Below are 47,416 nucleotides of genomic sequence, written 5' to 3'. Positions count from 1 at the left end.
ACTTCAACCTCCTTTGGATCGCGGGCAGGTCAATTGCCCATAGATATTTATAGAATAGCATATTTTGCACAAAAAAAGAAGAGGGGGATGGGATTTTGCGGGGAAATGGTTATGAGGCGAACGCACTGGTGGGCGGTTAGGGGAAGCTTTGAGATCCGACGCTTACGTAGGCTTTCGCGAGGGTCAGCTGACCCTCGTGAATAATAGCCGGAGTTAGCGGCTAGCTCAAAGTTCCCCTAACCGCCCGTCCCCTTCTCCGGCGTCCGCCTCATAACCATTTCCCCGCAAAATCCCATCCCCCTCTTCTTTTTTTGTGCAAAATATGCTATTCTATAAATATCTATGGGCAATTGACCTGCCCGCGATCCAAAGGAGGTTGAAGTTGATGAAATTATCAAAGATTCTAGAACGTTTGGAATATACATGTCTGCAGGGCACTCTCGATCAGGAAATAGAGGAAGTCGTTGCGGATTCCAGAAAAGCAAAGGAAGGTTCTCTTTTTATCTGTATCCGTGGTGCTGTTGTGGATGGTCATACATTTGCAAAAAGTGTAGCCGGACAGGGAACGAAGGCAATTATCGTGGAAGAACCGGTAGAAGTGCCGGAGGATGTGACAGTGATCCAGGTAAAGGACAGCCGGTATGCGATGGCACTTGTGGCAGCAGCCTACTATGATTATCCGGGAGATAAGCTACGTGTGATCGGAATCACCGGAACAAAAGGAAAAACCACAACGACCTACATGGTAAAATCCATTCTGGAAAATGCCGGTTACAAAGTGGGTCTGATCGGAACCATCGAAACAATCATCGGAGATACCGTGATCCCGTCTGCAAATACCACACCGGAATCTCTTCTGGTGCAGAAATATCTGCGACAGATGTTGGATGAAGGCTGTGACTGTGCAGTGATGGAAGTATCCTCCCAGGGACTGATGCTTCATCGAACCGCAGGATTCACCTTTGATATCGGTATCTTTACCAATATCGAACCAGATCACATTGGACCGAACGAACATACCAGCTTTGAACATTACCTGTCCTGTAAAAAGATGTTACTTCGTCAGTGCCGGATCGGTATTGTCAACAGAGATGACGAACATTATGAGAAGATCATTGACGGACATACCTGCAGTCTGGAGACTTACGGATTTTCACCGGAGGCAGACCTTCGCGCGGTCAATCCTGAACTGCTTACAAAAAAAGGAGTGCTGGGAATCTCCTATGATCTGCAGGGACTGTTGAATTTTCCGGTGGAGATCGATCTTCCTGGAAAATTCAGTATTTACAATTCGCTGACGGCTATTGCAATCTGCAGACATTTTAACGTATCTGAAGAAAACATATGCAAAGCCCTGAAATGTGCAAAAGTAAAGGGCAGAATCGAGATGGAAAAGGTATCTGATGATTTCACTCTGATGATCGATTATGCACACAATGCGATGAGCCTGGAATCCCTTCTTACCACACTGAGAGAATATAAACCGAACCGTCTGGTATGTCTGTTTGGCTGTGGTGGTAACCGTTCCCGTGACCGCCGGTTTGAGATGGGAGAAGTGTCCGGTAAACTGGCAGATCTGACGATCATCACATCCGATAACCCGAGAAATGAAGAGCCTCAGGCGATTATTGATGATATCAAAACAGGTATCAGCAAGACAGAAGGAAAATATGTTGAGATCATCGATCGGAAAGAAGCTATTGCTTACGCCATTCATCATGGACAACCGGGAGACATCATTGTACTTGCAGGAAAAGGTCACGAAGACTATCAGGAGATCAAAGGAAAGAAATATCCGATGGATGAACGTGTACTGATCCGTGAGATTCTGGAAGAAGATGCCAAGAAAAAAGCATGATAAAGACATATGCGGATATTATTGTAGATATTACCAGTGAAAAACTGGATAGATCCTTTCAGTATCTGGTTCCACAGCATCTTGAGGGGAGGTTACAGCCGGGGATGCAGGTGCAGGTTCCTTTCGGAAATGGAGGAAGGATGATCAAAGGATACGTGATCCGGGTGACGGATCAGCCTTCTTTTGATGTCAGCCGCATGAAAGAGATCCGGGGAGTGGAGACAGGAAGCAATTCCATTGAATCCCGCCTGATAGCACTTGCTGCCTGGATGAGGGAGCAGTATGGCGCCACGATGATTCAGGCGTTAAAGACGGTACTTCCGGTAAAACAGAAGATGAAACAGAAAGAAAAACGCTGGATCCGTCTGTTGCTCGAAAAAGACGAAGCAGAAAATCAGCTGGAACTGTGCCGTAAAAAACATTATGTGGCCAGGCAGAGACTTCTCGAGGCACTGCTTGAGAATGATACGATCTCTTATACATTGGCAATGGATAAACTGCATCTGACAGCCAGTGTGATAAAGGCCATGGAGAATACAGGGATGATCCGGGTACAGGCTACGGAAGTGTATCGTAATCCCATCCAGACTACGGAATGTGAGCAGACAAAAGCACTACTGTCACCGGCACAGAGAGAAGTGGCGGATGGGATTCTGAACGGCTGGAGAGAAAACGATTTTCGCCCGGTGGTGATTCACGGGGTAACCGGGAGCGGAAAAACCCAGGTATATATGGAACTGATGGAAGAAGTGCTCAACCAGGGAAAGCAGGTGATCCTGTTGATCCCGGAGATTGCGCTGACTTATCAAACAGTGCAGCGTTTCTATCGGCGGTTCGGAGACAGAATCTCTGTTTTACATTCCCGGCTTTCTCCCGGTGAGCGTTCCGATCAGTTTGAACGGGCAAAAAAAGGGGAACTGCAGGTGATGATCGGACCGCGATCTGCACTGTTTACCCCGTTTCCGAATCTCGGGCTGATCGTGATCGATGAGGAACACGAAACTTCGTACCAGAGTGAGACGGTGCCCTGTTATCATGCCAGAGAGACAGCGATTGAGAGAGGCAATCTGGAACACTGTCCGGTGGTACTTGGAAGTGCCACACCATCGGTAGATGCGTATTATCAGGCACAGAATGGAACGTATCGGCTGTTTGAACTGAACAGCCGATATGAAAACAGGCAGATGCCGAAGGTTTATTCTGTAGATCTGAGGAAAGAATTAAAACAGGGGAACCGGTCGATCTTGAGCAGTATTTTACAGGAAAAAATTGAAGAACGGTTAAAAAAGAAAGAGCAGATCATGTTGTTTTTGAATCGTCGCGGATATGCGGGATTTTTCTCCTGCCGTTCCTGTGGGACAGTGATGAAATGTCCCCACTGTGATGTTTCTCTGTCACAGCACCGGAACGGAAAAATGGTGTGCCACTATTGCGGGTATGAGACGAGACAACCACAGCAGTGTCCGGTGTGCGGATCACCCTATATTGGAGGATTTCGTGCGGGAACGCAGCAGATAGAAGAAATCGTAAAAAAGCGGTTTCCACAGGCAAAGGTTTTGCGGATGGATCTGGATACAACCAGAAAAAAAGAAGGACATGCGAATATTCTGGCTGCATTTGCAAACCAGGAGGCAGATATCCTGATCGGTACGCAGATGATCGTCAAGGGACATGATTTTCCGAAAGTGACGCTGGTCGGAGTGCTGGCGGCGGATCTTTCACTGAATATCAGTGATTACCGGGCAAGTGAGCGGACTTTTCAGTTACTGACGCAGGCAGCGGGAAGAGCAGGAAGAGGAGAAAAGCCCGGAGAAGCGATTATCCAGACATATCAACCGGAACATTACAGTATTCAGGCGGCGATGCATCAGGATTACCGGGCATTTTATGAAGAGGAGATCGGTTATCGGAAACTTCTGGGTTATCCACCGGTATCCAATCTACTGGCGATCCATGGAAGCTGTGGTAATGAGGAACTACTGGAGACAGGAATGCAATATATAAAAAAATTCCTGAACCGGGTGGACAGTCACGGACAGCTGCAGATCATCGGACCTGCAGATGAAACCGTATCGAAGATCGCCGATATGTATCGAAAAGTAATTTATATAAAGCAGGAGGATCACCAGCTGCTGCTGCGGGCAAAGAGCAGACTGGAACAATATATAGAAGTAAACAGCGGATTCAGGGAAATTCGGATTCAGCTGGATTTTAATCACTGACAGGAGGAAAAAGAATGGCAATCAGAAAAATCAGAACTATGGGAGACAGAATCCTGAACAAAGTCTGCAGACCGGTGGAAGAGATGACACCAAAGATTCAGGAACTGATAGAAGATATGCTGGAGACCATGTATGATGCTTATGGTGTGGGACTGGCGGCACCACAGGTGGGAATGTTAAAACGAATTGTTGTGATTGATATCGGAGATGAGAATGGTCCGTATGTATTGATCAATCCGGTGATCAAAGAGACTTCCGGGGAACAGACAGGGGAAGAAGGATGTCTTTCGGTACCAGGCAAATCCGGTGTGGTGACAAGACCGAATGTAGTAACCGTAGAAGCACTGGATATTAATATGGAACCGTTTATTCTGACAGGAGAAGGACTTCTGGCACGTGCAATCTGTCATGAATGTGAACATCTGGACGGTATCTTGTACGTGGAACACGTGGAAGGTGAGCTGCACGATGTGAATTACGAAGAAGAGGATGGAGAATAGATGAGAGTAGTATTTATGGGAACCCCGGATTTTTCTGTGGGGACATTAAGAGAGCTGGCGAAGGCCGGTCATGAGATTGCCGGTGTGGTCAGCCAGCCGGATAAACCAAAGGGCAGGGGAAAGAACCTGCAGCCCACACCGGTCAAAGAGGCGGCGATGGAACTGGGACTTCCGGTATATCAGCCCCAAAAAGTAAGAGATCCGGAATTTATTCAGGTGATGAAAGAACTGAATCCGGATGTGATCGTTGTGGTGGCGTTCGGACAGATTATTCCGAAAGAGATTCTGCATATGCCAAAATATGGATGTATTAACGTACACGCATCCCTGCTCCCGGCCTACCGTGGTGCGGCTCCGATTCAGTGGGCTGTGATTAACGGTGATAAAGAATCCGGTGTTACTATTATGCGGATGGATGAAGGTGTGGATACCGGAGATATGATCAATAAAGTGATTGTTCCGCTGAATGAAAAAGAGACTGGCGGCAGTCTGTTTGACCGTCTGAGTGAGTCAGGGGCCAAACTTCTGGTTGAGACACTTCCGATGCTGGAAGACGGCAGTGCCGTTTTTGAAAAACAGCCGGAAGAGAGTACAACGCCGTATGCAGCCATGATCAGTAAAAAAATGGGTGAGTTGGACTGGGCAAAATCAGCAACAGAACTGGAACGCCTGATTCGCGGACTGAATCCGTGGCCAAGTGCATTTTCCCATCTGAACGGAAAAACTTTGAAAATATGGGAAGCATCTGTGGAAGAAGAAAACGGTGAGAAAAAAGCACCGGGAACTGTACTGCAGGCAGATGCAAAAGGATTCCGGATTCAGACCGGAGAGGGAATTCTGAAGATTGATACCCTGCAGATGGAGGGAAAAAAACGAATGGATGCGCAGGCATTTTTGCGTGGCTATACGGTGGAAGAAGGGATGATACTTCCCTGTTAGTATATCGTTTTCGAAATAAATGCGCCATAGACTTGGCGGCGGATCCGATTGCACAGCTCTCGAAGATTCAGCGTAGCCACTGCTGCGTCTGTGTTTTCAGAACTGTATACCGGTATCAATGATATACCGGTGAATCAGTGGAAATCGATGCCAACAGAAACAACCGGAGGAAAAAAACGTGGCAAATGGAACAGAACTTCGGGGAATCGCCCTGGAGATATTATTGGAAATTACACAGGAAAAAGAATACAGCCATCTGGCAATCCGAAATGCTCTGAATAAAGTTCAGTATCTTCCGAAACAGGACCGTGCATTTATCAACCGGCTTGTGGAGGGAACTCTGGAATATATGCTCCGGATCGATTATGTTCTGAATCAGTTTTCCAGTGTCAGAGTAAATAAGATGAAACCGGTGATCCGTAACATTCTTCGAAGCGGTGTTTATCAGCTTATGTTTATGGACAGCGTGCCGGATCCTGCAGCCTGCAACGAAGCGGTAAAACTGGCACAGAAAAAAGGATTTTACAGCCTGAAGGGATTTGTCAACGGCGTAATGCGTAATGTGGCAAGAAAAAAAGAAGAGATTATTTATCCGGATAAGAACAGGGATCCGGAGGAATATCTGTCGGTTTATTATTCGGTACCACAGTGGTTGGTAAAACGATGGGTACAGACTTACGGAACAGAAACAACGGAATGCATGTTAAAAGATTTTCTGACGGATCATCCGTTGACGATCCGATGCCAGCTGTATCGGGTGGAGCAGGAATTGACGGTCAACAGTCTGAAAGGCCAGGGAGCAACGGTTGAACAGGCACCATATCTTCCGTATGCATTCTATCTGTCAGATTACAGCCATCTGGAAGGGCTTAAATCTTTTGTGATGGGACGGTTTGTAGTGCAGGATGTAAGTTCAATGCTGGTAACGGAAGCAGCAGATCCGAAACCGGGAGATTATGTGATCGATCTTTGCGCAGCACCGGGAGGAAAGAGTCTTCATATGGCAGATAAGATGCAGGGACAGGGTATGGTAGATGCAAGAGACCTTACAGATTATAAAGTGGGTCTCATTGAGGAAAATATTGAAAGAACACAGACACTGAATATTCGTGCGCATCGGAAAGATGCCACACTTTTAGATAAACAATCCGTAGAAAAAGCAGATATTGTACTGGCAGACGTACCATGTTCCGGTCTTGGAGTTATTGGAAAGAAAACAGATATCAAGTATCGTACGGATGAAGATAAGATTCAGGAGCTGGCAGTGCTTCAGAAACAGATCCTTCACAATGCAGCTTCTTATGTAAAACCCGGCGGCATTCTGATTTACAGCACATGTACGATCACATCGGAGGAAAATCAGAGCAATGTGGCATGGTTTACGGAGAATTATCCATTTGTACTGGAAAGTCTGGATCCGTATCTGTGCGAAGAACTGCACAGTGAAACCACCGCCCAGGGCTGGCTGCAACTGCTTCCCGGAGTGCATAAGACAGATGGTTTCTTTCTGGCAAGGATGCGGAAAAAGTAAGAGAAGCGCCGGATGGACAGTTCTGTAAGAAACAGATGCGGAAAATGCTGTGAATACATCAGTGATAAAAAGAGGAAAAATAATGGAACAATTAGATATCAAATCGCTGTATGAAGAAGAACTGAAAGAAAAGATGATTTCTCTTGGAGAAAAACCGTTCAAAGGGAAACAGCTGTATCAGTGGCTTCATCAGAAAGCGGTGGGAAGCTATGAGAAAATGACAAATCTGTCAGAAGGTTTGCGAAAAAAGCTGACAGAACAGGAGCCACTGACACATCTGGAAGTTGTAGAAGTTCAGACTTCAAAGATTGACGGCACACAGAAGTATCTGTTTCAGCTGGCAGACGGTAACGTGATCGAGAGTGTATGGATGCAATACAAGCATGGCAATTCCGTATGCATTTCTTCCCAGGTTGGCTGTCGGATGGGATGCCGTTTCTGTGCATCCACGATCGGTGGACTGACCAGAAACCTTCTGCCGTCCGAGATGCTGGATCAGGTCTACCGGATCCAGGAACTGACCGGGGAGCGTGTGTCGAATGTGGTTGTGATGGGAACAGGAGAGCCATTGGATAACTATGATAATCTGATTCGATTTATCAGAATTCTGAGCGATGAAAAAGGACAGAATATCAGCCAGAGGAATCTTACGGTGTCAACCTGCGGCCTGGTACCGCGGATCCGACAACTGGCAGAGGAAGATCTGACAATTACACTGGCATTATCTCTTCATGCACCAAATGATGAAAAGAGAAAAGAACTGATGCCGATCGCCTATAAATATTCTTTGTCTGAGGTTCTTCCGGCATGCAAATACTATTTTGAAAAAACAGGAAGAAGACTGACTTTTGAATATAGCCTGGTGGGCGGAAAGAACGACAGTCAGGAAGATGCCAGACAGCTGGCCGGACTTGTACACGGATTAAATTGTCATATTAATCTGATTCCGGTTAATCCGATAAAGGAACGGAATTTTGTACAGTCTGACAAAAAAGTAATAGAGAATTTCAAAAATAAACTTGAAAAATATCGAATTAATGTTACTATTAGAAGAGAAATGGGCAGGGATATCGATGGGGCCTGTGGTCAGCTGAGAAAAAAATACAGTGACCGGCAGGAAAATACAACAAAAGACTCCGCCGAAGAAAAATAAAAGTGACTGTGAAGGTACTGAACAGTTACAAATAAAAAGACAAGGGAGAAGCTGGCATGAAGTCATTTTCTTTGACAGATGTAGGACAGGTCAGAAGTCAGAATCAGGATTATGTATATGCGTCCGAGCAGCCGATAGGAAATCTTCCAAATCTGTTTGTGCTTGCCGATGGAATGGGCGGGCATAATGCCGGAGATTTTGCCTCACGCTGTGCCGTTTCTGTAATCGAGGCATCAGTAAAAAAAGATATGAGTTTTAATCCTATAAAGATCATGCGTCATGCAATTGAGGAAGCGAATGAAAAGATTCATGAGCTGGCGAAAGCAGATGCAGGAAAAGCCGGCATGGGGACAACCCTCGTGGCGGTGACCATTGTGGGATATTATGCGTATGTGGCCAATGTGGGAGACAGTCGTCTGTATATTTCCGGTGAACAGGGCCTGGTGCAGATCACCAGAGACCATTCCTGGATCGCCGAGATGGTGATGCGGGGAGAACTCAGTAAAGAGGAAGCCCGGAATCATCCGGATAAAAACATTATCACTAGAGCATTAGGAGCGTCCGAAGCGGTGGATATCGATTTCTTCGATGTGCAGCTGGAGGAAAAGAATCGGATTTTGCTGTGTTCAGACGGACTGAGTAATATGGTGGCGGATGAGGAGATCCAGAAAATTCTGGGGGATTCACCGGATATCGAACAGTCCGGCAGACAACTGGTGGCAAATGCCAATACAAACGGGGGCAGAGATAATATATCAGTAATTCTAATCGAACCATTTACAAACGAGGTGAAAGAATGTTAAAAGAGGGAATGATTGTAGGAGAAAGATACGAGATCATCAGCAGAATCGGCAGCGGCGGTATGGCGGATGTTTACAAAGCAAAAGATCATAAGTTGAACCGTCTCGTAGCAGTGAAGGTAATGAAAGCGGAATTCAGCCAGGATAAAGGCTTTATTTCCAAATTCCGCAAGGAAGCACAGGCTGCAGCAGGTCTTGCGCATCCGAATGTGGTAAATGTCTATGATGTTGGGGAGGATAACGGCATTTACTATATTGTCATGGAACTGGTACAGGGGATTACCCTGAAAGACTATATTACAAGAAAAGGAAAACTTTCCGTAAGAGAGGCAACGAGTATTGCGATTCAGGTTTCTCTAGGACTGGAGGCGGCACATAAGAGCAATATTGTGCACAGAGATGTAAAACCGCAGAATATTATCATATCTGTAGATGGTAAAGTAAAGCTGTCTGACTTTGGTATTGCGCGAGCAGCTTCTTCCAATACCATCAGTTCCAATGTGATGGGATCGGTACATTACAGTTCACCGGAACAGGTACGTGGTGGTTACAGTGATGCCAAGAGTGATATTTATTCGCTTGGTATTACCATGTATGAGATGGTAACGGGACATGTTCCGTTTGACGGGGATACTACTGTTGCAATTGCAATTAAGCATCTGCAGGAAGAAATTGTATCACCCAGAAAATATGTACCGGATCTTCCATACAGTCTGGAACAGATCATTCTGAAATGTACACAGAAAAGCGTTGACCGCAGATATGAAAATATGTCAGAAGTGATTGAAGATCTGAAACATTCGCTGCTGGATCCGAATGGAAATTTTGTTGTAGTGACACCGCTGGCACAGCATGCACAGACGGTGATGCTTTCCGATGATGAACTGGAAGCCATCAGGGAAGGACGTTCAGGATATGCCACTCCTCAGAAAGATACGTATGAGGAGGAAGAAGAAGATGATGATGATGAATATGATGACGAGTATGATGACGATGAGGAAGACGATGAGGAAGGCGAAGTAAGTTCCAAACTGGAAAAAGCTATGACTATCGGCGGATTTATTATCGGTGCGATCATTATCTGTATTCTGATTTTCTTTATTGCACGGGCAGCAGGTCTGGTAAATATCGGTGGAACTGCAAAAAAAGATGACACTCAGCAGACAGAACAGGAAGAAATTGATGATACAGTAGATGAAAACGGACAGGTATCTGTACCGAAGCTGACCAGCATGACAGAAGAAAATGCGTTGAGTGTTCTGGAACAGCTTGGCTTAAAGGGAAACAAGACCGGAGAAAGTCAGTCTTCCGAATATAAAGCAGGAACCATCATGTCTCAGGAAACAGAGGCAGGAACAAAAGTAGATCAGGGAACGGTAATTAACTATGTTGTAAGTTCGGGAACAGATGCACCGAGTGTGCCGAGTGTAACCGGTAAATCACAGAGTGAGGCAGAAGCTCTGATCAAAGCACTGGGTCTGAATACTGAGATTCAGCAGGATTACAGTGATACGGTAGCCATCGGAAAAGTTATCAGTGTAAATCCTTCCGAAGGAACAAAGGTAGATGCAGGATCCACCATTACATTGGTTGTCAGTCTGGGAGAAGAGAACAAACAGGTAGAAGTACCGAATGTCATCGGACAGGATGAAGCAACAGCGAAGAAATCACTGAATGATCAGGGATTACAGGTAAATGTAGAGACAACTACAGATGCGTCCGGTAATGTGGCGGAAGGCTGTGTGGCAAATCAGAGTGTAGCAGCGGGAACTTCTGTAGATCCGGGATCTACTATTACGCTTCAGGTTTATCATGCGCCTGAGACAACAACTCTTCCGAATGAGGCACCTGCAGAGGGGGATGCTTCCGACAGCGATACCGGAAGCTGGACTTGTAATGTAAAACTGGATCAGCCATCTACGTATACCGGAGGACCGGTTCAGCTGACTCTGGTGCAGAATGTCAATGGACAGAACGTGGAGACTGTGATTTTGGACGGACAGACGATTACATTCCCTTATACACTGGCAATTGCCGGTGCAGATGGGGTGGATACCGGAACCGTATATCTGAGGGAAATGGTAGACGGAGATTATGTAGAACGTGGACATTATTCTAATGTGCCGTTTAAACAGTCTTAAGAGGTATCTATGCAGGGAAAAATTATAAAAGGAATTGCCGGATTCTACTACGTGGACGTAGCAGAGTCCGGAGTTTATGAATGTAAAGCAAAGGGAATCTTCAGAAAAGAGAAGAAAAAACCTCTGGTAGGAGATAATGTGGAGATTGAAGTTCTGGACGAAAAAGAAAAGACCGGCAATCTGATACAGATTCTTCCAAGAAAAAATGAACTGATCCGGCCGGCAGCGGCAAATGTGGATCAGGCACTTGTGATTTTTGCAGTCCGTCAGCCGGATCCGAATTACCAGCTGTTGGACCGCTTTTTGATTACAATGGAACAGCAGGAGATTCCAAGTATTATCTGTTTCAATAAAAAAGATCTGGCAGAGCAGGAAGAACTGGATCAGATGTATCAGATCTACATTTCCTGTGGCTACCAGGTGCTTCTTACCAGTGCCGAACAGGAGGAAGGAATCAGCCAGATCCGTAAGATTCTGGAAGGAAAAACAACAGTGGTTGCAGGACCATCCGGTGTGGGAAAATCATCGTTGACAAATCTCTTACAGGAAGAAGTCAGCATGGAGACAGGCGAGATCAGTAAAAAACTGAAACGTGGGCGTCATACGACCCGCCATGCACAGCTTCTGACAGTGGGAGAACACACCTATCTGATGGATACACCGGGATTCAGTTCTCTGTTTGTGGAGAGAATGGAAAAAGAGGAACTGCGGTTCCACTATCCGGAGTTTGCGGAATATGAAGGAAAATGTAGGTTTCAGGGGTGTGTGCATGTTCATGAGCCGGAATGTGCGGTTAAACAGGCAGTGGAAGAAGGAAAAATTCACAGACAGCGTTATGAAAATTATGTCAGCTTTTATGAAGAGCTGAAAGAACAGGAAAAAAGGAGATATTAAGCGATGTATCAGTTATCACCATCTATATTGGCAGCAGATTTTAATTGTCTTGGAGAACAGATCCGACAGGTGGAAGAAGCAGGAGTGGAATGGCTTCATATAGATGTGATGGATGGAGCATTTGTTCCGAGTATTTCCTTTGGGATGCCGGTGATCGCATCCATTCGTAAAAACAGTTCTCTGTTTTTTGATGTCCATCTGATGATCGAGGAGCCGGGAAGATATATTGAAGAATTCAAAAAAAGCGGAGCGGATATGCTGACCGTACACGCGGAAGCATGTAAGCATCTGGACAGCACATTACGGGAGATCCGTAAAGCCGGAATGAAGGTCGGTGTGGCGATCAATCCGGGTACACCGGTCAGTCAGCTGGAATGTGTGCTGGATCTGGTAGATATGGTACTGATCATGACAGTCAATCCTGGATTTGGTGGGCAGAGTTATATTGAAAGCTGTACCGGAAAAGTACAGAAACTACGAAAAATGATCACGGAGGCAGGACTGAACGTGGATATTCAGGTAGATGGCGGAATTAACGAAAAGACCATCGATAAAGTACTGGATGCAGGTGCCAATATTCTGGTTGCCGGATCTGCTGTCTTTGGCGGAAATATTGGAGAAAACGTCCGTTGCCTGAAAGAGAAAATGGAGAGCAGATAAAAATGAAAACGCTGATTATCACAGGGGGCATGATCGAAGCAGATTTTGCTCTCTCCTTTATACAGGAGTTGAAACCAGATTACATTCTCGGAGTAGACAAAGGGTTACAGTTTTGTTATGAATATGACATCCGTCCGGATTATATCGTGGGAGATTTTGACAGTCTTCCGGGAGAGATTCTGGAACGTTACCGGCAGGAGGGAGAGATCCCGATCCGTACCTACAATCCGGTAAAGGATGCGACAGATACAAAGATCGCACTGGATAAAGCCCTGGAAGAGGGCAGTACAGAGATCTGGATTCTGGGGGCAACGGGGACCAGGATCGATCACGTGGTCTGCAATCTGCAGATATTAAAGGAAGCATGGGAGAAAAAAGTACCGGTATGGATCGTGGACAGCAGAAATAAGATCGGTCTTCCGGTAGAAAAAACATTTTCTCTCAAAAAAGAAGAACAGTATGGTACTTATGTGTCTCTGTTCCCCATGGGTGAAACCGTGGAAGGACTGACACTTAAGGGCTTTAAATACCCGCTGGATCACTATCAGTTAAAAGACCGGGAAGGTTTGGGGGTGAGCAATGAGATCACAGCGGATGTGGCAGATGTCAGCTGGGAACAGGGTGTACTGTTGATGATACAAAGCAAAGACTGAAGTGACAAGGAGGATTTTTACATGAACACACAGGAAAAGAAAGAAGCACTGGTTCAGGCGGTAGAAGAAATCGCCGGAAAAGAAGCAGCATACTGGGAAGGGAATCCGAAGATGCAGGAAACATTCCAGAACTGTTATGTAAGTACTGCAAAAACCACGACAAAATTTCTTGAGAGCGGAGAAGCGTATGTATTTACCGGAGATATCGCAGCAATGTGGCTGAGAGATTCTTCTGCACAGGTCGTTCATTATCTGCCATATCTGAAAGAATATCCAATCTTAAAAGAGATGGTAAAAGGGCTGATCGCCCGTCAGGCAAAGTATGTACATATTGATCCGTATGCCAATGCATTTAACGAAGAAGACAACGGAAACTGCTGGGAGAAAGACCTGACAAAATACAATCCGTGGAACTGGGAGAGAAAGTATGAGATTGATTCCCTGTGCTACCCGATCTGGCTGATCAAACAGTACGTGGAGAATTCCGGAGCAAGGGATGTCTTTACACCGGAAGTAAAACAGGCATTTCGCGACATTCTGGATGTATGGCAGACAGAGCAGTACCATGAGAACTCCGAGTATTCTTTCGTACGTCTCAACTGTCCGCCGTCTGATACCTTAAGTAACGATGGAAAGGGTGCACCGGTAGGTTACACCGGTATGACCTGGTCCGGATTCCGCCCGAGTGATGATGCGTGCAAGTATGGTTATCTGATTCCGTCCAACATGTTTGCAAGCGTAGTTCTGGATTATATGGCAGAATTCCTGGAGAAAGATTTCCAGGATCCACAGATGGCAAAAGAAGCAAAAGAGTTACAGGCAGAGATCCAGGAAGGTATCCGGAAATATGGTATCGTGGAAGATGAAACCTTCGGAAAGATCTATGCATACGAGACAGATGGTCTTGGCAACTACAATCTGATGGATGATGCCAATGTACCGAGTCTGTTGTCCCTGCCATGGCTGTCATATTGCGGAAAAGACGATCCGATTTATAAAAATACAAGAGCCTTTGTATTAAGCAAAAAGAATCCATATTATTTTGAAGGCGCCAGCGCAAAAGGAATCGGAAGTCCGCACACACCGGATCAGTATATCTGGCACATCGCACTGACGATGCAGGGACTGACTTCTGATGACGAAGAAGAGAGAAAAGAACTGCTGGAAACCCTTCTGGCTACCGATGCAGACTGTAAAGTGATGCACGAGGGATTTGACTGTCAGGATCCGAAGAAATTCACCAGAGAATGGTTCGCATGGGCAAACTCATTGTTTGCATTATTTGCGCTTTCTATGAAAAAGTAAAGTTGACGAAAAAAAACCTGACAAAATGAATAAATATAGGAAAAAGATAACATCAGAACTTTAAAAAGGAGAGAGTGTATGGTATAATATTACCAGCAGTGCTTTCCGTGATGGGAAAGTTCTCGACGAAAAGCTGTCAGTTCTGCTGTATGTTCTGTTTCCTAAGAGAACCGCTATAAAAAAACATCGCCGGATGCAGAAAAGTACACAGATTTATTTTAATGTTTGCTGTGTGCACAGGCATTGGTGATGTTTTTTTGTGCAACCGCAGGGGGTAAAGAGAGAAAACGGTTGCCAATAAGTTATTATTTATCAGGAGGTAGCAAAAATGATATTGCTAAAAGAAAGAATCGGTAAAATGCTGGAATATCTGCAGGAACAGGTATATCCGAAGCAGGTTGCGATTCCGAGTTACAAGATGATCCGCACCGATGAGAGATGTCTGGATGTAAACAATCTGGATACCTCATCCTGGACAGAGATTACGAACCAGGAACTGTGGGGCGGACACAGAGAATATTACTGGTTTGAGACCGTAGTGACGATTCCGGAAGAATTTGACGGAGAGTGTGTAGTGTATGAACTGAAAACCGGAAAAGAAGGAGAGTGGGATGCAACGAATCCACAGTTTTCCATCTTTGTAAACGGTGTGAGAGTACAGGGGCTTGATGTCAACCACAGAGAAATCATTCTGGCAGAGCCTGCCAAAGCAGGAGACACCTATCGCATTGTTCTTTCCGCATTTACCGGAGACCAGAACTTCAGTCTGAAGATGAACTCCAGCCTGAAAGTACTGGATCGTAAGACTGAGAAATATTACTATGACCTGGAAGTTCCGTACCAGAGTGCCAGACTGCTGAACACGGAAGATCAGGCATATATTACGATTATTCAGGCACTGAACGAATCTCTGAATCTGCTGGATATGAGAAAAGAAGGTTCCAAAGAGTATTATCAAAGCCTGGAAAAAGCACAGGAGTACATCACAAAAGAATTTTATGAGAAATATTGTGACGGTGAGAAAAGCCCGATCATCTACTGTGTAGGACATACACACATTGACTGTGCATGGCTGTGGACGCTGCGCGTGACAGAAGACAAGGCAGTTCGAAGCTTTTCTACCGTACTGGAACTGATGAAAGAATATCCGGAATATGTATTTATGTCCAGCCAGCCACAGCTGTACAAATATGTGAAGAAAAATGCTCCGGATGTGTATGAACAGATCAAAGAAAGAGTCAAAGAAGGACGCTGGGAGCCGGACGGTGGTATGTTCGTAGAGGCAGACTGTAATATCGCTTCCGGTGAAGCACTGGTTCGCCAGTTTGTATACGGACAGAGATTCTTCAAAGAAGAGTTCGGCGTGGACAATGAGATCCTGTGGCTTCCTGACGTATTCGGTTATTCCGCAGCACTTCCGCAGATTCTGCAGAAATGTGGAATTCCGTATTTCATGACAACAAAGATCAGCTGGAACGAGTTTAACAAGATGCCGTATGATACATTCGAATGGGAAGGTATCGACGGAAGCCGTGTACTGACACATTTTGTTCCGACCCGTGACTATAATAAGGCAGCAGTAGAGGGTGGTACAGAGACAGAACACTTTACCACTTATAACGGATATATCAATCCGAGCCAGATGAAGGGTGCATGGGCACGATACAGCCAGAAATATCTGAACGAAGAAGTACTTTGCAGCTTCGGTTTCGGAGATGGTGGCGGCGGTCCAACCAAAGATATGCTGGAGAACCAGAGACGTCTGGCAAAAGGTCTCCCGGGTATGCCGAGAACCAAGATGTCTACTGCAAAAGAATTCTTCCATGTTCTGGATAAACATGTAACCGATAAAAAATATCTGCCGACATGGGTAGGCGAACTGTATCTGGAATACCACAGAGGTACTTATACTTCTATGGCAAGAAACAAAAAGTTCAACCGGAAAGCAGAATTTGCATATCAGAACGAAGAAATGTACGCAATGCTGGATGCACAGACCGCAGGCGGTGCATATCCGGAAAAAGAGCTGCATGAGGGCTGGGAGGTCATCCTGCGTAACCAGTTCCACGATATTCTGCCGGGATCTTCGATCAAAGAAGTGTATGATGATTCCAAAGCAGAGTACGAAGGCATCTTTGCAGAAAATAAAGCGCTGACTGATGCAACGCTGGCTCATATCGCTGCCGGTGTAAAAGCACCGAAGCATTCGCTGGTTGTATATAACCCGAACAGTGCAGCAGCGTATGATCTGGTAACCTTTACTGTTCCAGAAGGAATGGAAGAACCTGCAGTTTACGATGGCGAGACCAAACTGGCTGTTCAGAAAACCGCAGACGGAGCATATGTATTCTTTGCAGCAGGTGTCCCAGGAAAAGGATATAAGACTTATATCGTGAAAGAAGAAGCGGCAGATGCAACACCGTCCATGGAAGTTTCCACAGAAGTGATGGAAAATGAATACTTCAAGGTGGAATATAATGAAAAAGGTCAGTTTGCGAAGATCTATGATAAGAAAGCAAACCGTGATATACTGAAACCTGGCAAAGCAGGTAACGTGATCGTAAGTTACGAAGACCGCCCGCATAACTATGATGCATGGGATGTAAACAATTATTATACAGAAAAATCCTGGGATATCGATCAGGTATCTGCGATGGAAGTAGTGGAAAATGGTCCGGTAAGAGCCTGCGTAAAAGTAGAGCGTAAATATCTGGATTCCACGATCACACAGTTTATTTATCTGTATCATGACATTCCGAGAATCGATATCAAGAATGTAATTGACTGGAAAGAGCATCAGATCTTTGTAAAAGACTACTTCCCGATCGATGTACATACCAACGAAGCTACATTTGATATCCAGTATGGTAACGTAAAACGTGATACCCATGACAATACTTCCTGGGATTTTGCAAAATTTGAAGTTTGCCACCATAAATGGATGGATGTGTCCGAGGATGGCTACGGTGTCAGTATGTTAAATGACTGCAAGTATGGTGTTGGTGTCCGTAATGGTGTGATCGGTATGTCCATGCTGAAATCTGCTATTCATCCGAATCCGGAAGCTGATAAAGAACTGCATGAATTTACCTATTCTATTTATCCACATCAGGGTGGCTGGCGAGAAGCCGGTACGGTAAAACAGGCTTACCAGATCAATAACCCTCTGACCTACAGCTGGAAAGAGAATGAAGGAGGAACACTTGCTCCGGAATATTCTCTGGTTTCCTCTGATCAGGATAATGCAGTGATTGAGGTTGTAAAAAAAGCGGAAGATTCAGATGCTGTCATCGTTCGTCTGTACGAGTGCTATAACAGAAGAACTCCGGTGACACTAATTTTCGGTAAGGAATTGACATCTGTTGTCGAGTGTAATATGATGGAGGAAGGAGCAGATCCTGTAGAATTTACAGGAAATCAGGCGACTTTCGAGATGAAACCTTATGAGATTAAGACGTTGAAGGTTACGTTTTAAAAAAGACGGGATTCCAGTCTGAGGTTTCGGAAACTGAATAGATTTTTGGTAGTAACCGGGGACTCCCAGTGTGTATGTTTTGCTTTTCCCCTTGCACTGGGAGGTCACCCGGCTATTATATTTTATTAAGATAGTTTTTTGGGACACAGGGGACGCCGTCATCCCACCCCATCCTCCACCAGCTGCCCGGGTCTGCGCTCGGTTTGAGCCTGTAGTCTCAAACGCGTGCTCAACTAGCGGGCGGTTGGTGGAGGATGGGGTGGGCTGACGGCTGGGTGTTCAAAGGGGGAAGGAGGCTGGTATGGGGAGAGGATTCAAATGGGGAGAAAAGAAAACTTGCCTGTGTGGGGGAAATATGATAGACTTTATGGTGTTGTGTAAATGGCGCTTATTGTGGCACTCGATGCGATTGCGAAGAGCAAAAGGCTATAAAATAAAGGAAATTTAGGAAAGAGGTATATAGTATGAAGTTAGGTATCGTTGGGCTTCCGAATGTGGGAAAGAGTACCTTGTTTAACTCACTGACAAAGGCAGGGGCTGAGTCTGCCAATTATCCGTTCTGTACGATTGATCCGAATGTGGGTATTGTGGCAGTGCCGGATGAGAGACTGAAATTGTTAGGAGATTTTTATCATTCCAAGAAGGTGACTCCGGCGGTGATTGAGTTTGTGGATATTGCGGGTCTTGTAAAAGGTGCTTCCAAGGGAGAAGGCCTGGGCAATCAGTTCCTTGCGAATATCCGAGAGGTGGATGCGATCGTTCATGTGGTTCGATGTTTTGAAGATTCCAATGTTATCCATGTAGATGGAAAGATTGATCCGGTACGTGATATTGAGACGATCAACCTGGAGCTGATCTTCTCGGATCTGGAGATTCTGGAGAGAAGAATTGCCAAGACAACCAAGGCAGCCAGAATGGATAAGACAGCAGCGAAAGAGCTGGAACTGCAGCAGAGAATCAAAGCACATCTGGAAGACGGAAAACCGGCGATTACCCTGGAAACAGAAAACGAAGACGAAGAGGCATGGCTGCAGGAGTATAATCTGCTGACAGCAAAACCGGTTATCTTTGCAGCAAATGTTTCGGAGGATGATCTGGCAGACGATGGTGCTTCAAACCCGCATGTACAGGCTGTCCGGGAACTGGCAAAAGAGCAGAACAGTGGTGTGTTTGTTATCTGTGCGGAGATCGAACAGGAGATCGCCGAGCTGGAAGATGATGAGAAAAAAATGTTCCTGGATGATCTGGGAATTCAGGAATCCGGTCTGGAGAAACTGATAAAAGCAAGTTATGAACTGCTGGGACTGATGAGTTATCTGACTGCCGGTGAGGATGAGACACGTGCATGGACGATTAAAGTGGGAACAAAGGCACCGCAGGCAGCCGGAAAGATCCATACCGATTTTGAGAGAGGATTTATCAAGGCAGAAGTTGTCAACTATAAAGACCTTCTGGAGTCCGGTTCTTATGCCGGAGCAAGAGAAAAAGGTCTGGTCCGCATGGAAGGAAAAGAGTATGTGGTAAAAGACGGAGATGTAATTTTATTCCGTTTCAATGTATAAGTGAATAAACAGAAAAAAATATAGGCAACTGTTCGACAGGCAGTATCCCGCGATGGTACCGGGCAGTTACAAATGCAGAAAAATGAGGAAAAGATAAGCTTTTCCTCATTTTTTTTCCAAAATTTCCCCTTGTATTCTTACTGCATTTGGTTTAAAATAAAGAGCATAAGTGGTAGAAAGTGGAGAAAAGTGGTGCGAAAGGGAGAGTGTGTGGCAGCCGATTCCAGAAAGCACCTGAAATAAAAGGTTGGGGAGAACCGTTTATTTCATGATTCCGGGGAATTCCCCGGCACTCAAAGAGGGTAGATTCTATGTTCATGGGAGAATACAGTCATACAATTGACACAAAAGGAAGATTGATTATTCCGTCTAAGTTTCGCGAAGAACTGGGAGATGAATTCGTGTTAACAAAGGGTTTAGACGGCTGCCTTTCTATTTATCCTATGGAACAGTGGAAGATCTTTGAGAAGAAACTGGAAGCTTTACCGCTTACAAACAAAAATGCGAGAAAATTTTCACGATTCTTTGTGGCAGGTGCGACAACATGTGAACTGGATCGACAGGGGAGAATTCTGGTACCGGCAACGTTACGGGAATTTGCAGGTCTGGAGAAAGATGTGGTACTCACCGGTAATCTGAACCGGATCGAAGTCTGGAGCAAGGCGAAGTGGAGTGAAAATAATGACTATGATGATATGGATGCGATTGCAGAAGATATGCAGGAGATGGGAATTATCATCTAGATCCGGTGAAAAAAGGAGTAAGAGTGTTAGATGGAGTTTAAACACAAATCGGTATTACTGAAAGAGACCATAGACAATCTGAATGTGAAGCCGGACGGCATCTATGTTGACGGAACTTTGGGAGGGGCAGGACATGCCTCGGAAGTATGCAAATTATTATCTGCCACGGGGAGATTAATAGGAATAGACCAGGACGATGCGGCAATACAGGCGGCAAGTGAACGACTGCGGGACTATCAGGATCGCACGATGATCATTCGCAGTAATTATTGCCACATGGTCCCGGAATTAAAAAAAAGGGGAATCAACTCTGTTGATGGTATTGTGCTGGATTTGGGAGTATCTTCCTATCAGCTGGATCATGCAGAACGCGGTTTTACGTACCGGGAGGATGTGCCTCTGGATATGCGTATGGATCAGCGGCAGACCAAAACTGCGGAAGATATCGTAAATACTTATAGCGAGAGTGAACTGTACAGGATTATTCGTGACTATGGAGAGGACAAGTTTGCAAAAAATATTGCAAAACATATCTGTCTGGCAAGACAGGAGACACCGATTCATACCACAGGAGAATTAACGGAGATTATAAAAAGAGCCATTCCGATGAAAGTCCGGGCAACGGGAGGACATCCCTCCAAGAGAACATTTCAGGCGCTCAGGATTGAACTGAATCATGAGCTTGACGTTCTGCGTGATTCGCTGGATGGAATGATTGACTTTTTAAATGACGGAGGAAGGATCTGCATTATTACCTTCCATTCTCTGGAAGACCGTATCGTAAAGACGATTTTCCGAAGAAATGAAAATCCATGTACCTGTCCGCCGAACTTTCCTGTGTGTGTATGCGGAAAAGTATCCAAGGGCAGAGTGATAACAAGAAAACCGATTCTTCCATCTGAGGAAGAACTGGAGTGGAACAGTCGCTCACAGAGTGCAAAATTGCGGGTATTTGAACGTCAGATATCCGAAGCTAAGTAAGGAGACAGCAACAATGGCCAGAAAGCAAAACAGAAGGGTAAATTCCAGATCGGAACGAACAGTGGAACAGTATGTGATAGATGGTAATACTGTCCGCAAGATTCAGGCCATACCACAGGAAGAACCGGAAGTGAGACCGGTTCGTCGGACAACTTCCAGAAATCGGGCAAGAACCAGAGCGATGAGCCGCGGTTATGTAATGTTTCTGGCAGTGGTATCAGCGGCAGCTCTGTTTATGTGTGTCCGTTATCTGCAGATGAAGTCTGCGATCACGACACAGACAAAGGAGATTGCCACTGCAGAGTCAGAACTGAGTCAGCTGAAAGCAGACAATGATGCATTATACAACAGTGTCATTTCATCAGTGGATCTGGAAAAGATAAAAGATAAGGCGATGAACGAACTGGGGATGACTTATCCGCAGGAAGATCAGATTTATCAGTTTGATACTGCAGGAAACAGTTATGTACGTCAGTATAAAGATGTACCTGATACGACAAAATAAGGTGGTTGCGTGCAAAGAAAGAGAAGAAAGAAAAGGGGGAATCCCCTTTTAACAAGAAAGATAAATAGTAAGATGCGTATGAAGCTGGTATGGCTGTTTGGAATGGTCGTACTGGCTTTCGTAGGTTTAGGTATACGAATCACAGTGATCAATGCCAGCCAGGGAAATCAGTACAGCAAACAGGTATTAAGTCAGTCGCAGCAAAAGTACGACAGCCGTGTGATTCCGTTCAAACGTGGAGATATCACAGACAGAAACGGGGTAGTACTGGCGACCAGTGAGAAAGTATATAAAGTTATTCTGGACTGCAAAGTAGTCAACACAAAAGAAGAATATGTAGAACCAACCATAAAAGCGCTGGTTGATGTGATGGGGCTGGATGAAGAAACTGTTCGAAAGAAACTGGAAGATGAGACTACAAAAGACAGTCAGTATCAGATTTTGCAAAGCAATGTTTCTATCAATCAGAAGAAAGCGTTTGAAGATTATACCGATGTATCCGGCGAAGAAGCAAAAGAAAAACTGACAAAAGAAGAAATTGCAGAGCGTTCGAACATCAAAGGGGTATGGTTTGAAGAAGATTACCGGAGAGTATATCCTCTGAATTCCACAGCCAGTCATCTGGTTGGATTTACGTATACGGGAAACAGTGCGGACTGGGGAATCGAAGGCTATTATTCCAGTACTCTGAACGGAGTTAACGGAAGACAGTTCGGATATTACAACTCAGATGCTGATGTAGAACAGAATATTATCGATCCGATTAACGGCAACAGTGTGGAATCAACTATTGATCTTAATATTCAGCAGGTAGTAGAAAAATATATCAGCAATTTTATGGATGGTATGGCAAATGGTCCGAGAGGGGCCGAAGGAGCGGCAAATGTAGGTGTCATTGTTGCGAATCCGAAAAATGGTGAGATTCTTGCCATGGCGACGGATAATCCGTATGATCTGAACGATCCAAGAGATCTTACTTCCTATTATTCGCAGGATGAGATCAATGGGATGGATAATGATACGATGCTGGAGAATCTTTACGGTATCTGGAAAAATTATTGTATCAGCGATGCTTTTGAACCGGGCTCAACGGTAAAACCGCTGACCATTGGTGCAGCATTGGATGCGGATGTGGTGCAGCCATCGGATACGTTTGTCTGCGACGGTTACCAGATGTTTGGCGGGACCAGAATCAGATGCATTATCTATCCGGGAGCACATGGAACGGAAACCCTGTCAGATCTGATCAAGCATTCCTGTAACGATGGTTTGATGCAAATCGGCGCTCTTCTGGGATCGGAGGAATTCCTGAAGTACCAGAAAATATTTAATTTCGGTGCTACTACGGGTATTGATCTTCCGGGAGAAGCAACAGGTATACTTCACACCGAAGAAAGTCTTTCATCGGGAAGTACCGAACTTGCCAGTGCTTCCTTCGGACAGGGATATACCTGTACGATGATTCAGGAGATTGCGGCAATCTGTTCTGTGATCAATGGTGGATATTATTATCAGCCACATGTGGTCAGTAAAATATTGAACGAGGACGGTGATGTGATCAAAGATGTGCAGCCTGTAGTAACAAAACAGACTGTATCCAGTGATGTATCAGCACTGATCCGCCAGTATATGGGGACTGTTATGGAGTCTGATGGTACCGGAGCAGCAGCGAAGGTAGACGGTTACAGTATGGGCGGGAAAACAGGAACTGCACAGAAATATCCCCGTGAGGAAAAAAAATATCTGGTATCATTTATCGGTTTCGCACCGCTGGATGATCCGCAGGTGGTTGTGTATGTGGTTGTTGACGAACCAAATACAGAATATCAGGCAGACAGCCTGTATGCACAGTATATTTATAAAGGTGTTATGACAGAGATTCTTCCGTATCTGAACATTTTCCAGGATGAAGAGGTAACGGATAAAGCAAATGCAAAGATGACTTATCTGGAAAATTTGATCAATCAGAAGGCAGAGTCCAACAGACAGTCTGACAGCACCGATGATACAACAACGGCTGCACCGCCGGAGGATGACAGTGAAACCAAGCTTGACAATAAGCAGGAGAGTGAAGGTATCACTGATGAAGAAGCGGCCATACAAAGTGGAAATTAAGTAAAAACAGGAATACGAATAACCTCGCAGAAGTGACCATACATTAAATGGAAAGCTTCTGCGGGGTTTTTTATGGAGAAAAATAAAACATTTCATAAGAAAAAAACGCTGGTGGTTTTTCTGGGATGTATGTTTATGCTGACAGCTTTGATAGGGCGATTGGTCAATCTGATGGTAGTACAGTCGGAATATTATGCGAAAAAAGCCGATGATCTGCACGAAAGAGAGCGTAAGATCAAGGCCGCGAGAGGGCGAATTCTCGATGCGAACGGAGTTGTACTGGCAGATAATAAAACAGTTTGTACGATATCCGTGATTCACAGCCAGATCAAAGAACCGGAAAAGGTAATTGCGATGCTGACAAAAGAGCTGGGAATCGATGAGGCGGAAGCACGAAAACGGGTGAATAAAATATCCTCGATCGAAAGAGTAAAAACAAATGTGGAAAAAGAAGTGGGGGATAAGATCCGGGAATATCAGCTTGCCGGCGTAAAAGTGGACGAGGATTTTCGAAGATTTTATCCGTATGGCGGGCTTGCTTCCCGGGTACTTGGATTTACCGGAGGAGATAATCAGGGAATCATCGGACTGGAAGTAAAATACGAAGAAGTGTTAAAAGGAATCAACGGGACAATTCTCACAACAACGGATGCCAGAGGAATCGAGCAAAATGGAATCGGGGAAAAACGAAAGGAACCGGTAGCGGGATTCGATCTCTGTATCAGTCTGGATTATAATATGCAGATGTATGCCCAGCAGGAGGCTGAACGTGTGATGGAACAAAAAGAAGCGGAGAAAGTATCGGTTCTTCTGCTTAATCCTCAAAACGGCGAAATCTATGCCTGTGTAAATGTACCGGAATTTGATCTGAATGATCCGTACACACTGCCGGAGTCTGTGACTGCATCAGACCGGAAGGAACGGACGGATGCGCTAAATCGGATGTGGCGAAATACCTGTATCAATGACACGTATGAACCAGGGTCTACATTTAAAATTATCACGGCATCAGCCGGGCTTGAAGCCGGTGTGGTAACGTTGCAGGATCAGTTTTCCTGTCCTGGCTTTCGGGTGGTGGAAGATCGGCGGATTCACTGTGCAAGAAGAACCGGACATGGAGCACAGACCTTTGTACAGGGAATTGAAAATTCCTGTAATCCGGTTTTTATTGATGTGGCATTACGGCTGGGTGTGGAAAAATATTACGATTATTTTCAAAAATTCGGTTTATTGGAAAAAACAGGTATTGATCTGCCGGGGGAAGCGGGAACCATTATGCATAAAAAAGAAAATATCGGACAGGTGGAACTGGCAACTATCGCATTCGGTCAGTCATTCCAGATTACTCCTCTGCAGCTGGCAACGACAGCCGCCTCTCTGATCAACGGTGGGGAGAGAATCACACCCCATTTCGGAGTAAAGGTGCAAAACCGGGATGGAAAGGTCATAAAAACGTATTCATATGAGAAAAAAAAGAAAATTCTTTCGGGGCAGACATCGGAGAAAATGCGCTATGCCCTGGAAATGGTAGTGAAAGAGGGTGGAGGAAAAAACGGGCAGGTGGAAGGATATCGGATCGGCGGGAAAACAGCTACTTCTCAGACATTGCCCAGAAGTGCCAACCGGTATATTTCCTCTTTTCTCGGTTTTGCTCCGGCCGATGATCCGGTGATCCTCGGGGTCTGTATCATCTATAATCCGCAGGGAATCTATTATGGCGGAACAATAGCAGCCCCGGTGATGAAAACGATTTTTGAGAATGTGCTGCCGTATCTGGGAATAGATAAAACAGCAGTCGTGACAGAGGAGAGCAAAACAGAATGACAGAATCACGGAATTTTCGGAAGCATTTGTGTGAAGCGTGTGGAATAACGGTTGATGAATAGAGGGAAAAGTATTATACTTAGAACGTAAAAAAACTGAACAGAAAAATGTTCATAATGTACGAGGTGAAGTATGGATTTTAAAATTGTGATACCGGTGATTATTTCTTTTGTGATCAGTGTGATTCTGGCACCAGTGATTATTCCGTTTCTGAGGAGACTGAAAGCATCCCAGACGGAACGTACCGACGGTGTGAAGTCCCATCTTTCCAAGGCGGGAACTCCGACCATGGGTGGTCTGATCTTTCTGATTGCAGTAACAGTGACATCTTTGCTTTATATAAAAGATTATCCGAAGATCATTCCGATCTTATTTCTTACGCTGGGATTTGGTCTGATCGGATTTCTGGATGATTATCTGAAGGTTGTGCTGAAACGCTCCGATGGACTGCTTCCGGCACAGAAGATGGCAGGCCAGATCGTGGTAACTGCAATTTTTGCTTTTTATCTGATTCGCTTTACTGACGTTAAACTGACACTGTTGGTACCTTTCAGTCATGGATATTACTGGAATATCGGCTGGGTGGCAGTACCGCTTTTATTTGTAGCGGTGATCGGTACGGTAAACGGTGTCAATTTTACAGATGGTCTGGATGGTCTGGCATCCAGCGTAACCGTAATGGTGGCAACATTCTTTACGGTAGTGGCAGTGGGAACACAAAGCGGTATTGAACCGATTACCTGTGCGGTTGTCGGCGCACTGATGGGATTTTTGCTGTTCAATGTATTTCCGGCGAAAGTATTTATGGGAGATACCGGCTCACTGGCACTGGGAGGATTTGTTGCAGGTACTGCTTACATGTTGCAGATGCCGCTGTTTCTGATTCTGGTAGGCCTTATTTATCTGATTGAGGTGGCATCTGTTATTATACAGGTTACGTATTTTAAAAAGACCGGAGGAAAGAGATTCTTTAAGATGGCACCGATCCACCATCATTTTGAATTGTGTGGATGGTCTGAGACAAGAGTTGTGGCAGTTTTCTCCATTATCACAGCAATCCTGTGTATGATCGGTCTGCTGGCACTCTAAGCACATTGAAAGAACGGGGAGAGAACCATGAAGTTAGAAGGAAAACGTGTATTAGTATTTGGCGCCGGTATCAGCGGTATCGGTGCAGCGGATCTGCTCTGTAAAGTGGGAGCTTGTCCGGTGATTTATGATGGAAACGACAAACAGGATCCGGAGGCGATCAAAGCCAGACTGGAACAGCCGGAGAATGTGGATATTATTCTCGGAGAACTGTCTGAAGAGGCGAGAAAAACACTGGATCTGGTAGTGATGAGTCCTGGAGTTCCGACGGATCTTCCGATTGTGAAGACACTTCGCACACAGGGACTTCCGATCTGGGGTGAGGTAGAACTTGCTTATCAGATGGGTAAAGGAAAAGTCCTGGCGATCACAGGAACCAACGGAAAGACAACGACAACTGCCATGCTTGGAAAAATCATGAGTGATTATCTGGACAGTGTCTATGTGGTTGGAAATATTGGAACACCGTATACTTCTGTAGCTCTGGACACAAAAGAAGAGACTGTGACAGTGGCGGAAATCAGCAGCTTCCAGTTAGAGACCATCCAGGACTTCCAGCCTGCTGTCAGTGCAATTTTGAATATCACAGAGGATCATCTGAACCGTCATCATACGATGGAAGAATATATCCGTGTGAAAGAACTGATCACCGGCAACCAGACCAAAGATCAGGTCTGTGTACTGAATTATGAAGATAAGGTGCTGAGAACTTTTGGGGAAAGCGGACAGGTGAAAGCAAAAGTTGTGTATTTTTCCAGCCTCAGAGAACTTCCACAGGGTATTTTCCTGAGAGGAAAAGAGATTGTTTTAAGAGCCGGAGAAAAAGAATTCGTGATCACGACCACAGACCGCCTGAAGATCCTTGGCCGACATAACCACGAAAATACAATGGCGGCAGCAGCCATGGCATATTATGCAGGTGTTCCGGTGGAAAATATCAAAAAAAGTGTGGAAAACTTTGTGGCAGTAGAGCACCGGATCGAATATGTGACAGAGAAAAACGGAGTGGTATATTATAACGATTCCAAAGGAACCAACCCGGATGCGGCTATCAAAGGAATCCAGGCCATGGACCGTCCGACACTGCTGATCGGTGGAGGATATGACAAACAGTCTTCTTACGACGAGTGGATCGAAGCTTTTGACGGAAAAGTTCGTTTCCTGGTGCTGATTGGTCAAACGAGAGAAAAGATCGAAGAGACCGCCCACAAGTGTGGATTTATGAATACGATTCTGGCTGATAATCTGGAAGAAGCCGTAAAGATTTGTGCCGAAAAAGCAAACAAAGGCGATGCGGTTCTCTTATCACCGGCATGTGCAAGCTGGGGACAGTTCGACAACTACGAACAGCGTGGTCGGATGTTCAAAGAATATGTATACGCCCTGCCGGAGGCAGATGCGTAACGAGAGCCGGAGGGTATGGAGCCTTCAGGTGGAAGAAGGAGGAATCGTACAGGAAGTATTGAGAAAACAGGCAGGTTTCACAAAAAAAGAAATCAGCCGTGCAAAATTCCTTCCTGACGGAATCCGGAAAAATGGTACCCGGTGCAGAGTCACAGAAAAAACTCTGCCCGGTGATATCATAGAGATCCTGTTGGAGACGGAAACACAGACTTCCGCTCATCTGGCAGTCAATACAGAGGTCCTGGATATTCTTTACGAAGACCAGGACCTTTTAGCTGTCAACAAACCGGCAGGTGTGGTCACTCACCCTCAGGGCGGCCACTATGAAGACACCCTGGCAAACCAGGTAAGTGCCTACTATGCTTTTCGGCAGGAGTCCCACACCGTCCGCCCCATCGGCCGCCTGGACAAAGACACATCTGGCATCGTTCTCTTCGCCAAAAACCAGACCGCAGCCGCCAGACTGCAAAAACAGAGAGAGCGGGGAGAATTACAGAAAACCTATCTTGCCGTGACAGAGATTTCTGTAAAATGGAACGATGATACCAAAAAACAGGAGCAGGGAGAAATTCCTGTACGCAGGGAACCATTCCGTGAACACAAAAACCAGACGGGTAATCTGAAAAACATCGAAAGAACTCCGGAACACACAGGTCAGGCAGAAGAAAAACATAAGAAAGACGTCGAAGAAAAAAATAAAGTGGAAAAATTCCCCGGATGGAGTGAAATCATCCGGCGGATGGAAGAATACGAGACAACGGCAGATACGGACGGATGGACTCGAATCGACACTCCAATGGCTCCTGATCCTGAAAACCGTCTGCGCATGATTCCTACCCCTCTCGGCAAACCCGCTAGAACCCTCTATAAATCCCTCTGGACCGGCAAAGCCAACCAATGCTTCACCCTCCACCTGGAAACCGGCAGAACCCACCAAATCCGCCTCCACATGGCAATCTTGAAGTGCCCTCTGCTCGGCGATCCCCTTTACGGCGGAGATCAGACCCAACTCCACCGGGCAGCTCTTCACGCCTACGGAGTCACCCTGTATCAACCCTACACCGGCGAAAAACTCCACCTGACAGCTCCCATTCCGAAAGACATCCGAAACCTGGATCTGGGGTAAAAATACATTTTTCGTAACTGTTCAGTACCTTCACAGTTACGAGCCAAAATGCATAAAAAATCAAATCCAGATTCCACATTAGGCGCGGAATCTGGCTTTCCCCTTCCAAACAACAGCAAAAAACACCGGACTCCAGGGGCAGGCAGCACTTTGTGGGCGTTTAGGGCAAGCTTTGAAATCCGACACTTACGGAGACTTTCGCTTGGGTCAGCTGACCCAAGTGAATATAGTCGCAGTTAGTGGCTAGTTCAAAGTTGCCCTGCCCACGCTGCCTGCCCCTGGAGTCCGGTGCTTTTTGCGTCCGGCGTAAGGGAAAAATCAAACTTTTTAGTCCAGTTTAATCTCCTTCCACAACTTACTGTAATAATCCTGCGTCCCCCGGTCCAATGACCTGAAAATCTCACAATTATCCAGCACATCACTGGGAGGAAACAGTGCCGGATCCTCCGTATACTTTGCAGGCAGAATCTCAGCCAGCTTTTTATTCGGCGTTCCATAATGATTATACTCAAAACTGATCTTTGAAATATCCACCCGAAGCAGATAATTCAGGAACTTTTCCGCATTTTCCATATTCTTACAATCCTTTGTGACTGCCCAGGAATCTACCCAGACGTTGGATCCTTCTTTCGGAACCACATAAGCCAGATCGTCATTATACTCTGTTGCATAAGGAGCTTCTCCGGAATACACCAGTGCGATAGCAGCATTTTCAGCGATCATTTCGTCACGTGCGGAATCCAGCAGATACGCCTGTACCATCGGTCGCTGTTCAATTAAAATCTTTTCCGCCTCATCCAGTTCATCCGTATTATCCGTATTAATGGAATACCCAAGCATCTTCAGCGCAGGAACGAAGGAATCCCGGACACTGTTTTCCATGATGATCTGGCCACTGTATTTTGAATTAAAAAGAATATCCCAGGAATCCACCTTTTCATCCACCAGACGTGTGTTATAAAGAATGCCCAGTGTACCCCAGTAATGAGGAATCGTATATTTGTTTTCAGGGTCAAATGTCTTCGAAAATTCCCAGAGATGTTCGTCTACATTGGCAGCATTCGGAATATTGTCAAAGTTGATCGGAAGAAGTTCATCTTCTGTACGAAGCTTTTCCAGAATATAATCGGAAGAACAGATTACATCATAGTCCACAATATCTGCCTTATATTTCATATACATTTCTTCCGGGGACTGATATTCTTCATACAGGATCTTGATGCCGGTTTCTTTCTCAAAAGAATCGATGATGGAAGGATCCAGATAATCTCCGTAGTTAAAAACAACCAAAGAATTATTTTTGTTATAGCCACACCCGCCAAGAAGAAAAAGGGATCCGGAAAGTACAGATACTATCAGTAATTTATGTTTCATATTCATGAGTCTCTTTTTACACCTCCATACTGTTTTTTCTTCCGGATAAGAAGTTAAAGAGCAGCAGCAGAACAAGAATCAGCAGAAACAGGAGCGTGGAAAGTGCATACATTTCCGGCTGGATTCCACGTTTCACTTCAGAATATACCATCGTAGAGATGGTGTTGATCCCAGGCCCTCTGGTAAAATAGGTGATCACAAAATCATCCATCGACATTGTGGCTGCCATCAGAAAACCGGACATGATGCCCGGCATCAGTTCCGGCCAGCAGACTTTGAAAAAGGCATACAGTGGGGTGGCTCCAAGATCAAGTGCAGCCTCATATGCATTTTTATTGAGAGTCCGAAGACGGGGCAGGACATTTAAAATCACATACGGAACACCGAATGTCACATGCCCGATAAATACTGTGGTAATTCCCAATTTGATAAAACGGATAAATAACAGTGTCAGAGACAATGCAGTAACGATCTCGGCATTTAACATCGGGATATTGGTAGCTCCCAGCATGATAGAGTAATTTCGCTTTTTCATTGCGCTGATGCCGATGGCACCAACCACACCGATAATGGTGGCTGCCAGTGCAGAGCCGAAAGCCAGTGTCAGGGTGGTGGTGAAGGCATCCGTGATCCGACTGTTATCAAAAAGGTTTGCATACCATTGAAAAGTAAATCCACTCCAGGTAACTCTGGCCTTGGATTTGTTAAAAGACAGTACAACCAGAACGATAATCGGCAGATACAACAACAGAAAGATGAATGCCATATACAGTCGTTTGACCCATGTTTTTACCATTTGTTAGTTCCTCCTTCTGATTTATCAAAGACGGACATCAGCCCCATACTTATCAGAGTAAATACCAGCAGTACAAAGGAAAGCCCGCTGCCCAGATTCCAGTTAAAATTGTAGGTAAATTCCTGTTCAATGATATTTCCGATCAGTAAGGTATTGGATCCACCCAGAATGTTTGAAATAACAAAGGAAGTCATGGACGGAACAAATACCATCGTGATCCCGCTGATGACTCCGGGAAGAGACAGCGGGAAAATGATTTTTCGCAGAATGGTAAAATAGCCGGCTCCCAGATCCTTTCCGGCTTCCACAACATCGTCTCCGATGGAAGAAAGAGAATTATAAATCGGAAGGATCATAAATGGCAGAAAATCATAAACCATACCAATTAAAACTGCCTGGAAGGTATAAATAATATGCACCTTCGGAAGATGCAGGAAGCCAAGCAGAGTATTTAATACGCCGTTAGTAGAGAGAATCAGCTGCCATGCCATGGTTCGAAGCAGAAAGTTCATCCACATCGGAAGAATAAAAAGAAAAATGATGAAATTACTTTTCTTCAGATTCAAACTGCATAGCACCAGTCCCAGCGGGTAAGCAAGGATAAAACAGATCAAAGTCGTAAGAAACGCCATTTTAAGAGAAGTCCACAGAGACTTCAGATGTACAGGTTCTGTAATGGCGAGAACATTTGCCAGAGTAAAACCACCGTCTGCGCCGGTAAAGGCGTAATAGAGAACCAGTCCCAGCGGGATCAGGGTAAATCCGATGATCCACAGAATATAGGGAAAAGCAAACCAGGTTTTTTTAGGGCTATTCATTAATATCCACCGCCTTTTCATCCTCAGATTCCGGTTTATGCATGATCTGAATATTGAACGGCTTGACAAAAATCCCCACTTCACTGTCTGCCGGATACATATCCGTGCTGTGTACCAGCCATTCAAAATTATTGGCCAGAACAGTCATCTCATAATGTACGCCTTTGAAGATGACGGAAGTCACACGGCCTTTGATAATACCGACTTCCGGTTTCACCAGTTCTACATCTTCCGGACGGATGACTACGTCTACCGGGTTATTAGTTCCGAAGCCCTCATCTACACATAAGAATTTGGCACCGAGAATTTCCACCAGACGATCCTGGATCATGGTACCGCCTAAAAGGTTACTGTCACCGATAAAATCGGCAACGAAAGCGTTTTGTGGCTCGTTGTAGATATCTTCCGGCGTACCGATCTGCTGGATATAACCGCCGTTCATAACCACAATAGTATCGGACATGGTGAGAGCTTCTTCCTGATCGTGGGTAACGTAGACAAATGTGATTCCCAGCTCATTTTTCAGACGGATCAGTTCGTACTGCATGTCCTGGCGCATCTTGAGATCCAGAGCACCCAGGGGCTCGTCGAGAAGAAGCACTTTCGGTTCATTGACAATGGCACGGGCAATGGCGATTCTCTGTTGCTGACCACCGCTCAAAGCATCGATTTTACGCTTTTCATAGCCATCCAGATTCACCAGTTTCAGTGCATATTTGATCTTGTCATCAATATAGGCTTTGCTTTTCTTTTTTATCCTGAGACCGAAGGCAATGTTTTCTGCCACATTCATATTCGGGAAGAGGGCGTATTTCTGAAATACGGTATTCAACTGGCGTTTATTCGGAGCCAGCTGTGTGATGTTTTTTCCGTCAAAGATAACACTTCCCTCATCCGGAAATAAAAAACCGCCGATGATTCGAAGCGTTGTAGTTTTACCACAGCCGGACGGACCGAGAAGGGTGAGAAATTCGTTCTCGCGGATATAGAGATTCAGATCGTCGAGAATCTTTTCACCGTCAAAGATTTTGGTAATATGCTGTAAATCTATTAATCGATTGCTCATAGTGTCTCCTTTTGTAACTATTCAGTAGCCACTGTCCCGCGAGGTGTTTTGACATGAATATGTCAAAATCCCGAGACATACAAGCCAAAATGCCATCAACGAAGGTGATTTTTTATGCATTTTGGCTCGTAACTGTGAAGGTACTGAACAGTTATCTCCTTTTTATCATCAGAAATTTGGCGGGGAGGAGATCCACAGGATCGTAGCACCCCATTTTCCGGCTTCCAGCCAGTGTTCCTGGCCGGCGGGAAAATAAAACGTTTCTCCTTTTTGTATGCGGTAGGTTTTCTTACCCAGCGTAAGAAGGATACTTCCTTCCAGCACATAGCCCATTTCCTCGCCTGCATGAGGGGGTTCCACACAGGAACGCCCCCGGGGAGCAAGGGTCATACGGATGGGTTCCATCTGATTTTTCTGTGCGTTTGGAACCAGCCATTCAATCTGGTGTCCAAGTTCAGGATCATCTTTCAGAAAATAATCTTCTTCTCGAAAGACAATCTGTTCCGGTGTGTCATCTGTAAAAAATTCCTGAAGGTTGCTGCCAAGACACTGCAGGATATCTGCGAGGGTACTGATGGATGGTGAGGTAAGGTTTCGCTCAACCTGGGAGATGAATCCTTTGGTAAGTTCAGCCCGGTCTGCCAGTTCCTGCTGAGTCAGTCCATTCTGTGTCCGCAGACTTTTCAGTTTTGTTCCAATGTCCATAAAAACTCCTTTAAAAGGCACACGAAAATCCCGATTATCAGCCATGTGGCAGGTAAAGAGCCCCGTCTTACCGATAATCGGGAAAGTATCGTATTACTAAATTCTGTGTTTACTATTATTAAAATCAATTATAAAAAAAAAACGATATTTGTCAATGGAAATTTATTAAAAAAGTACTGAATATTTTTGCGATTCATAGACTGAAAAAAAAAGCGTGTAAAATCTATGAAAAAAGTACAAAAAGAAGGGAAGGAAGATGAGCTTCTGATCCTTTTCGTAGCGATATTGACACTGGCCGGATTATTTTTTTTATATAGTACAGGTACATATAATGGAAAAGTAAAGTTTGGAGATGCAGGATACTATCTGAAAAAGCAGTTATTTGCCAGTGTGCTGGGCATGATTGCTTTTTGGGTGATGGCACGGATCGATTATCATCGGGTGGCGGCTTTTGCCACGGTACTGTATCTGTGTTCCATCGCGTTGTCTACGGCTGTCTTATTTGTAGGAAGATCCTATAATGGGTCAAAACGCTGGCTGGCACTGGGACCATTGTCGTTTCAGCCGGCGGAATTTGCAAAAGCAGCGGTAATACTGTTTCTGTCATTCAGGATCAGCAACCGGAAGAAAAAGACAGACAGTCTCTGGTTTATGCTCCGGACGATGGCGGCGCTGTTACCGATTGTCGGGCTGGTGGGAACAAATAATCTGAGTACGGCGATTATTATTCTTGGTATCGGCGTGATTCTGATCTTTGTGGCACACCCGAGGTATCTGCCTTTTCTTGGAATAGGAGCCGCGGGGATTGGATTTGTCGCGATTTTTTTGAGTATGGAAAGTTATCGGCTCGAACGCCTTGCCATCTGGAGGGATCCGGAAAAATATGAAAAAGGGTTTCAGACGATCCAGGGCTTGTATGCGATCGGAAGTGGGGGAATCTTCGGGCGTGGGATGGGAAACAGTCTGCAAAAATTGGGATTTGTACCCGAAGCACAAAATGATATGATTTTTTCCATCATCTGTGAGGAAACAGGACTGTTTGGAGCTATACTGGTTATCCTTCTGTTTGGAGGCCTGATCTGGAGACTCATGGTGGCAGCAGTTCGGGCAGAGGATCTGCTGGGAGAACTGATAGGCGCCGGAATCATGGGCCATATTGCACTCCAGGTAATCCTGAATATTGCTGTTGTTACAAATACGATTCCCAATACCGGGATTACATTGCCGTTTATCAGTTATGGAGGAACATCTGTATTGTTTTTGATGGGAGAGATGGGGCTTGCATTGTCAGTCACCAGATATTCCCGTGCTGCATAGAATAAGATAACAGGGCATGTGGGAGCAAACGAGTGAGTGAAATATGGATGCGTGGAAATGGTCCGCTGGAAGGAGAAGTAAAGGTTCAGGGATCGAAGAATGCTGCCCTGCCAATGATGGCGGCTGCAGTGCTGCATGAGGGAAGGACCGTGCTTCACAACTGTCCCCGGATTGCAGATGTGTTTGAAATGGAAGCAATCCTGCGGTCGATCGGAGTAAAGACCGCGTGGAGTGGCCATACACTGGAGCTGGACTGTAATAAGATCTGTGAGACCGGTATTCCCGGAGAAGAGACGCGCACGATGCGATCTTCCATCCTGCTGCTCGGAAGTATGCTTGGAAGATGTAAGCGGATCCGGATCGGTTATCCCGGCGGCTGTACGATCGGGGCACGTCCTGTTGATCTGCATCTGGATGCAATGAAAAAAATGGGTGTCCTGATCAGGGAAATAGAGGGGGAGATCTGCGGAGAATGTCCGGAGGGTCTTTCCGGTGCCCATATTCATTTTCCGATTTCCAGTGTGGGTGCTACGGAAAATGCTTTGCTTGCAGGTGTTACGGCACGGGGGGAAACGCTTCTTGAAAACTGTGCCCTGGAGCCGGAAATCATGCATCTATGTCATTTTTTACAGGCGATGGGAGCGGAAATCCGTGGGATCGGAACAAGAAAAATCTGGATGCGCAGAGCCGCGGCTTTGCGGGATGTGGAATATACGATTCCTACAGACCGGATCGTAGCGGGAACCTGTCTGTATGCTGCTGCAGCCACAAGAGGTCAGATCGGTCTGAAAGATGTGGATCCGCAGGAAATGAAATCTGTACTTCGGGTATATGAGAAAATGGGTGGACAATGGGAGATGAGGAGTGGTACACTAAGGGCGAATGCAGCCGGAATCCGTTTTCCGGTGGAGCAGGTGTGTACGATGCCGTATCCCGGATTTCCCACGGATATGCAGTCAATTTTGATGTCGGTGCTTCTTACAGTTCCGGGAGAAAGCAGGATCGAAGAAAGGATTTTTGAAAAACGCTTTCAGATAGTGGAAGAGCTGAGAAAAATGGGAGGCAGGATCACGGTTACCGGCAGACAGGCGGTTGTCTGTGGTGGCAGAAAACTGACGGGGACAACGGTATGTGCCAGGGAACTGCGTGGAGGTGCTGCGCTTGTGGTGGCGGGGCTTTCAGCACAGGGAGAAAGCGTCGTGAAACATGCGGAGTATATAGAACGGGGATATGAACGACCGGATCAGTTGTTCGGGCAATTGGGTGCGGTAATCAGAATAAGGGAACAGGTGGAAGAATGAAAAAAAGATTCAGAAGAATAGAGCTGACAAAAGAAGGAAAAATGATTACAGCCGGAGCTGTGGCAGCCATCGTGCTGCTGGCTCTGCTGGCATTTTTCTTTTTGTTTCGGGTGGACAAAGTGTATGTGGTGGGAAATACCAGATACACCGATGAAGAAGTAAAAGAATATGTGATGACAACACCATTGACATCTAACACGGTGCTTGCGATGTTATTTGAAAGACATAAAAATGCAGAAAATATTCCGTTTGTGGATTCTTTTGATCTTGAGAGAGTCAATGCCCATACCATTCGGATCCATGTAAATGAGAAAAAAATTGTCGGTTATATCACACAGGGAACAGAGAGGCTGTATTTTAACAAGGACGGACTTGTGGTGGAAGTGACTGCTATGGAGCAGGATGAAATTGATTCCATGGATCAGGAAGAAGAAGAACTGAATCAGTTAAAGGAGCAGGCCGCACAGGAAGCTGCCGCAAAAGAAGCGGATGCGGCACTGGAAGCTCTGACAGGAGAAAGTGCCGATACAACGGACAGGGCAGATACAGAAGATGCACAGAAAGAAGATGGTACAGAGAGTGATACGCAACAGGCAGACAGTACAGAGGGACAGGTACTGCAGGCTGTAGAGTCTGATACCGGGAATGAAAACGCGACAAAATTTAAGGCAGCAGTAACAGATGTGCCAAGAGTTATCGGCATCACAGATAAGGAAAAAGGTATCGCACTCGGAGATACGATTCCGGCGATTGCAGATGGTATCTATAATACAATTCTTGGAATCACCCGTATGGTGGAAAAGTATGAAATTCTTCCGGAGATGGTGTGTTTTGATGAGAATCAGGAGATTATTCTGGTGTATAACAACGGAAACATCCACTGCAATCTGGGAAAAGATACGCTGTTGGAGGAAAAGATTACCAGAGTAGCGGCAATTCTTCCAAAATTATCTGATTTTACGGGTATTCTCCACCTGGAAGATTATGAAACGGATATTACCAACATTATCTTTTCGAAAGAGACGCTGTATACACTGAAAATGGAAATTGCACAGATTGAGGGAAGAGACTTCGGCGAAGATACGGAAGATCCGGCGGCAGATACACAAACTGAAGACGGATCTCAGGATCCGGCAGGAGAGGGAGAGGGCAGCGCAGATTCTGCAACAGATGAAAGTGATACACAAGGAGACACCGTGACAGATCCTGATGCTTCCGGTGAAGATACAAAGACACAGGATGACAGCACACAGGACAACGGATCCGGAGACGGAAGCGATAACAGTACTACCGAAGAGGACGGGGGGATGACGGACACCGGGGCAGGAACAGAACAAAACGGTACAGATACGTCGGAGACACAGAAAACTGCGGGGGAGTAAACCGCAGGAAAACAAAATCCGGAAAAACCTTACAAAATTCGAAAAAAAACATGAAATCTGAAAAAAATAGTTGATTAATCAGAGAAGAAATTATATTATATAACCATATGTAACTCTTTAAGATAAGGCAAAAGTACCCTGAAGGGAATAAATATAAGCGCAAGCAAAAAAGGAGGAAGTACTTTGTTAGAGATTATGACAAATGAAGCGGAATCATCTGCAAAGATTATAGTAATTGGTGTAGGTGGAGCCGGTAATAATGCAGTAAACCGCATGGTAGAAGAAACAATCGGCGGTGTGGAGTTTATCGGGGTAAACACTGATAAACAGGCTTTGACTCTTTGCAAAGCTCCTACCGTATTACAGATAGGTGAGAAACTGACAAAAGGTCTTGGAGCCGGAGCAAAGCCTGAGATCGGTGAAAAAGCGGCAGAAGAGAGTATGGAAGAGATCCGTCAGCTGATGGAAGGTGCTGACATGGTATTCGTTACCTGTGGTATGGGTGGCGGAACCGGAACAGGTGCTGCACCGGTTGTTGCAGGTATTGCAAAAGAGATGGGCATCCTGACTGTCGGTGTTGTGACAAAACCGTTCCGTTTTGAGGCAAAAACCCGTATGAGCAACGCTCTGATGGGAATTGATAAATTAAAAGACAACGTAGACACTCTGATCGTTATCCCGAATGATAAACTGCTTGAGATCGTTGACCGTCGGACTACGATGCCGGAAGCACTGAAGAAAGCAGATGAAGTTTTACAGCAGGCAGTACAGGGCATCACAGACCTGATCAACATGCCGGCACTGATCAACCTGGATTTCGCAGATGTTCAGACTGTCATGAAAGACAAAGGAATCGCTCATATCGGTATCGGCGAGGCAAAGGGCGACGACAAAGCACTGGAAGCTGTACAGCAGGCTGTATCCAGTCCGTTGCTTGAGACAACCATCCAGGGTGCAAGCCATGTGATCATTAACATCTCCGGAGATATCTCCCTGATGGATGCAAATGATGCTGCAAGCTATGTACAGAACCTGGCAGGCGAAGATGCAAACATCATCTTTGGTGCCATGTATGATGATACCGCAGTAGATTCTGCTAAGATCACGGTTATTGCAACCGGACTGAATGATGCAACTGCAAAACAGGCAAGCGTAAGCAAAGCTTCTGCAGTACCTGCTCAGCCAGTACAGACTGCACAGGTAAAAGAAGCAGCACCGGAAAAACCTGCATTTTCCCAGGGTATGACGATGCCGAGTTTCCAGATGCCAAAAGCAAATCCGGGAGCACCGACCAGCAGTACTGTTCCGAGAAAAGATATCCAGATTCCGGATTTCCTGAAAAGAAGATAAAACGCAACTATTCAGTAGGTAGCATTCTGCGAGAGTACTGAACAGTTACGATAAAACAGAAAAATAAAAACCCCGGGGTGAACTCCGGGGTTTTTTGACTCTTACGTAAAAAGCAGACAGAAAGGAACAGATATGGAAAAAGAAGAATTACTGTTGATTCATGGAACAGAGTATAAAGAGATGACAAAAGAGATCCTGTATGCTGCCGGACTGGAAGCACAGATCGGAGCGAGGGACAAAAAGATTGGGATCAAGCCGAACCTGGTGGCTCCGTCGGAGGCTTTTCTGGGGGCAACAACTCATCCTGAAATTGTGGCTGGAATCATCGAATATCTGCAGGAAGCGGGATTTCAGAATATCATCATGCTGGAAGGTTCCTGGGTAGGGGATAAGACGAGAGAATCCATGCAAGTCTGTGGATATGAGAAGCTGAGCGAAATGTACAAGGTTCCATTTAAAGATATGCAGGCAGATCCCGGAGAACTGACGGAGTGCGGAGGGATGGAACTTGAGATCTGCCGGGAGGCAAAAAGTCTCGATTTTCTGATCAATGTACCGGTGATGAAGGGGCATTGCCAGACGAAGATCACCTGTGCACTGAAGAATATGAAGGGACTGCTTCCAAACCGGGAAAAACGTCATTTTCACGCGATGGGACTGCATAAACCGATTGCACACCTGGCAGTCGGGCTGCATCAGGATTTTATTCTGGTTGACAATATCTGCGGGGACTGGGACTTTGAGGACGGAGGCAATCCGGTGGAGATGAACCGTTTGATCGCCGGAAGAGATCCGGTACTGGTCGATGCATTTGTCTGCCATGAGATGGGGTATGGGGTGGAAGAAGTGCCGTATATCCGAATGGCAGAAGCGCTGGGGGCCGGATGTGCAGACTGGACACAGGCCCGGGTCCGGGAACTGAATCCACCGGTTTCACAGGTGGTAAAGACCGGAAGGAGAAAAGTAGTGGAAGTAGCGGATGCCGTAGAGGAGGTGGAGTCCTGCAGTGCCTGTTACGGGTATCTGATTCCTGCACTCGACCGGTTAAAAGAAGAAGGCGTTCTGGAAAAACTGGATACGAAGATATGTATCGGACAGGGATATCGGGGAAAGACAGGAACGCTTGGAATCGGCAGCTGCACCAGGGGGTTTGCTTCCTGTCTGCAGGGATGTCCGCCTACTGATGAGGAAATCTATCAATTTCTAAAAAAATGTATACAGGAAAAAGAAGAAAGGATATAATAAGAAAGACAGAAAACTGTCTGGAAAATAATGTTTCTATATGAAAAAACAGAAAAAGGAGGAGCATGCTGTGAAGATTTTATTTTATGATACAAAAAGTTATGATAAAGAGTCTTTTGAAGCAAAAGCAAAAGACTATCCGGATATTCAGATCGAATATCTGAAATCTGAACTGGTTCCGAGTACTGCAAAACTGGCAAAAGGATACGATGCGATCTGTGCATTTGTCAGCAGTGATGTGGGAACCGAAACGATCGATGTCCTGTCTGCGTGTGGAGTGAAACTGATTCTGATGCGCTGTGCGGGATTTAACAATGTGGATGTGGAGAAAGCGACCGCATGTGGAATCAAAGTCATGCGTGTGCCCGGATATTCCCCGGAAGCTGTAGCAGAACACGCGATGGCACTGGCACTGGCTGCCACCCGGAGAATCCACAAAGCCTATGTGAGAGTTCGCGAAAACGACTTCAGCCTTGGTGGTATGCAGGGAGTAAATTTCTACCGGAAAACAGCCGGTATCGTGGGAACCGGTAAAATCGGTGCGGCAATGGCGAGAATCTGTCATGGATTTGGCATGAATGTCATTGCCTATGATAAATATCAGAATCCGGCACTGGATTTCGTAAAATACGTATCGTTGGATGAACTGCTGGCGCAGAGCGACCTGATTTCCCTTCACTGCCCACTGATGGATGAGACCTATCATATGATCAATCGGGAATCTATCAGAAAGATGAAAGATGGTGTGATCCTGGTCAATACCTCCCGTGGTGGTCTGGTAAAGACAGAAGATCTGATCGAGGGAATCCGTGCAAGAAAATTCTTTGCAGTCGGCCTGGATGTATACGAAGAAGAAAAGAAAAATGTATTTGAAGACCGTTCCGATGAGATTATGGAGACTTCAGTGACGGCGAGACTGCTGTCCTTCCCGAATGTTATTATTACCTCTCATCAGGGATTCTTCACTTATGAAGCATTGGATGCCATCAGTGAGACAACTCTTAACAATGCAATGGCGTTTACAAAAGGGGAAAGAACAGGAAACGAAGTGGAAATTGAGTAAAAAAGCATTGAATTTCCATCGGTATTATATTATAATGAACTCGGTTTAGAAAATAGTATGAAAAAGCGTTGACGAAGAAAGTAATGCAGTCAGATCTATACAGAGAGAGAAATGTATGGTGGAAGTTTCTTATGGACAGGTTGCAGGAAAACCACTTCTGAGTTGTGCGTAGAAGGATGAGATTTCATCCGAAGCGTTACCGGGTTGCTCTGTTACAGGCAATAAGAGAAAAATAAGGTGGAACCGTGCATAATAGCACCCTTAGGTGGCAGTCTGTCATCTAAGGGTGTTTTTTCGTTACTCGGGTAATGAGTTAAAGTCTGTTCTTTCATGGAATCTTGACTACTGCCGTAATAGCGTGTTTTTCTCGCTGACAATGGTAAAAAGGAGAAGAAAAATGGTAAATTTTAAAGAAGATGAACAGTTAAAAACATTGAATCATTCCTGTGCCCATGTAATGGCTCAGGCGATCAAACATCTGTATCCACAGGCAAAGTTCTGGGTTGGACCTGTTGTTGCAGAGGGCTTCTATTATGATATTGATCTTGGAGAGGATGTAATTCGTGATGAGGACATCGAAAAGATCACAAAAGAGATGAAAAAAGTTGTAAAATCCGGCAAAAAGATCATCCGTCGTGAAGTGTCTAAAGAAGAAGCACTGGAAATGTTCGCCGATGATCCTTATAAACTGGATCTGATCGCAGATCTGGAAGAGGGAAATATCACTGTTTACGATCAGGGTGACTTTACCGATTTGTGTCGTGGACCTCACGTGGATAATGTAAAACTTTGTAAACATTTTAAACTGATTCGTCACTCCGGAGCTTACTGGAAGGGTGACAGTAAAAACAAAATGCTGCAGCGTATCTACGGTGTATGTTTCCCGACCGCAGAAGAACTGGAAGCACATCTGCAGTTACTGGAGGAAGCAAAAGAAAGAGATCACAGAAAGATTGGAAAAGATATGAATTTGTTCATGGTTGACGATCTGGTTGGACGTGGTCTGCCGATGTTCCTGCCGAAAGGATATACAATCTGGCAGGAGCTGGAAAATTACATCAAGGAAAAAGAACGTAAACTGGGTTATCTGCATGTTATGACACCTTGTGTTGGTACTGTCAACCTGTATAAGACTTCCGGCCACTGGGATCACTACAAAGAGAACATGTTCCCGCCGATGGAGATGGAAGGGGAATCTTTTGTTCTTCGTCCGATGAACTGTCCGCATCATATGATGATTTATGCAAATAAAAGACATTCTTATAAAAACCTGCCGATCCGTATCGGCGAGATTGCGCATGACTTCCGTTATGAGAGCAGCGGAACGCTGAAAGGTATCGAACGGGGAAGACATTTCTGTCAGAACGATGCCCATCTGTTTGTAACACCGGAACAGATCAAGGATGAATTTACAAAAGTAGTAGAACTGATCTTCAGTACCTATAAAGATTTCGGAATCACCAATTATCGTTGTGTACTGTCTCTGCGTGATCCGGAAAACAAAGAAAAATATCATGATGATGATGAGATGTGGAACACAGCAGAAGATGCACTGCGTGATGTAATGAACAGCATCGGAATCGAATACACCGAAGAAATCGGAGAAGCTGCATTCTATGGCCCGAAACTGGATGTCAATGTACAGCCTGCCATCGGTAACGAGATTACCCTGTCTACCTGTCAGCTGGACTTCTGCCTGCCGGCGAAATTCAATCTGTCCTACATCGACAGCAACGGAGAAAAACAGACACCGGTTGTTTTGCACCGCGCAATTCTTGGATCTCTGGATCGTTTCATGGCATACATTCTGGAAGAGACCAAAGGAAACCTGCCGACCTGGCTGGCACCTGTTCAGGCACGTGTTATGCCGGTTAAGACCGACGATGAAGGTCTGAATGCATATGCACAGGAAATCGTGGATGCATTGGAAGCAGCAGATGTCCGTGTGGAACTGGATGACCGTGCAGAAAAACTTGGGTATCGTATGCGTGAAGGTCAGGTAGAAAAAGTACCGTATCTGCTGGTTGTCGGATTCAATGAAAAAGACGACAGAACCGTTTCCTTCCGTCTGCATGGCGAAAAAGAAACTACGGTTCTGCCACTGGATACTTTTGTAGAAAAGATCAAAGCAGAGATTGCAGAAAAATCAAGAGAACACATTCACGTAAACTAATTTCAGGAAAACGGGAAGAATTATGTTTTATTGATATACAATAAAAAAATCCCCTGTGGAAGTTCAGGATTTCCAACAGGGGATTTTTTTCGGTGAATATCAATAATTAATCCAATGGATTGATTTTATTAGCAGAAATATACGTCCGTGTAAAGAAAAAGCTGCTGCATATGATGTATGCAACAGCTCGGATGCCGCTGGCCGGACTCGAACCGGCACGGCTGTTAACCGCTTGATTTTGAGTCAAGTGCGTCTGCCAATTCCGCCACAGCGGCATGAAAAACGGTTCGCTAAAACCGACCTTTATAATATCATATCAGCGGATAAAAAGCAAGCATTTTATTTTGAGATGGAAAAATAGATTTCCACTTGTATCGGAGTAAGAGAGCGGATATAATAAAAAACAGGGCTCTCTACACAGCGAAAGCAGAGCCGGAAAAAGGACTGCAAATAAGAAAACGGGGGAAAAGTGATGGCAGAACAGACAAACTGTGAGAGTTGTGCGAATTATGTATACGATGAAGAATCCGATTGCTACTGCTGCGAAGTGGATCTGGATGAAGATGAGATGTATCGGTTTTTAAGTGATACTTTTTACCAGTGTCCGTATTATCAGCTGGACGACGAATATCGGATCGTAAGAAAACAAATGTAAAAAAAGAATAAAGTCTCTGTTTCAGTTTGACAAACAAAAGATTCTTCATTAAAATTGAAAAATAGTGGTAACTGTAAAGTTATAAAGCAGTTACGGACAGTGAAAAAGAAACAGGAGAACGGAGGAAAACTATGTATCAATATCAGGATCAGAAGGAAATGCGCCGGGCCCTTAACGGCAAGATGATCGTTATGCTGGTGGGAATCATGCTGGTTATGACAGCTCTGACATCCAGCCTGTCCTACGGTATGCGGTGCTGGTCAATGGCAGGAATGGCGGACAAGGGGAATGAAGAGGTTCTGGAGGCATTAAAACAGATTGACATTACAAGCGGAACACTTCGCGCATGCAGCGTAGTATATTATATTCAGGCAGTGATCGAAACCATGGTTGGAATCTTTTGTTTCCGGTTAAACAATCGGCTGGATAAGGTTGCACTTTTGTGGAAAATGAGCCTGGGAATTCTGGGTCTCGAAGTTCTGGCGGGTGTTGCACTGACAGCAATGCATATGATCAGTCCGTTTATGATCATTTCCAATCTGCTGTTACCGTTGTTTCTGCTCTGGGCGGTTAGTGGCCTGAAAAAGGTAGCGAAAAATCATCCGGATCGTATCTATGCGGTAGAACCGAACAATCGGAAAAAAGGAAAGGAAGCAGATAAAACTTCCGTTCAACCGAAAAAAGCAGGACAGAAGAAAAGTCTGATGGAGCATGCAACACAGGTAACACCGGAGAATATCACACCACTGGAACTGACCAGGGAACTGGAGAAAGAAGATGCCAACGTAACAGAAGAGGTTCAGGAAGCATCTGAGGAAGAGGTTGCAGAAGTGACAGAAACAAAAGAAGAGAAAAAGGAAACACAGGAGCAAGAATAAGGATCAAAATTCCCTGCCATCCGGCCAATGACCGGTTGTGTGGGGAATTTTATAGTTTACGCGAGCAACGAGTCAAAGTCCGTGCCTGCACGAGACCTTGACGACTGCCGCGGTAGTTTGAGAAACTCGCGGAGCGTGTTTCTCATAGTCTATGCGAGCAACGAGTCAAAGTCCGTGCCTGCACGAGACCTTGACGACTGTCGCGATAATGTGAGAAATCTAACAGAAAGAAGGCGAGGCAATGCATTTTTTTCATTTATCCGATCTGCATATCGGGAAGCAGTTATATGGATATTCTCTGCTGGAAGATCAGGAGTGGATCCTGACAGAGATTTATGAATTGATCCGGGAGAAACGACCGGACGGTGTCCTGATCGCTGGTGATGTGTATGACAAATCAGTACCTGCAGCGGAAGCGGTTACGGTATTTGACCGGTTTCTTACCAAAGTAAGCCAGCTGGAACCGAAGATTCCGGTGCTGATCATCAGCGGGAATCATGATTCTCCGGAACGACTGGCGTTCGGTGCAAAGATTCTGAGCAGGCAACAGATCTATGTGGCGGGAACCTGTCCACAGATACCGGAAGACCATCTGAAAAAGGTCACTTTTCAAGATGAATGGGGAGAGACAGAGGTATGGATGCTTCCGTTTGTGAAACCTGGATATGTGCGAAAACTAATGGAAGAGAGCAAAAAGGAAACAGACAGAGAGGACGGAGCAGGAGAACAAAGAGACCGCGACGGGGAAACAGAGATAAAAGTGAAAAACGGATGGGAAGAGATACGCAGGGATTATAATGAGGCGGTAAAATTTCTTCTGGAGAGAGAGCAGGTGGATACGGAGAAACGAAATATACTGATTTCCCATCAGTTCTATACTGCAGGTGGTGAGACACCGAAAACCAGTGATTCCGAGACGATAAGTGTGGGAGGACTTGATCAGGTGGATATTTCGTGTCTTGCGCCGTTTTCCTATGTGGCACTGGGACATATCCACCGCCCGCAGTCGATGGGAAGAGAAAGTATCCGTTACTGTGGTTCGATGTTAAAATACTCGCTCAGTGAGTGGGAACAGGAAAAATCGGTGACAGAAGTGATTCTGGAAGCACCGGGACAGGAACCGGTGATTCAGCTGCATCCGCTGCATCCGTTACGGGAGATATGCGTGATCAGGGGAAGACTGGAAGAGATTCTGGAAGCGAACAAAGACAGTATCTGCGAGGATTATGTCAGTATTGTTCTGACGGATGAAGAGGAACTGTATCAGCCGAAGGAACAGCTGGAACGGATCTTTACGCATATTCTGGAAGTGAGGACAGAGAGAAACCGGAAGCTTGTACAAGAATGGGAAGACGGACAGGCAGAGGATACACAGACAGATCCGAAACTGGTTTTTGAACAGTTCTTTTCCCAGATTCAGGGACGGAAGCTGCAGGAAGAAGAGGCGGCAGTGCTGGAAGAAGTATTTGCGAAAATCAGGGAGGAAGAAGGATGAGACCGATGATACTGACGATGTCCGCATTTGGCTCTTATGCGGACTGCGTGACAATAGATTTCGGGCAGGTGCAGCAGGGTGTGTTTCTGATCACGGGAGATACCGGGGCAGGTAAGACAACGATCTTTGACGGGATCACCTATGCACTGTATGGACAGACCAGCGGTGGACGGAGAGACGGAACCATGATGCGCAGCCAGTACGCGCCGGATGGGACGAAGACATATGTGGATCTGACATTTTCCACCGGGGGACAGGTCTGGCGGGTGCTTCGAAGTCCGGAGTATGAGAGGGAGAGCAAACGACGGAACAAAGACGGTG

General features: G+C 45.4%; 38 protein-coding genes and 1 tRNA gene. 33 read left to right on the top strand and 6 right to left on the bottom strand.

Features of this window, described 5'->3' with window-relative positions; all coding sequences use genetic code 11:
* Positions 1–385: 385 nt before the first annotated feature.
* The 22 genes from MSA64_RS09965 (at position 386) to MSA64_RS09860 (ending at position 29,480) form a co-directional block, all read left to right on the top strand.
* Positions 386–1,858: a UDP-N-acetylmuramoyl-L-alanyl-D-glutamate--2,6-diaminopimelate ligase gene (locus MSA64_RS09965; protein ID WP_022171025.1), complete on the top strand. Its 1,473-nt coding sequence runs from the start codon at positions 386–388 to the stop codon at positions 1,856–1,858.
* Positions 1,855–4,080: a replication restart helicase PriA gene (gene priA, locus MSA64_RS09960; RefSeq protein ID WP_277663710.1), complete on the top strand. Its 2,226-nt coding sequence runs from the start codon at positions 1,855–1,857 to the stop codon at positions 4,078–4,080. The genes MSA64_RS09965 and priA overlap by 4 nt, the downstream gene beginning before the upstream one ends.
* A gap of 14 nt (positions 4,081–4,094) precedes the next feature.
* Positions 4,095–4,580: a peptide deformylase gene (gene def, locus MSA64_RS09955; RefSeq protein WP_154431332.1), complete on the top strand. Its 486-nt coding sequence runs from the start codon at positions 4,095–4,097 to the stop codon at positions 4,578–4,580.
* Positions 4,581–5,519, top strand: coding sequence for a methionyl-tRNA formyltransferase (gene fmt, locus MSA64_RS09950; RefSeq protein ID WP_277663711.1), 939 nt, complete (start codon positions 4,581–4,583; stop codon positions 5,517–5,519).
* A gap of 178 nt (positions 5,520–5,697) precedes the next feature.
* On the top strand, positions 5,698–7,050 hold the full coding sequence (rsmB, locus tag MSA64_RS09945) for a 16S rRNA (cytosine(967)-C(5))-methyltransferase RsmB (RefSeq protein WP_277663712.1): 1,353 nt from the start codon (positions 5,698–5,700) through the stop codon (positions 7,048–7,050).
* 82 nt (positions 7,051–7,132) lie between these two features.
* Complete coding sequence (gene rlmN / locus MSA64_RS09940) at positions 7,133–8,203, top strand: 23S rRNA (adenine(2503)-C(2))-methyltransferase RlmN (protein ID WP_154431334.1); 1,071 nt, start codon at positions 7,133–7,135, stop codon at positions 8,201–8,203.
* Positions 8,204–8,259: 56 nt separating this feature from the next.
* Positions 8,260–9,006, top strand: coding sequence for a Stp1/IreP family PP2C-type Ser/Thr phosphatase (locus MSA64_RS09935; RefSeq protein WP_287891497.1), 747 nt, complete (start codon positions 8,260–8,262; stop codon positions 9,004–9,006).
* The gene (gene pknB, locus MSA64_RS09930) at positions 9,000–11,144 is read left to right on the top strand and encodes a Stk1 family PASTA domain-containing Ser/Thr kinase (RefSeq protein WP_287891496.1); all 2,145 of its coding nucleotides are present in this window, start codon (positions 9,000–9,002) and stop codon (positions 11,142–11,144) included. The genes MSA64_RS09935 and pknB overlap by 7 nt, the downstream gene beginning before the upstream one ends.
* Before the next feature lie 9 nt (positions 11,145–11,153).
* The gene (gene rsgA / locus MSA64_RS09925) at positions 11,154–12,038 is read left to right on the top strand and encodes a ribosome small subunit-dependent GTPase A (RefSeq protein WP_106491594.1); all 885 of its coding nucleotides are present in this window, start codon (positions 11,154–11,156) and stop codon (positions 12,036–12,038) included.
* A 3-nt stretch (positions 12,039–12,041) separates the two neighbouring features.
* Positions 12,042–12,698, top strand: a complete 657-nt coding sequence (gene rpe, locus MSA64_RS09920; RefSeq protein ID WP_154431337.1) for a ribulose-phosphate 3-epimerase — start codon at positions 12,042–12,044, stop codon at positions 12,696–12,698.
* 2 nt (positions 12,699–12,700) lie between these two features.
* On the top strand, positions 12,701–13,351 hold the full coding sequence (locus MSA64_RS09915) for a thiamine diphosphokinase (RefSeq protein WP_022400335.1): 651 nt from the start codon (positions 12,701–12,703) through the stop codon (positions 13,349–13,351).
* Positions 13,352–13,372: 21 nt separating this feature from the next.
* A complete protein-coding gene (locus tag MSA64_RS09910; RefSeq protein ID WP_227597552.1) occupies positions 13,373–14,656 on the top strand; it encodes a glycoside hydrolase family 125 protein in 1,284 nt (427 codons plus the stop codon).
* A gap of 328 nt (positions 14,657–14,984) precedes the next feature.
* Positions 14,985–18,131, top strand: a complete 3,147-nt coding sequence (locus tag MSA64_RS09905; protein ID WP_287891495.1) for an alpha-mannosidase — start codon at positions 14,985–14,987, stop codon at positions 18,129–18,131.
* A 464-nt stretch (positions 18,132–18,595) separates the two neighbouring features.
* Positions 18,596–19,693, top strand: coding sequence for a redox-regulated ATPase YchF (gene ychF / locus MSA64_RS09900; protein WP_022171088.1), 1,098 nt, complete (start codon positions 18,596–18,598; stop codon positions 19,691–19,693).
* A gap of 311 nt (positions 19,694–20,004) precedes the next feature.
* Positions 20,005–20,436: a division/cell wall cluster transcriptional repressor MraZ gene (gene mraZ, locus MSA64_RS09895; RefSeq protein ID WP_022171089.1), complete on the top strand. Its 432-nt coding sequence runs from the start codon at positions 20,005–20,007 to the stop codon at positions 20,434–20,436.
* A gap of 30 nt (positions 20,437–20,466) precedes the next feature.
* Entirely contained in the window at positions 20,467–21,417 is a 951-nt protein-coding gene (gene rsmH / locus MSA64_RS09890; protein ID WP_106491579.1) for a 16S rRNA (cytosine(1402)-N(4))-methyltransferase RsmH, read from the top strand.
* 13 nt (positions 21,418–21,430) lie between these two features.
* The gene (locus MSA64_RS09885; protein WP_022171091.1) at positions 21,431–21,922 is read left to right on the top strand and encodes a hypothetical protein; all 492 of its coding nucleotides are present in this window, start codon (positions 21,431–21,433) and stop codon (positions 21,920–21,922) included.
* 72 nt (positions 21,923–21,994) lie between these two features.
* Entirely contained in the window at positions 21,995–24,037 is a 2,043-nt protein-coding gene (locus MSA64_RS09880) for a peptidoglycan D,D-transpeptidase FtsI family protein (protein ID WP_287891494.1), read from the top strand.
* 72 nt (positions 24,038–24,109) lie between these two features.
* A complete protein-coding gene (locus tag MSA64_RS09875) occupies positions 24,110–25,861 on the top strand; it encodes a peptidoglycan D,D-transpeptidase FtsI family protein (protein WP_287891493.1) in 1,752 nt (583 codons plus the stop codon).
* A gap of 132 nt (positions 25,862–25,993) precedes the next feature.
* Complete coding sequence (mraY, locus tag MSA64_RS09870; protein WP_022171094.1) at positions 25,994–26,950, top strand: phospho-N-acetylmuramoyl-pentapeptide-transferase; 957 nt, start codon at positions 25,994–25,996, stop codon at positions 26,948–26,950.
* A 27-nt stretch (positions 26,951–26,977) separates the two neighbouring features.
* A complete protein-coding gene (murD, locus tag MSA64_RS09865) occupies positions 26,978–28,354 on the top strand; it encodes a UDP-N-acetylmuramoyl-L-alanine--D-glutamate ligase (RefSeq protein ID WP_277663718.1) in 1,377 nt (458 codons plus the stop codon).
* Positions 28,347–29,480, top strand: coding sequence for an RluA family pseudouridine synthase (locus MSA64_RS09860; protein WP_287891492.1), 1,134 nt, complete (start codon positions 28,347–28,349; stop codon positions 29,478–29,480). Before murD ends, MSA64_RS09860 begins: the two co-directional genes overlap by 8 nt.
* A gap of 327 nt (positions 29,481–29,807) precedes the next feature.
* Here the strand turns inward: MSA64_RS09860 and MSA64_RS09855 are convergent, their stop codons facing one another.
* The 5 genes from MSA64_RS09855 to MSA64_RS09835 all read right to left on the bottom strand — a co-directional run bounded on the left by MSA64_RS09855 (position 29,808) and on the right by MSA64_RS09835 (position 34,239).
* Positions 29,808–30,854, bottom strand: coding sequence for an ABC transporter substrate-binding protein (locus tag MSA64_RS09855; RefSeq protein ID WP_227338246.1), 1,047 nt, complete (start codon positions 30,852–30,854; stop codon positions 29,808–29,810).
* 16 nt (positions 30,855–30,870) lie between these two features.
* Positions 30,871–31,650 (bottom strand): ABC transporter permease, encoded by a 780-nt coding sequence (locus MSA64_RS09850; RefSeq protein ID WP_154431344.1) that lies wholly within the window; start codon positions 31,648–31,650, stop codon positions 30,871–30,873.
* The gene (locus tag MSA64_RS09845; RefSeq protein WP_154431345.1) at positions 31,644–32,468 is read right to left on the bottom strand and encodes an ABC transporter permease; all 825 of its coding nucleotides are present in this window, start codon (positions 32,466–32,468) and stop codon (positions 31,644–31,646) included. The genes MSA64_RS09850 and MSA64_RS09845 overlap by 7 nt, the downstream gene beginning before the upstream one ends.
* A complete protein-coding gene (locus MSA64_RS09840; protein ID WP_022171100.1) occupies positions 32,461–33,534 on the bottom strand; it encodes an ABC transporter ATP-binding protein in 1,074 nt (357 codons plus the stop codon). The genes MSA64_RS09845 and MSA64_RS09840 overlap by 8 nt, the downstream gene beginning before the upstream one ends.
* 168 nt (positions 33,535–33,702) lie before the next feature.
* Entirely contained in the window at positions 33,703–34,239 is a 537-nt protein-coding gene (locus MSA64_RS09835) for a cupin domain-containing protein (RefSeq protein WP_154431346.1), read from the bottom strand.
* A 225-nt stretch (positions 34,240–34,464) separates the two neighbouring features.
* Here MSA64_RS09835 and MSA64_RS09830 point away from each other — a divergent pair, with 225 nt between their 5' ends.
* The 7 genes from MSA64_RS09830 (at position 34,465) to thrS (ending at position 44,067) form a co-directional block, all read left to right on the top strand.
* Positions 34,465–35,556 (top strand): FtsW/RodA/SpoVE family cell cycle protein, encoded by a 1,092-nt coding sequence (locus MSA64_RS09830; RefSeq protein WP_022171102.1) that lies wholly within the window; start codon positions 34,465–34,467, stop codon positions 35,554–35,556.
* Positions 35,557–35,588: 32 nt separating this feature from the next.
* Positions 35,589–36,857 (top strand): UDP-N-acetylglucosamine 1-carboxyvinyltransferase, encoded by a 1,269-nt coding sequence (murA, locus tag MSA64_RS09825; RefSeq protein ID WP_277663238.1) that lies wholly within the window; start codon positions 35,589–35,591, stop codon positions 36,855–36,857.
* Positions 36,854–38,239 (top strand): cell division protein FtsQ/DivIB, encoded by a 1,386-nt coding sequence (locus tag MSA64_RS09820; protein WP_287891491.1) that lies wholly within the window; start codon positions 36,854–36,856, stop codon positions 38,237–38,239. Before murA ends, MSA64_RS09820 begins: the two co-directional genes overlap by 4 nt.
* A 195-nt stretch (positions 38,240–38,434) precedes the next feature.
* On the top strand, positions 38,435–39,589 hold the full coding sequence (gene ftsZ, locus MSA64_RS09815; RefSeq protein ID WP_106491605.1) for a cell division protein FtsZ: 1,155 nt from the start codon (positions 38,435–38,437) through the stop codon (positions 39,587–39,589).
* Positions 39,590–39,721: 132 nt separating this feature from the next.
* Positions 39,722–40,831 (top strand): DUF362 domain-containing protein, encoded by a 1,110-nt coding sequence (locus MSA64_RS09810; RefSeq protein ID WP_287891490.1) that lies wholly within the window; start codon positions 39,722–39,724, stop codon positions 40,829–40,831.
* Between the two features lie 70 nt (positions 40,832–40,901).
* Positions 40,902–41,894 (top strand): 2-hydroxyacid dehydrogenase, encoded by a 993-nt coding sequence (locus tag MSA64_RS09805; protein WP_277663235.1) that lies wholly within the window; start codon positions 40,902–40,904, stop codon positions 41,892–41,894.
* 397 nt (positions 41,895–42,291) lie between these two features.
* Complete coding sequence (gene thrS, locus MSA64_RS09800) at positions 42,292–44,067, top strand: threonine--tRNA ligase (protein WP_022171108.1); 1,776 nt, start codon at positions 42,292–42,294, stop codon at positions 44,065–44,067.
* A 192-nt stretch (positions 44,068–44,259) separates the two neighbouring features.
* On the opposite strand, the gene MSA64_RS09795 is transcribed toward thrS, so the two are convergent.
* Positions 44,260–44,342 (bottom strand) — tRNA-Leu (locus MSA64_RS09795).
* A gap of 197 nt (positions 44,343–44,539) precedes the next feature.
* Between MSA64_RS09795 and MSA64_RS09790 the strand changes: the two genes are divergently transcribed.
* The 4 genes from MSA64_RS09790 to MSA64_RS09775 form a co-directional block, all read left to right on the top strand.
* Positions 44,540–44,722 (top strand): DUF6472 family protein, encoded by a 183-nt coding sequence (locus MSA64_RS09790; protein WP_154431349.1) that lies wholly within the window; start codon positions 44,540–44,542, stop codon positions 44,720–44,722.
* 131 nt (positions 44,723–44,853) lie between these two features.
* Positions 44,854–45,600, top strand: a complete 747-nt coding sequence (locus MSA64_RS09785; RefSeq protein ID WP_117525083.1) for a hypothetical protein — start codon at positions 44,854–44,856, stop codon at positions 45,598–45,600.
* Between the two features lie 241 nt (positions 45,601–45,841).
* On the top strand, positions 45,842–47,095 hold the full coding sequence (locus tag MSA64_RS09780; protein ID WP_277663234.1) for an exonuclease SbcCD subunit D: 1,254 nt from the start codon (positions 45,842–45,844) through the stop codon (positions 47,093–47,095).
* A partial coding sequence (locus MSA64_RS09775) for an AAA family ATPase (RefSeq protein WP_287891489.1) occupies positions 47,092–47,416 on the top strand: 325 nt, incomplete at its 3' end. The genes MSA64_RS09780 and MSA64_RS09775, both read left to right, overlap by 4 nt.

It is taken from the genome of Oliverpabstia sp., from assembly GCF_022785585.1.
Taxonomy (GTDB): Bacteria; Bacillota; Clostridia; order Lachnospirales; family Lachnospiraceae; genus Oliverpabstia; species Oliverpabstia intestinalis.
Note: the sequence above shows the minus strand (reverse complement) of the source record. Positions and strands in the feature narration are given on the sequence as shown.

What these genes read in the sequence shown, in the direction of transcription:
- MSA64_RS09965 (WP_022171025.1), top strand. Translation starts at nt 386, where the DNA reads ATGAAATTATCAAAGATTCTAGAACGTTTGGAATATACATGTCTGCAG.
- priA (WP_277663710.1), top strand. Translation starts at nt 1,855, where the DNA reads ATGATAAAGACATATGCGGATATTATTGTAGATATTACCAGTGAAAAA.
- def (WP_154431332.1), top strand. Translation starts at nt 4,095, where the DNA reads ATGGCAATCAGAAAAATCAGAACTATGGGAGACAGAATCCTGAACAAA.
- fmt (WP_277663711.1), top strand. Translation starts at nt 4,581, where the DNA reads ATGAGAGTAGTATTTATGGGAACCCCGGATTTTTCTGTGGGGACATTA.
- rlmN (WP_154431334.1), top strand. Translation starts at nt 7,133, where the DNA reads ATGGAACAATTAGATATCAAATCGCTGTATGAAGAAGAACTGAAAGAA.
- MSA64_RS09935 (WP_287891497.1), top strand. Translation starts at nt 8,260, where the DNA reads ATGAAGTCATTTTCTTTGACAGATGTAGGACAGGTCAGAAGTCAGAAT.
- pknB (WP_287891496.1), top strand. Translation starts at nt 9,000, where the DNA reads ATGTTAAAAGAGGGAATGATTGTAGGAGAAAGATACGAGATCATCAGC.
- rsgA (WP_106491594.1), top strand. Translation starts at nt 11,154, where the DNA reads ATGCAGGGAAAAATTATAAAAGGAATTGCCGGATTCTACTACGTGGAC.
- rpe (WP_154431337.1), top strand. Translation starts at nt 12,042, where the DNA reads ATGTATCAGTTATCACCATCTATATTGGCAGCAGATTTTAATTGTCTT.
- MSA64_RS09915 (WP_022400335.1), top strand. Translation starts at nt 12,701, where the DNA reads ATGAAAACGCTGATTATCACAGGGGGCATGATCGAAGCAGATTTTGCT.
- MSA64_RS09910 (WP_227597552.1), top strand. Translation starts at nt 13,373, where the DNA reads ATGAACACACAGGAAAAGAAAGAAGCACTGGTTCAGGCGGTAGAAGAA.
- MSA64_RS09905 (WP_287891495.1), top strand. Translation starts at nt 14,985, where the DNA reads ATGATATTGCTAAAAGAAAGAATCGGTAAAATGCTGGAATATCTGCAG.
- ychF (WP_022171088.1), top strand. Translation starts at nt 18,596, where the DNA reads ATGAAGTTAGGTATCGTTGGGCTTCCGAATGTGGGAAAGAGTACCTTG.
- mraZ (WP_022171089.1), top strand. Translation starts at nt 20,005, where the DNA reads ATGTTCATGGGAGAATACAGTCATACAATTGACACAAAAGGAAGATTG.
- rsmH (WP_106491579.1), top strand. Translation starts at nt 20,467, where the DNA reads ATGGAGTTTAAACACAAATCGGTATTACTGAAAGAGACCATAGACAAT.
- MSA64_RS09885 (WP_022171091.1), top strand. Translation starts at nt 21,431, where the DNA reads ATGGCCAGAAAGCAAAACAGAAGGGTAAATTCCAGATCGGAACGAACA.
- MSA64_RS09880 (WP_287891494.1), top strand. Translation starts at nt 21,995, where the DNA reads ATGCGTATGAAGCTGGTATGGCTGTTTGGAATGGTCGTACTGGCTTTC.
- MSA64_RS09875 (WP_287891493.1), top strand. Translation starts at nt 24,110, where the DNA reads ATGGAGAAAAATAAAACATTTCATAAGAAAAAAACGCTGGTGGTTTTT.
- mraY (WP_022171094.1), top strand. Translation starts at nt 25,994, where the DNA reads ATGGATTTTAAAATTGTGATACCGGTGATTATTTCTTTTGTGATCAGT.
- murD (WP_277663718.1), top strand. Translation starts at nt 26,978, where the DNA reads ATGAAGTTAGAAGGAAAACGTGTATTAGTATTTGGCGCCGGTATCAGC.
- MSA64_RS09860 (WP_287891492.1), top strand. Translation starts at nt 28,347, where the DNA reads ATGCGTAACGAGAGCCGGAGGGTATGGAGCCTTCAGGTGGAAGAAGGA.
- MSA64_RS09855 (WP_227338246.1), bottom strand. Translation starts at nt 30,854, where the DNA reads ATGAAACATAAATTACTGATAGTATCTGTACTTTCCGGATCCCTTTTT.
- MSA64_RS09850 (WP_154431344.1), bottom strand. Translation starts at nt 31,650, where the DNA reads ATGGTAAAAACATGGGTCAAACGACTGTATATGGCATTCATCTTTCTG.
- MSA64_RS09845 (WP_154431345.1), bottom strand. Translation starts at nt 32,468, where the DNA reads ATGAATAGCCCTAAAAAAACCTGGTTTGCTTTTCCCTATATTCTGTGG.
- MSA64_RS09840 (WP_022171100.1), bottom strand. Translation starts at nt 33,534, where the DNA reads ATGAGCAATCGATTAATAGATTTACAGCATATTACCAAAATCTTTGAC.
- MSA64_RS09835 (WP_154431346.1), bottom strand. Translation starts at nt 34,239, where the DNA reads ATGGACATTGGAACAAAACTGAAAAGTCTGCGGACACAGAATGGACTG.
- MSA64_RS09830 (WP_022171102.1), top strand. Translation starts at nt 34,465, where the DNA reads ATGAAAAAAGTACAAAAAGAAGGGAAGGAAGATGAGCTTCTGATCCTT.
- MSA64_RS09820 (WP_287891491.1), top strand. Translation starts at nt 36,854, where the DNA reads ATGAAAAAAAGATTCAGAAGAATAGAGCTGACAAAAGAAGGAAAAATG.
- ftsZ (WP_106491605.1), top strand. Translation starts at nt 38,435, where the DNA reads ATGACAAATGAAGCGGAATCATCTGCAAAGATTATAGTAATTGGTGTA.
- MSA64_RS09810 (WP_287891490.1), top strand. Translation starts at nt 39,722, where the DNA reads ATGGAAAAAGAAGAATTACTGTTGATTCATGGAACAGAGTATAAAGAG.
- thrS (WP_022171108.1), top strand. Translation starts at nt 42,292, where the DNA reads ATGGTAAATTTTAAAGAAGATGAACAGTTAAAAACATTGAATCATTCC.
- MSA64_RS09790 (WP_154431349.1), top strand. Translation starts at nt 44,540, where the DNA reads ATGGCAGAACAGACAAACTGTGAGAGTTGTGCGAATTATGTATACGAT.
- MSA64_RS09785 (WP_117525083.1), top strand. Translation starts at nt 44,854, where the DNA reads ATGTATCAATATCAGGATCAGAAGGAAATGCGCCGGGCCCTTAACGGC.
- MSA64_RS09780 (WP_277663234.1), top strand. Translation starts at nt 45,842, where the DNA reads ATGCATTTTTTTCATTTATCCGATCTGCATATCGGGAAGCAGTTATAT.